The following is a 43,838-nucleotide window of genomic DNA, read 5'->3' on the forward strand; positions in this document are numbered from 1 at the left end:
CGGCTCACCGCCAAGCTCGAGGATCGCCGCATCCGGGACGGCGAGGTCCGGACCGCGTGCCAGAGCGCGTGCTCGACGCAGGCAATCACGTTCGGCGACCTCAACGATCCCGAGAGCCAGGTGTCGAAGATGCGCGCTGAGCCGCGCAACTACGGCCTGCTCGAGGATCTGAACACGCGGCCGCGCACGACGTTCCTGGCCGCGATTCGCAATCCGAACCCGGTGCTGTCGCCGGAGTCGGCGCACGTGCCGGCGCACGGCGGCGAACATGGCGCGGCGGCAGCAGGTGAATCACAGGGGCAGGCGACGCCTGCCGCGACGCACTAGGCAGGCGGGGCTGGCGCGCCGCGAGGCACGCCGCTGCTGCAGGACTCAGGACAGGACGCGAGGCAACCGTGCTAGACCACCCCAAGGAAGCCGTCCCCGGAGCGCGCTATCTGGCGCCAGGGCACAACTTCGGGTCGATCTCCGACAAGATCTCCGGGATCATCACGGGGCGTACGCCCTTCAGCTGGTTCATCGGCTTCCTGCTGGGATTCAGCATCCTGCAGTTGCTCCTGGTGTCCATCGCGTACCTGGTGTTCAAGGGCACGGGCATCTGGGGCGTCAACAACCCGGTGGCGTGGGGTTTTGCGATCATCAACTTCGTCTGGTGGATCGGCATCGGCCACGCCGGCACGCTGATCTCCGCCATCCTGATGCTGTTCCGGCAGCCCTGGCGCATGTCGATCGCCCGCGCGGCCGAGGCCATGACGGTCTTTGCCGTGGCCTGTGCGGCCATCTTCCCGATCTTCCACACAGGCCGACCCTGGCTCGCCATCTACTGGCTGATGCCGTACCCGAACACGATGGGCCTGTGGCCGAACTTCCGCAGCCCGCTCATCTGGGACGTGTTCGCGGTCTCCACTTACGCCACCGTCTCGATCGTCTTCTGGTACGTCGGCCTCATCCCCGACCTGGCGACGATGCGCGACAGGGCGAAGTCGTCGATCGCGCAGCGCCTGTACGGCATCTTCGCGCTTGGCTGGCGCGGGTCGGCCATCCACTGGCAGCGCTATGAGACGGCGTCGCTGATGCTCGCTGGCCTGAGCGCACCGCTCGTGCTCTCGGTGCACACGGTGGTGAGCTTCGACTTCGCCGTGTCGGTGATCCCCGGCTGGCACGCGACGATCTTCCCGCCGTACTTCGTTGCCGGTGCCATCTACGCGGGCTTCGCGATGGTGCTCACGCTGATGATCCCGATGCGCGCCATCTACGGTCTGCACGACTTCATCACCGAGCGCCATATCGACGCCATGGCCAAGGTGACACTGGCCACGGGCCTGATCGTCTTCTACGGCTACTGCATGGAGGCATTCTTCGGCTGGTACAGCGCCAACCAGTTCGAGGAGTACATGATCGTCAACCGCATGACGGGCCCGTATGCGGGCTACTACTGGGCGCTGATTTTCTGCAACGGCGTCGTCCCGCAATTGCTGTGGTCCAGGCGGGTCCGGTCGTCGCTGCCGGCGCTCTTCGGGGTGTGCATGGTCGTCAACGTCGGCATGTGGCTCGAGCGCTTCGTCATCGTCGTCACCTCGCTGCACCGCGACTTCATTCCCGGGTCGTGGGGCATGTACTACCCGACCTTCTGGGACTGGGGCACGTTCATCGGCACGATTGGCCTGTTCCTGACGCTGTTCTATCTGTTCATCCGTGTGCTGCCCATGATTTCGATCTTCGAGGTCCGCACGCTCACGCCTGCCGCGCACGCCAAGGGAGATGCCCACCATGGCTGATGTCGCACAGGCGCCGGGGCTCTACGGCGTGATGGCCGAGTTCGCCGATGCCACCGAACTGGTGCGCGCGGCCAAGGCGGCCTACGCCGACGGTTACAGGCAGATGGACGCCTATACGGCGGCACCGGTCCACGGTCTGGCCGAGGCGCTCGGCCACGACGACAGGCGCGTGCAGAAATTCACGTTCACCGGCGGCATTTTCGGCTTCGTCGGCGGGTTCGGGCTGTGCTACTGGGCGTCGGTGATCGAGTACCCGATGAACATCGGCGGGCGACCGCTGAACAGCTGGGTGGCGTTCTCGATCCCGACCTACGAGACCACCATCCTGCTGGCCGCGCTCGCCACGGTGGGCGGCATGCTCGCGATGAGCGGCCTGCCGCAGCCGTACCACCCGGTCTTCAACGTCGAGGCGTTCCGCAAGACGGCCACGAGCACGGGATTCTTCCTGTGCATCGAGGCGACGGACCCGCGGTTCGACGCCGCGCGCACGCGGACCTTCCTCGAAGGACTGCACCCGAGGGCCATCAACGAGGTGAACCCGTAGCCATGGCGTCCACATCGACGTTGGTCAGTCCGGTCCGCCGTACCGGCCGTTTCACCGCAGGGCGCCCGGCCGTCGTGGCCGGCGTACTGCTGGCCGCCGCGCTGGTGGCCGGCTGTCGCCAGGACATGCACGACACGCCGCGCTACGAGGCGCTCGAAGCGAGCGACTTCTTCGCCGACAAACGGGCCATGCGTCCGATTCCCGACGGCACCGTCGCGCGCGGCAACCTGCGCGCCGACGATGTGTATTACACGGGCAAGCAGGACGGCGAGCCGATCCACCACCTGCCCGCGCAGATCGAGTTGAACCAGGCGTTGCTCGATCGCGGCCAGCAGCGCTACGACATCTACTGTTCGCCGTGTCACTCGCCGCTCGGCGACGGCAACGGCACCGTGGTGCAGCGCGGCTACAAGCGTCCCGCGTCGTATGCCGACCCGAGGCTCCGCGCCGTGGGCATCGGCTACTTCTACGACGTCATCACCAACGGCTTCGGCCAGATGCCTGACTACGCGGCGCAGGTCGCGCCCGCCGATCGCTGGGCGATCGCGGCGTACATCCGCGCCCTGCAGTTGAGCCAGTCCGGCACGATCGACGATGTGCCCGCGGACCAGCGCGGCACGCTCGACGGACCGGCGGCCGCCGCGCCCCTGGCGTCCCACGAAGGAGGCGCTGCTCATGAGTGAGCCCACTCTCAACCCCGAGCACTTCCAGGCTCCACCGCAGATCGACACGCTGCAGCGCGTGGCGTTCGCGGTCGGGTTGCTCGGCCTCGTCGGCCTGCTCGCCGGCTTTGCCACCGACTCGGCGCAATTCTACAAGTCGTACCTGCTGGGGTATGTGTTCGTGCTCGGCGTGCCCATCGGCAGTCTCGCGCTGCTGATGGTGCACCACCTGTCGGGCGGACGCTGGAGCCTCGTGCTGCGCCGCACGTTCGAGGCCTCGGCCCGCACCATCCCGATGATGGCGGTGCTCTTCCTGCCGGTCATCCTCGGCATCCACGACCTGTATCACTGGTCGCACGCCGACGCCGTTGCGCACGACGCCATCCTCCGGCACAAGGCGCCGTACCTGAACACGACGGGCTTTGTCATCCGCGCCGCGGGCTACTTCGTCGTGTGGTCGGTACTCGCATTGATGCTCTCGAAGTGGTCGGCGCAGCAGGACACCGATCCGTTCCCCGTCGAGCGCTTCAACAAGATCGCCGGCCCCGGTCTGCTGATCCTCAGCCTCACCGTCACCTTCGCGTCGGTGGACTGGGTGATGTCGCTCGACCCGCACTGGTTCTCGACGATCTTCGGCCTGTGGTTCCTCATGGGCATGGCGCTGACCGCGCTGGCGTTCTCGATCGTGGTGGCGGCGCTGCTGCACAACAACGCCAACATGGCGCGCGCGCTCTCGACCGATCGCTTCCACGACTACGGGTCGCTGCTCTTCGCCTTCATCATGCTGTGGGCGTACCTGGCGTACTCGCAGTTCCTGATCGTCTGGTCGGCCAACCTGCCCGAAGAGATTCCGTACTACCTCCGCCGCTTCGGCGACGGCTGGCAGATCGTCACGCTCGTCGTCGTCGTCGGCCACTTCGTGCTGCCCTGGCTGCTCCTGCTGTTCCGCACCACCAAGCGCGTCACCTCGCGGCTGGTCGCCGTCGCGGCGTTCATGCTCGTGATGCGGTTCCTCGACGTGTTCTGGCTGATCGCCCCGTGGGTCAAGCAGGGCGCGTTCGGCGTGCACTGGATGGACGTTGCCGCGGTGTGCGGCGTGTTCGGCCTGTGGGTGGGCGTGTTCTGCCACCTGCTGAAGGGCCGCGCGTTGCTGCCCGTGGGCGACCCCTATCTCCCGGAGGCGTTGGCCGATGGCCACTGATCACCACCACGCCGGCTCGCACGGCGACGATGGCGCTGGTCCGCTGAACCACGAGACGCGTGACATCCCGCTCGATGGCGTCGGCAAGCTGGCCATCGCGTCGGTGCTCATCATCATGCTGACGTCGGTCTCGATGTATGGCACGTTCCGGCTGCTCGACCGCCGTGCGCGCGCCGCGCAGGCGCCCCTGACGAAGATCAACGCCGATCGCGCCGGCGGGGACGCCATCGTGGCGCCCCTGATGGACGCCGTCAACGCGATGGACGCGCAGGGCCGCGCCGCCGCGGGTCCTCGGGTGCTGACCAACGAGCCCGCGTGGCTGCGCCAGATCCGCGCATCGACGACGACGGCGCAGACCACGTACGGATGGGTGGACAAGGAAGCGGGCGTCGTACGCCTGCCGATCGCGCGCGCCAAGCAGCTGCTCCTCGAGCGCGGCCTGCCAGACACCACGCCGCCGCCAGCGGAGCCGGCGGCAGTCGACCCGGCGGCAGTGGCACAGTAGGAACCCGAAGAGTCCTGTCGATGCTCGCACGCACTGTCCTCCGTCATGCCGCGCTGGCCACGACGCTCGTCGTGACGGCGGGCGTGTGGCCGGCGGCAGGACAGGGCCCGCTGCGATCCGAGCCGGGCACTCCGGCCGACCAGAAGCCCAAGGCGCTCGACGGCGTGACGTACGCCCAGCGGCTGGGTGAGCAGGTCCCGGCGGATTTGGCGTTTGTCGACGAGACGGGCAAGGCGGTGCGGCTCGGCGACTACTTCGGATCGAAGCCCATCGTCCTCGCGCTCGCGTACTACGAGTGCCCGATGCTCTGCACGCAGGTGCTGACGGGCATGACGGCCGGGCTCAAGGGCCTGAGCTTCGAGGCCGGGCAGCAGTACGAGGTCGTGGTCGTGAGCATCGATCCGGGCGAAGGTCCTGGGCTTGCGGCGGCCAAGAAGGCGACGTACGTCGCGCACTACGACAGGCCGCAGACGGCCGGTGCGTGGCACTTCCTCACGGGACGCAAGGCCGAGATCGATCGGTTGGCGGAGGCAGTGGGGTTCTCGTACACGTTCGACAAGGACACGGATCAGTACGCGCACGCCGCGGGCCTCTCGGTGCTGACGCCGGACGGCACGCTGGCGCGCTACCTGTTCGGCATCGACTTCGCGCCGCGCGATCTGCGGATGGCGATCGTCGAGGCCACCGATCGGAAGATTGCCTCGCCGGTCGACGCGGTGCTCCTGTACTGCTACCACTACGACCCGGCGACGGGCACGTACGGTCTGCTGGCGATGCGGCTGGTCCGACTCGCGGGCATCACGTTCGTGCTGGCGATGCTGGGAGGCTGGATGGTCCTGCGGCGACGCGAGCGTCGCGGCCTGTACGGCGGCGGCCACGCGGACCTGCCGTCGGGCGCTTCACACAAGGCGTAAGTCAGAGGATATGGGCGGCACCTTCAACTTCCTACCCACGCAGGGATCCACGCAGGCAGCCAGCGTGGACCACCTGTACTTCTTCATGCTCGGCGTGACCGTGTTCTTCACGGTGCTCGTGGCCGTGCTCATCGTGGTGCTGGCGGCCAGGTACCGCCGCCGGCAGCCCGACGACGTGGGCGCGAACATCCACGGCAGCACGGCGCTCGAGGTGGTCTGGACGGCGATCCCGCTCGTCATCGCCATGGTCATGTTCGTGTGGGGCACGAGCGTGTACTTCGCGATGGCCAAGCCGCCCGCCGAGGCCATGGAGGTCTACGTCATCGGCAAGCGCTGGATGTGGAAGGCCCAGCACCTCACGGGCCACCGGGAGATCAACGAACTGCACGTCCCCGTCGGGCGTCCGGTGAAGCTGCTGATCTCGTCCGAAGACGTGATCCACAGCTACTACATCCCCGCGTTCCGCCAGAAGATCGACGCCGTCCCCGGCAAGACGACGACGATGTGGTTCGAGGCGACCACGCCGGGGACCTATCAGTTGTTCTGCGCGGAATACTGCGGCACGCAGCACTCGGGCATGATCGGCAAGGTCGTCGCGATGACGCCCGGCGACTACCAGCAGTGGCTCGCCGCCGGCGCGCCTGCCGGCACGCTCACGTCGACCGGCGAGCAGGAGTTCCAGTCGCTCGGCTGCGCCACATGCCATCACGAGGACGGCAAGGGCCGCGGTCCGGCGCTCGCCGGCATCTTCGGCACGACGCAGTCGCTGGCCAACGGCTCGACGGTCCACGTCGACGAAGCGTACCTGCGCGAGTCGATCCTCAACCCGCAGGCGAAGATGGTGCAGGGCTATCAGCCGCTGATGCCTACCTATCAGGGCCAGATCAGCGAGGATGCCATCGCCTCACTGCTCGCCTACATCAAGTCGCTCGGCGCGCCTGGTGCGACACCGGCGGCCGGCGCCCACGACGCGGCTGCCGCCACGGGCGCCCACTAGGACACGGCCATGCACGACGTCAGAAATCCAGAAACCGATTCGTCAGCGCCGCCCGCGATCCCGGACGTGCACTACCTGAACGCCACGCACGGCCCGATGTCCTGGTTCTTCACGAAGGACCACAAGCGCATCGCCCTGCTGTACCTGTACTCGGTGTCGGCGTTCTTCCTGCTGGGCGGCATCTTCGCGATGCTGATCCGGCTCGAACTCGCCACGCCGGGTGGCGACCTGCTGTCTGCCGAGACCTACAACAAGGTCTTCACCGCGCATGGCGTGGTGATGGTGTTCTTCTTCCTCATCCCGTCGATCCCGGCCATCATGGGCAACTTCCTGGTGCCGCTCATGATCGGCGCCAAGGATCTGGCGTTCCCGCGCATCAACCTGGCGAGCTGGTACCTGTACATGGCCGGCGCGCTGTTCGGCGTGGCGGCGCTGGTCTCGGGGGGCGTGGACACGGGCTGGACGTTCTACACGCCGTATTCCACGGCCGCGTCGAACACGCACGTGGTGCTCACTGCCACGGGCGCGTTCATCGCCGGGTTCTCGTCCATCTTCACCGGTCTCAACTTCATCGTCACGATTCACACGATGCGCGCGCCTGGCATGACGTGGGATCGCCTGCCGCTCTTCATCTGGTCGCACTATGCGACGAGCCTGATCATGATGCTCGGTACGCCCGTCGTGGCCGTGACGCTGCTCATGATGATGCTGGAGCGCACGCTGAACCTCGGGTTCTTCAATCCGGAACTCGGGGGCGACCCGGTGCTGTTCCAGCACCTGTTCTGGTTCTACTCGCATCCGGCCGTGTACATCATGGTGCTGCCCGGGATGGGCGTGATCAGCGAGATCATCTCCGCGTTCTCGCGCAAGCCGGTGTTCGGGTACAAGATGGTCGCGATGGCGAGCCTCGGCATCGCCCTCATCGGCTTCCTGGTGTGGGGGCACCACATGTTCACGACGAGCCAGTCGGTGCTGGCCTCGGTGACGTTCTCGTTTCTGAGCTTCCTCGTCGCGATCCCGTCGGCCATCAAGGTGTTCAACTGGACGGCGACGCTCTACCGCGGCTCGGTGCAGTTGTCGGCGCCGATGCTGTGCGCGCTGGGCTTCATCGGCCTGTTCATGATCGGCGGCCTCACCGGCGTGCTCCTCGCGGCCATCGGCTTCGACATCCACGTGCACGACACCTACTTCGTCGTGGCGCACTTCCACTACGTGATGGTGGGCGGCACGCTGCTGGCATATCTCGGCGGCCTGCACTTCTGGTGGCCGAAGATCACCGGCAAGCTGTACTCGGAGCCGTGGGCCAAGACCTCGGCAGTGATCGTGTTCGTCGGCTTCAACCTGACGTTCTTCCCGCAGTTCATCCTGGGCTACATGGGCATGCCGCGCCGCTATCATGCCTATCCGTCGGAAGAGCTGTCGTGGCAGGTGCTCAACATCCTGTCGTCGGCGGGTGCGTCGATCCTCGCGCTCGGCCTGCTCCTGCCGGCCATCTACCTGATCCACTCCGCGTTCAGGGGCAAGCCGGCTGGCCCCAACCCGTGGGGCGCCTACGGCCTGGAGTGGGAGACGTCGTCTCCGCCACCGACCGCCAACTTCGAGGTCACGCCGATCGTGACCAAGCCGGCCTACTACTACGCCCCCGAGGAGCACTGAGGTGAGTCACTCGAACGCGCACGCGGCGCATCACCCGGCGCTGCAGCACCACTTCGACACGCTCGAGCAGCAGCAGAACGCCAGCACGCTCGGCATGTGGTGGTTCCTGGTCACCGAGGTGCTGTTCTTCGGCGGCTTCTTCATGGCGTACATCCTCTACCGGTGGATGTACAACGCGTCGTTCCACACGGCGAGCCACGAGCTCAACGTCTGGATGGGACTCGGCAACACGATCGTCCTCATCGGGAGCTCGCTGACAATGGCGCTTGCCGTGCGGGCGAGCAAGACGGGCGAGCGGACGCAGCTGGTGTTGTTCCTGATCCTCACGCTCGTGCTGGGCAGCATCTTCCTCGGCGTCAAGGTCGTGGAGTACTCGGAGAAGTTCCAGCACCACCTCGTCCCGGGCCCGCACTTCCAGTTCCACGACGCGGCGCTGAAGAACGGCGCGGAGATCTACTTCTCGCTGTACTTCGGCATGACGGGCCTGCACGCCACGCACATGATCTTCGGCGCCTTCGTGCTGGTGCCCATCATCATCATGGCCGCCCGGGGCAGGTTCACGCCCGAGTGGTACACGCCGGTCGAGCTGTTCGGCCTCTACTGGCACTTCGTCGACATCGTCTGGATCTTCCTGTTCCCGTTGCTCTACCTGATGTAGGTGGCTCAGGGCTTACGGCTCACGGCATTTCCGGCATCGCGGCATCCAGCATTTCGCTCGGCATTCGGCATTCAACATTCGGCCTTTCGCCCATGTCTCACATTCCCCCCAAGTCGCAGCTCTATCTCGTGTTCGCAGCCCTGATGGTGCTGACCGTCGTGACCGTGCTGGTGTCGCGCGTCAATCTCGGGTACTTCAACCTCCCCGTGGCGCTGGCCGTGGCCGTGGCCAAGGCGCTGCTCGTCATCCTGATCTTCATGGAAGTGAAGTACAGCCCGAAGCTGGTGCAGGTGACCGCCGGCGTCGGCTTCCTGTTCTTCTTCATCCTCTCCTGGTACACGATGATCGACTACCTGAGCCGCAACATCATCGGCGCCGCAGGCAGGTAGCAGCGTCGAGCCGCACCGCACGACCTTCAAGACTCCGGTGCCCGGTCGCCCGGTGCCCTGTGCCCGGTTTCCGCCAACTGCGACGCGAGCTGTTTCAGGAACAACCCCACGTCGGTCACCACGCCAACCGTCTGCGCCGAGCCGCGGTCCGACAGCTTGGTCACCACGGCCGGGTTGATGTCCACGCACACCACCTTCACCCACGACGGCAGCATGTTGCCCACGCCGATGGCGTGCAGCATCGACGACAGCATCACCACGACGCCTGCGCCGTCGAGCACGCGCGCGTAGCGTTCCTGCGCCTCCACCAGGTCCATCACCGTATCGCGCAGCGGCCCATCGTCCCTGATGCTCCCGGCGAGCACGAAGGGGACGCGGTGCGTCACCAGATCGAACATCACGCCGCTCGTGAGCACGCCCGTCTCCACGGCCGGCACGATCCCGCCGGCGCGATTGACGCGGTTGATCGCCTTCATGTGGTGCTTGTGTCCTTCGTGGACGGGCACTCCCTGCGCCAGATCCACACCCAGCGACGTGCCGAAGAAGGACGCCTCGATGTCGTGGACCGCGATCGCGTTGCCGGCCAACAGCGCGTCGACCCAGCCCGCGCGGATCAACTCCGAGAAGTACGGCGCCCCACCGGTGTGTACGACCACCGGACCAGCGACGAAGACGATGCGTTGGCCGCGCGCGCGCACGTCGCGCATCACCTGCGAGATGCGCGAGACGGTGGCTTCCACGCGCCGCTCCGACGAGATGTCGTTGGCCATGAACGCGAAATGCTGCCTGTCGCGCTCCTGGAATTCCGGCACGATCCTGATGCCGTCCGTGCCGCACACCACGCGATCGCCGCGCCGCACATCGCGCAGCTTGCGGCACACGGCGTGCGTGCCGTCGGCGTCGATCGCGATGATGGCGTCCATGCGCTGCTGCTGCACGTCGAGCCAGCGGCCGTCGACGCGCACCGACGTGCGGTGGTTGGTCGTCGAGTAGAAGTCCTCCGGCACCGCGCCGTCCATGTCGGCTTCGCGCACGAGCGCGTCGAACTGCTCGACGGGCGCACACCCGAGCGGCAGGAGCGCTTCGAGAATCCGATCCAATTGCTCGGACGAAAATGCAGAAACTCGTAGCACCAGCTCGGAAAAATCGTAGTTCGTACGACCGATCTCGAATCGTTGCACCTCGAACGCGCCCTCGTGCGCGATGACGGCGTCGAAGATCGTGTTGAGGAGGCCGGAGTCGATCAGATGACCGCGAGCCTCCACCACGGCGGAAGTGTTTCTTTCCATCGCCGGTGAGTGTACTCTTTGCGTGCGTTACCCCTTTTCCGGAGGAAGTGGACACATGGCGTCTAACTTGTGCGGCACGGCGACGCGCGTGCTGCTCGCAGTCGGATTGATCTGCAGCATGGCGCTGCCGGCGCGGGCCCAGGTCGGGTTGTCGACCATCACGGGCATCGTGTCGGACGACCAGGGCGCTGCCGTACCCGGCGCTACGGTCACGGCCACCAACACGGCCACCAACGTCCCCTTCACGGGCGTGAGCAACGAGGCCGGCGTGTACACGATCAACGCGCTGACGATCGGCACGTACACGGTTCGTGTCGAGCTCGAAGGCTTCAAGGCCGTGCAGGTTTCGGTCAACATCGCCGGCGGCCAGACGGCGCGTCTCGACGCGAAGCTCGAAGTGGGCGCGCTCACCGAGAGCGTGGAGGTGACGGCGACGTCGGCCGTCCTCCAGACGGAGAACGCCGTCGTGGGCGCGAAGTTCGACCAGGAGCAGGTGGAGAAGATTCCGCTCCAGGGCCGCAACGTTTCGGCGACCACGCTCTACACGGCCGGCGTGACGACGCCGAACGCGGCGAACATGAACTCCCTGAAGGGCCAGGCTGCGCGTCCGTACGCCAACGGCCAGCGCGAGCAGGCCAACAACTTCACGATCGACGGTATCGATTCGAACGACCCCACCGACAACCTGATCGCGTACCAGCCGAGTCCGGACGCCGTCGAGCAGGTGAGCGTCGAGACCAACAACTATTCGCCCGAGATGGGCAACGTGGCCGGCGCGAGCGTCAACATGGTGATCAAGTCGGGCACCAACGACATCCGCGGCAACGCGTTCTATTACTGGCGCGACAACGAGTTCGCGGCCACGCCGTGGGCCACCAACCGCGCAGGCGGCCGGAAGGCGGAGCTCTCGCGCAAGGTGTTCGGCGGTACGCTCGGCGGTCCGATCGTCAGGGGCAAGCTGTTCTGGTTTGCCGACTACTCGGGCGGCCGGCACAAGGTTCCGCCCGCCGACTCCTTCGCTACCGTCATGCCCGATGCGTGGCGCAACGGCGATCTGAGCAGCCTCCTTCCGGGCATCCAGTTGCGGGATCCGGTCACCGGAGCGAATTTTCCCAACAACCAGATCCCCGTGGAGCGCTTCAGCCCGTTCGCACGTGCCCTGCTGGCCAACGAGGCGCTCTATCCGCGCGCCAACGTGAACCGCGCGATTAGCGACTTCCGTCAGAACTACATCGGCAAGAGTGCGTCGAGCGAGGAGACCAACCAGTTCGACATCAAGATCGACTGGAACGCCTCGGTCAACGACAAGGTCTACGTCCGCTACTCGCGGCAGGCGCACCAGTCGCGTACCGACTCGACAGCCATGCCGCTGTTCTTCGGCAGCCTCGGCGACAACCCCTTCTGGAGCGTGGGCGCGAACTGGAACCGCATCTTCGGCAAGAACGTCGTCAACGACGTGCTCATCGGCTACAACGCGAACCAGTTCAACACCACGCCGCTCGACCTGCGCGGTCTCGGGATGCTGAACAACCAGCTCGGCATCGGCGGATCGCAGCCCATCGCCGGCCTCACGCAGGTGCGCATCGGCAACAGCGTGGACAACATCGGCACCACGGGCGGCGCGAGCAACATGAACAACGGCATCTTCCAGTTGAACGAGCGTCTCACGTGGCTCAAGGGCCGCCACACGTTCAAGTTCGGCGGGACGTGGAGCCACTACATCGCCGAGCGCTACTACGCCGGCAACAACGGCGTCCTGGGCTACATCGGCTACGGTGGCACGTTCACGCGGGCGGCTGTGGCCGACTTCCTGCTCGACTACGTGTCGAGCAAGGGGCGCGGGTCGCTGTCCGATCCGTGGACGCACTATCAGGACCGGTTCGCCTTCTACGCGGGCGACGACTTCAAGGTGACCAACAACCTGACGCTCAATCTCGCGCTGCGTTGGGGCAACACCACGCCGTTTGTCGAGAAGGACGACCGCCAGGCGAACTTCTCGCTCACGAACCTCGAGCAGCGGCTGGCGGGCCGAGACGGCAACAGCCGCGCGCTCTACGACCCGTACTACAACGGCTGGGAGCCGCGCCTCGGCTTCGCCTACCGCAAGGGCGACAAGTGGGTGTTCCGCGGCGGCTACGGCATCACGCAGTACCAGGAGGGCACGGGTGCAAACCTGCGCCTGCCCCTCAACCCGCCGTTCTTCTTCGAGTCGCAGACCGACTGGGCGTACTCGGCCGCGGCTCCGACCAACGCCGGCACGATCGCGACGGGTTTCCAGGGGCTTCAGGCGTTGGATGGCATCTCGGGGCAGCTTCGTGTGTGGGACCCGAACCTGCGCCCGCAGTTGACGCAGCAGTACAACGTGTTCGTGGAGTACCTGCTCGGACCGCGGTCGTCGATCAATGTCGGCTACGTGGGCAACAGGTCCAAGTACCTGGTCGCACCGATCGAGGGTAACCAGCCGCTGCCAGGCGTTGGCGACCCCTCGACGTGGGCGCCCATCCAGACTCGCCGTCCGCTGTACCAGTACAACCCGCTGGTCACCAACATCGCCACGACGTCGCCGGCGGCGCGGTCCGACTACAACGCGCTCCAGACGACGTTCAAGCAGCGCCTGTGGAACGGTCTCGACTTCGTGGCCAACTACACGCTGAGCAAGTCGATGTCGAACAATCTCGGGTACTACGGCTCGGGTGGCGTGGCGTCCGAGGGTGCGTATCCGGTCAACAGCCGCGACATCGACATGAACTACGGCCCCGCGTTCTTCGACGCGCGCCACATCGTTTCGTTGGCGGGCAGCTACGCGATCCCGGTCGGTGCCGACCGCCAGTTCGGCTCGGGCATGAACCGCGTCCTCGACACGATCATTGGCGGATGGGACGTGAGCTTCGGCCTCACCGCGCACACGGGCTATCCGATCACCGTGCAGGACAGCTCCAACCCGTCGCTCCAGGTCACGCGGTCCACGCAGTGGCCCGACCTGGTTGGCGATCCGGTTCCTTCCAATCAGTCCATCACCAACTGGTTGAACCGCGACGCGTTCCGCTCGGCTCCGCTGGGGCAGTTCGGCAACGCGGGTGTGGGCGTGGCGACGGCACCCGGCTACTGGAACGTGGACTTCTCGCTGAGCAAGCGGATCACCACGTTCGGCCGCCAGTACTTCCTCATCCGCGGTGAGGCCTACAACCTCTTCAACCACCCGAACTTCGGGCCGCCGGACCGCAACATCCAGAGCCAGAACTTCGGCACGATCACGAGCGTGGTCAACCCGCCGCGCGAGATCCAGTTCGTGGTGAAGTACTACTTCTAGGCGACCGACAGGCTCGTTGGTGTAATGCCGCGATGCCGAATGCCGAATGACGAGAATGCCGGGAATGTCGCACACCGCGTGCGCATTCCCGGCATTCGCCTTTTACCTTTCCCCTTCGCGCCTTCCTGCCTTCCGTCTTTTTCGCTGCCCTTATCCCTTGGCCTTTTCCCTTTCGCCCGCCCTTTTCTCGCCCTAGAGTTCGCGCAGCGCGTCGACGATGGGGAGTCTTGCTGCGCGAATCGCCGGCAGGATCCCGCCGATGAGGCCCATGATCAGCGCGCACGCGAGGCCCTGTATCAACAGCGCCGGCGTTACGCGGAACGCGAACGCCACCTGGCTGAACGACTGGAAGTTCATCGTCGACGTCTGGTAGCCGTCGAACCCCGCCCAGGCCAGCAGGCCGCCGAGCACGCCGCCGACAAGCGCCAGCACCGTGGATTCGGCCATCACCGACGAGACGATCGAGACAGCCCCGAAGCCCAGCGCGCGCAGCGTGGCGATCTCGCGCGTGCGGCTGGCCACCGCGTTGTACATCGTGTTGATCGATCCGAAGATGGCGCCCACGGCCATGAGACCCGCGATCACGAAGCCGATCGTCCTGATGATGGTCTGCAGCACGACCGACTGCGCCGCCAGGTAGTCCGTCTCGCGCTCCACCATCACGTTGAGGCGCGGGTCCGCGGCAAGTGCCGCCCTGAACGCGTCGAGTGAGTCCTCGCGTTCGAGCTGCACGTACACGGACTGGAACGAATCACCGCGCCGATAGGCACCCTGGAGCACGCGCGCGTCGCACCAGATCTCCGACTCGGAGATCGAACCGCCCGCTTCGAACATCCCGACGATGGTCCACACGTTCTCGCCCCAGCGGACCGTCTGTCCGACGCCGAGATCCGCGAACTGTCCCGCCGCGGCCTTGCCGACGATGATCTCGTTCCGCCCCGGCTCGAACCGTCGTCCTTCGACGATCTTCAGCTGCGGGCGCACGTCGAACGCCGCGGGCTCCACGCCGCGCAGCGGCACGTTGGCGTCGAGGCCCGTCGATCGCTTCGGGTGGTTGACGATCACGAACAGTTCAGCCGATGCGACGGGACCGTCGGCCCCGCGTGCGATGCCGGGCGCATCCTTCACGAGCTGTGTGTTGGCGCGCATGAGGACGCTCGACATCTCGGCCTCGGTGCCCGCACGCATCACGATCGCGGTTCGCGGATCGCCGGCCGTGGTCATCGCCGCGCGGAAGCCCTGCGCGATCGACAGCACGGACACGAAGACCACCACGACGCCGGCGATCCCGGTGATGGCCACGAGCGACGACCCGCGACGCTGCGGCATGCTGCGGATGTTGACGAGGGTGATGGCGAGGATCTGTGACAAGGCGTGCATGGCGATCACCCCTGGCGCCGAAGCGCGTCGACGATGCGCAGGCGGCTGGCCTGCCAGGCAGGCAAGACGCCGGCGGCAAGTCCCACGAGCACGATGAGCGCAACGCCCAGCACGAGCGTGCGGGGCGGCAGGAAGAACGCCGGAAGGAAGCCGCCCGTCGGATCGCCACCGAGCGTGATGAGCCACGCCAGCAGCAATCCCGTGCCGCCACCGACGATGGCGAGCAGCATCGACTCGCCGAGCACGAGCGCGAGCAGCTGCCCGTCAGTGAAGCCGAGCGTCTTCATCACGGCGAGCTCGTTCGTGCGTTCGCGCACCGCCTGCCCCATGGTGTTGGCGGCCACGAGCAGCATCGTGAAAAGCACCGCCGCGAGGATCGCCATGAGGATGCTGCCCACGTCGCCGATCTGCGCGGCAAACGCCTGCACGAACGCTTTCTCGGTCGATGTCTTCGTCTCGGCGGGCGAGTTGGCGAAGAGCGCGTCGAGGCGCGCGGCCACCGCATCGGACTCCTGCGGGTCGCTCACGCGGATGACATACCAGCCCACCTGATCCTTCAGGACCTGGCGCGTCTCGTTCAGGTAGTCGTAGTGGAAGAACATCTGCGTGGTGTCGGTACCCTGCTGGCCCGCCTCATAGATGCCCTCGACCGTGAACGTCCACGGAGAGTCGTCGGCCTTGCGGAAAATCGTGGCCTGGAGAGGGACGCGATCGCCGACCTTCCAGCCGAAGCGGTCGGCCAGCGCGCGGCCGACGATCGCCCCGGTGCGGTTGCCGTACCACGCCTGCTGCCGATCGGGAGTGAGCGCGTACTCCGGATACATCTGCAACCACGCGTCAGGCACGACGGCGAACTGCGGGAAGAAGTTCTTCGGATCCTGGTAGATCCCGCCGAACCACGACGCGTGCGTGACGGTGGCCACGCCTTCTGTTGCCGCGATGCGCGACTGGTACGCGAACGGCAACGGCTGGATGAACGACACCTTCTGGATCATCACCAGCCGATCCTGCCCGGCGAGATCGATGCCCATGCCGAACGCCGCCTTCAGCGCCATCAACGCACCGAACAGCACGAACGCGACGAGGATCGAGAGCGCGGTGAAGAGCGTGCGCAGCTTGCGCCGCATCAGGCTGCGCCAGAGGAGCGGCAGGTACTTCATGCCGCCACCTCGGAGACCAGCAGCCCCTTCTCGAGGTGCACCACGCGCGTGGCACAGGCAGCGGCATGCGGGTCGTGCGTGACCATCACGATCGTCTTGCCGTGCTCGCGATTGAGGGCGCGGAGCAGCGCGAGGATTTCGTCGCCCGACTTCCTGTCGAGGTCGCCCGTCGGTTCGTCGCACAGCAGCAGCGTGGGGTCGGTGACGATGGCGCGTGCGATACCGACGCGCTGCTCCTGACCGCCGGAGAGTTGCCTCGGGTAGTGCTGCGCGCGCTCGGAGAGGCCCACCACCGACAGCGCGATCGACGCGCGATTGCGGCGTTCCGAAGACGACAGGTTGGTCAGCAGCAGCGGCAGTTCGACGTTGCGCTGCGCCGTGAGCACCGGCAGCAGGTTGTACAGCTGGAACACGAAGCCCACGTGCGCCGCGCGCCAGCGGGCGAGCGCGCCCGACGACAGCGCATCGATGCGCTCGCCGCCGACGTCGATCGTGCCGGCGCTCGGGCGGTCGAGGCCGCCCAGCAGGTTGAGCAGCGTCGTCTTGCCGGAACCCGATGGACCCATCAGCGCGAGGAACTCGCCCGGCGCGATGTCGAGATCGATGCCCTGGAGGACGGCGATCGTCTCGCTGCCGCGGTGATACGACTTCTCCAGCTGGCGGACGCTGACGAGGGGAGCGACGGGAGCGTTCATGGACGGACCTCCTTCAGGAATGTCACCTTCACGCCCATGTCGGGCAGCAGGCGTGGATCGAGTGCGTCGAACCCGATGCGCACGAGCACCGTCGCCTTCTGGCGGTCGGCGGTGGGCACCGTGGTGATCACATGAGCGGGAATCGACCAGTCGGGATAGGCGTCGAGTACGGCGCGTACGGGCTGGTTGTCCGACACGCGCGAGATGTAGCTCTCGTTCACGTCGACCTCGATCTCGAGCGACGTCATGTCGACGATGGTGCAGATGCCGGTGCGCGTGAACCCGCCGCCGGCCGAGACAGGGGAGATCATCTCGCCGGGCTGCGCGTCCTTGGAGACGGCCATGCCGCCGAACGGTGCGCGGATGATCGTGTCGTCGAGCTCGGTGCGGCGAACGGCCACCTGCCGCTCCGCGACAAGCACGTCCTGGCGCGCGGCCGCCAGTCGGGCGCGGAGGGCGTCGACCTGCGCGGTCGCGGTATCGAGGTCCGCTTCGGGCAGCACGCCTTCGCGCACCAGGCGCTGCTGCCGGCCGTGCGCAAGCTCCGCCTCACGGATGCGGACCTCCGTCTCCGCGAGCTGCGTGCGCGACGACGCCAGTTGTGATTCGGACAGTTGCAGGAGTGCGCGCACCGTCGAGTCGTCGAGACGCGCGAGCACCTGCCCCTGTTTCACGGCCATGCCTTCCTCGACGTGGACGGAGACGACCTTGCCCGTGATGCGCGACGACACGGTGGCGCGTCGCCTCGCCACGACATAGCCAGACGCGTTCAGTACCGCATCGTCAGGGGCCGTCGTGCGTGCGGCGGGCCGCTCGACCTCGACGACCGCCTTTGCGGGCTCCGGCGCCTGGCGCTGCCAGAGCCACCAGCCAAGCGCGGAGGCCGCCACGGCCAGCAGGAGCGCAACGAAGGGGCCGCGCCGGCGCGGTGGCGCCTGGCGCGCCCCCCTGTCGAGTTTCAGTGCGGCGAGATCGGCGTGCAGATCGGTCACGAAAAATGCCCTCGAACGTCGGTGGTCATGCGACGAAGACGCCGCGGCCACGTGCGGTTGTACGTCATGGGCCCGTCACCGTTCGCCGCCATCGGCGAATCGACGCGTCCCCCCGGCGGATGGCCAACAACGACCGGCCCTCCGCCGCGCACAGATGGTAGGGCCGAGCCGAGCCCGGCCCGGTGCCCGGTGCCCGATCGTGCTGCTATCGTGTCCCGATGTTCCACGTCCCGACGCTCGACGGCAACCCTGCCGCGTTCCATGCCGGCCTGCACGCGCACCTCGACGCGCTCATCGGCACCGAACGCGACATCATCGCGAACCTCGCCAACGCCGCCGCGCTCATCTGGCACACGACGCCCGACCTCAACTGGGCCGGGTTCTACCTGCGCCGGAGTGACACGGAACTCGTCCTCGGACCCTTCCAGGGCAAGCCGGCGTGCGTACGGATTGCCGTCGGACGCGGCGTGTGCGGCACCGCGGTCCAGCGTGGCGCGTCGGTCCGCGTGGACGATGTGGCGGCGTTCCCGGGGCATATCGCGTGCGATGGCGCGTCGGCGTCGGAACTCGTGGTGCCCCTCCGACACGACGGGCGCGTGGTGGGCGTGCTCGACCTCGACAGTCCGTCGCTCGCGCGGTTCACCCAGGCGGATCAGGACGGCTTCGAAGCGCTCGTGGCGCTCCTCATGACACGCACGGATCTTGAATCCGTGTTGTAACACGTATATCGTAGGCGGGTCTGACACGGACGCGTCGCACGCGTCGTCTACACGATTGCACCCGGGTCTTCGCGCGGCGGAGGCCTTTTCCTTCAGGAGCCCGCACATGATTGCTCGCTCGACTCTCGCGGCACTCGCCTTCGTGGCGTTCGCCTCGCCCGTCGCCGCCCAGACCTGGACGATCGACCCGGCCCATTCCGGCGCGTCGTTCACCGTCCGTCACATGATGGTCAGCAACGTCCACGGCCGCTTCGGCAAGGTGGAAGGCACCATCGTCTACGACGGATCGAACATCGGCGGCGTCTCCGCCACGGCCAACATCGCCTCGACGACGATCACCACCGACAACGAGAAGCGCGACGCGCACCTCAAGAGCGCCGACTTCTTCGACGTGGCGGCCTATCCGACCATCACGTTCAAGAGCAAGCGCGCGGAAGTGGTGGGCAACGGCAGGTTCAAGCTGATCGGCGACCTGACGATGCGTGGCAAGACGAAAGAAGTGGTGCTCGACGTCGAGGGCCCGACAGATCCCGTCACCGTGCAGAACAGCCAGCGCATCGGCGCCACGGCCACCACGACGATCAACCGTCAGGACTTCGGCGTGAGCTGGAGCCGCTCGATGGATGGCGGCGGCGTCGTTGTCGGCGACTCGGTGAAGATCACGATCGAGCTGGAACTGATCAAGCAGAACAGCTAGTCGGCTCACGGCACACACGTTCCTCCCGCATTCGCGCCGGCACTCCAGTGGACCGTGGGGGTGTCGGCGTAGTGCGACCACTCGACGACGAGAGGAAGAGCCGGTGCGAAGGGAGCGGGCTCGATGAGCATGGCGAAGCGAGACCCGAACGCCTCCGGGAACAGGCTCGGGACATCGACGTTGATCCGTGCGCCTGAATCGATTGACACGTCGGCACTAAGGGGTGCGGCGCCTTCGCGCAGGAGCGTGACGCGCAGTGTCGACGCGGCGGTGCCGGTGTTGGCCACGAGCACGTAGGTGCTCACGCCCGTCGCCCACTCGCCTTCGGCAACCGCCCATCGTGCGCACGTCTGCGTGGCGCCGAGGCTCGCGTGCGCCTCGAGCCACGTTCGTGATGACGGACCCGGCCACCACATCGCGCGCTCGGCAACGACCGGCGCGTCTGCCTCGATCGCCATCGCAACGGCCGTCGACGCCAGCGACACCCCGGGTGACGGCGTCTCCCTGTTGACCAGCACCGTGTATCGGCTGCGCGGCCCCACCTCGTAGGTGATCGGCATCGTCGGTCCGTCCGGCAGCAGGTACGTCACGTGCACGGGCACACTGGTGTCACCCGGATTGCCGATCAGCAGGTATTGCGCGAACAGAGGGCCCGTGTGTCCCTCGGCGAAGAACCACGATGTTCGCAATCGATCGGCTCCCGCCGCGGCGTGTCCGGCTTCGAAGCTCGCCGGCACCGACCGATACATCGCGCGTTCGGCCACGATCGGGCGATCCGACTCGATGACGACAGACGATGCGGCGCCGGATGAGGGGGTCTCCGGGCCTGCCTCGTCGTTGTTGACCCACACGGTGTACCGCTGGTGCGGTTCGACCTCATGCGTGCGCGTCAACGGCGCCAGGGGTGGTTCACGCAGATACGTGACCGTGACGTGCGCGAGCGTGTCGCCCGGATTCTGCAGGAGGTAGAACAGCGAGAAACCGCTGTACGTGGCGCCCTCCGCGAAGTACCAGGTGCGAGACGCCTGCGCGATTCCGTGCTCGCCATGACTGCCTCGGCCGTTGTCCCACTGTACGAGGCGATCGACGGCCACCACGACGTCGGATTCAGCGACTGTCGCGAACGCGTGATCCCGGAGTCCGTCGATCGCGCTCGCGTCGACGGTCACCCGCTGCCTTGCGGGCACCAGTCTCGTTGTCGTCACTACGACGGCATCGTCGCGTTCGAAACGGAGCTGGACGTACGCAGGCGTTGTCGGCGACGGATTGGCGAGCGCGATGCGCGTCCGGAACCCACCCTGGCGAAGGCCCTCGGCGAGCAGGCGCGTGACCCGTCCGCGCGGGTGGGTGCCATCTGTGTGCTCCTGGGCGTTGGTATGGCCGTCGCCATCGGGATCGCCGTTCGGACCGTTGTCGCCGGTGGCGCTCGTGGGATCGAGGCCGTAGGCGCGCTCCCACTCGTCGGGCAGACCGTCGTTGTCGCCGTCGGCCGGCGCGGCAGGCGGCTGCCAGCCGAGCTGGACGACATCGAAATCCGTCACCCGCACGCTACGTATCGCCGACGCGATGCCGTTCATCTCCGACGCCCACCGCGGATCGTTGGTGCCCGTGACGTACATGTCCGATCCGTTGTCGGCCACGATGAGCCCGTACGTCTTCATCGCCTGGAGCAGCCGCCTGACCGGTGCCGGGTGCATCGAGATGTCCACACCGGCCTTGAGGCGCAGTCGCGCGCCCATCGGCGGCGCGCCCGCCCGGGTGCCGGCGCGATGCGACGCGGGGAAGACGTAGCCGTTGGTGGCGCGCACCGTCATCCGCAGCGCGTGGCGGATCGGCTCGGTGCCGTACATCTCGTCGTAGCGCACGAGGCCGGGCATGATGGCGAGCCCCGCGGCGTCGGCGCTGGTCCATCCGTTTGGGCGCCTGTCGTTGCGCGTGAGGTCGAACGTCGCGCCAGAGTCGGCTTCCCATCGCTGGAGGGACTCGTTCCAGTGCGCGCGGTACAGCTCGTAGAGCAGCCGATTGTCGCGATCGACGAGGATGAGATGACGGTCGCCGTTGGCGTTCACGCGACCCGGCTGTCCACCCTCGATGTAGCCCGCCATGGTCTTCGCCTCGGGCGGAATCGGATAGCCCGGCGGCCGGCCCGGCGCGCCGTTGTCGCTCTCGCTGCCGTAGGCCGTCCACGTCACTGGCACGAGCGGCTGCGTCCCGGGCACGCTGACGTACGGCATGCCCCACATCGCCGTGGGATCCTCGGGGTCGTTGGCGGATGCGCCCCAGTCCTGCCGCAGGCGCAAGTCCCGACCGTTGGTGATCCACGAGATGAAGCCCGCGCTCCCGACGTCGACGGGTGCCTGGCTGATGTCGACTTTCCACCAGTTGTCGGCAGGGAACAGTGGCCACGGCTGCGGTAACGGACCCGCCGGCTGCGCTCCCGCCACCCCCACGACAAGCCCGAGCATTGCCAGCACGTGCGTGAGACGGGGAATCGCCATGATCGGGAATCGGCGCGGAGATGCCGGAGGCTTAGGGCTTACGGACGGCGCGTCATGCCGATGCAGGGGCGACGCATGCGTCGCCCCTGCGCTCAAGGGATCGCGCCGCGCGCGGGTGGCGCCGGATGGGGCCGCCCCGCCCGTGCCGACGAGCCTCCCCCGTACAAGTGCTTGTGGCGAGGAGGACGGGTGGGGCTGTCCGGCGACAGGACCCGCGTCACAGCGGTCGACCGGCTCTTGTACGATCGCGGGCGATGTTGATCCTGTCGCACATCGTGAAGCGGTATGGCACGCGGACGGCTGTCGACGATCTGTCGCTCGAGGTCAGGCAGGGCGAGATTGTCGGGCTGCTCGGACCGAACGGGGCCGGCAAGAGCACCACGATGCACGTGGCGACGGGACTGCTGGCGCCAGACGCGGGGACGGTGACCATCGGTCGCTACGGTTCGCCCTCGCAATCGGCCGCGCGGCGACGGCTGGGCTTCGCGCCGCAGAACCTCGCCGTATACGACCTGCTCTCGGCGGAAGAGAATCTCACGTTCTTCGCGCAGTTGTATGGGCTGTCTGGTGCCGCGCGCGTCGCGCGCGTCGAGGCGTCGCTGGCCCTCGCCGGACTGACCGAACGCCGCCACGATCGCGTGGGTGCCTACTCGGGCGGCATGAAGCGGCGCCTCAACATCGCCGCCGCCATCCTGCACGAGCCAGAGCTCGTGCTGCTCGACGAGCCCACCGTTGGCGTGGACCCGCAATCGCGCAACTCGATCTTCGACAGCATCGAGGCCCTCAAGGCGCAGGGCCGCGCCATCGTGTACAGCACGCACTACATGGAAGAAGCGGTCCGTCTCTGCGATCGCGTGGCGATCATCGACCAGGGCCGCGTGCTCGCGCTCGACACGGTGCCCGGCCTCATCGCGAGCCACGCGGGACCGCCGCGCCTCCACGTGCGCACCGCCGGTCGCGATATCGCGATGGAGACGCGTGACCCGCTCGGTGAGCTGAATCGCCTGGCCGCCGACGCGCCCATCGAATCCTTCCACGTCGAGGCGCCGACCCTCGAACAGGTGTTCCTGTCCCTCACCGGACACACGCTGCGCGACTGAGCCGTCATGTCTCCCGTACTCGCCATCGCCCTCAAGGACCTGCGCACGTTCACGCGTCAGCGCGCCTCGCTGTTCTTCACATTCATCTGGCCCGTCTGCGTGGCCGTCCTCTTCGGCGTCCTCTTCGGCGGCACGCGCGACACGCCGCGCCTGCCGGTGGCCGTCGTCGACCAGGACAACTCGGCGGCGTCGGCGGCGTTCGTCGATCGCCTTGCCGCACGTGAGAGCTTCGCGGCCGAGCGCGCCACGCGCGACGCGGCGCTCGACGCCGTGCGCAAGGGCCGACGCATCGCCGCGATCGTCCTGAAGCCCGGCTTCGGCGACGCCTCGTCGCGCATGTTCCACGGCGTGCCGCCCGAGATCGAACTGATCACCGATCCCGGCCGTCGGGCCGAGCGGGGCATGCTCGAAGGGTTGCTCATGCAGCAGGGCGCCGAGCGGCTCCAGGCGTTGTTCGACGATCCGTCGGCGAGCCGCGGCAGCGTACAGCAGGCGCGGGACCAACTGCGCAAGGCCGGACCCGCGGCGGCCAACCCGGCGCTCGACACATTCCTCGACCAGCTCGATACGTTCCTCGCCACGTCTGGTGCCGCGACACCATCGGCAGGCACCGGTAACGGTCAGGGATGGTCGCCGCTGCGCATCACGTTCGCTGACATCGATCGCGAGCGGCAGGAGCCGCGCAACGGGTACGACGTGGCGTTTCCGCAGGCGATGCTGTGGGCGATCTTCGGGTGCGTGATGGCGTTCGGCACGACGTTCGTGTCCGAGCGCGTGCGCGGTACGCTCGTGCGACTGCAGGTGTCGCCCGCCACGCGCACGCAGGTGCTGGCCGGCAAGTCGCTCGCCGCCATGCTCGCGATCGTCATCGTCCAGTGCATGCTGCTGGCGCTGGGCGTGGTGGGCTTCGGCGTGCGGCCCGTGTCGTGGGTGCTCCTGGTGCCGGCGCTCGTGTGTACGGCGGCGGCGTTTGTCGGCATCATCCTGCTGCTGGCGTCGATGTCGCGCAGCGAGCATGGCATCGGCGGCATGGGCCCGGCGGTGATGATGCCCCTGTTCATGGCCGGCGGCGCGATGGTCCCGCTCATCTTCATGCCGCCGTGGCTGGCGAGCGTGGGCTACCTGAGCCCCGTGCGCTGGGCGATTCTGGCGCTCGAAGGCGCGATCTGGCGCGGCTTCACGGTACTCGACATGCTGCTGCCGTGTGCGATCCTGTTGCTCGTCGCGGCCGTCACGTTCGTCATCGGTATCAGACGGCAGGACGCTGACTGATCCCACGGCTTTTTCCGGAGTCATCGATGTCCAACACTGACAAGGGCTATGCGCATCCGGAGGCACTCGTCTCCACCGAGTGGCTCGCGGCGCACCTGACCGATCCAGGCGTTCGCGTGATCGAGTCCAACGAAGATCCCCTCGTGTATCCGTCGGGACACATTCCCGGCGCCGTGCAGATCGACTGGACCACGGATCTGAACGATCCACTCACGCGCGACTACATCGACGCCGGCGCGTTCGCCGCGCTGATGGCGCGCTCGGGGATCACGCCGGACACGACGGTCGTGCTGTATGGCGATCGCAACAACTGGTGGGCGTGCTACGCGTTCTGGGTGTTCCAGTTGTTCGGCCACGCCAACGCGCGGATCCTCGACGGCGGACGGCTCAAGTGGGAGAAGGAAGGGCGTACGCTCACGCGCGCGGTGCCCGCACACGCGCCCACGGCGTATCCGGTGCCGTCGGCGCGCCAGGACGGGGCGCACCGGGCCTTCAGGGATCAGGTGCTGCGGCACAGCGAGGCCGGCGGGCAGCTTGTCGACGTGCGATCGCCCGACGAGTACACGGGCGCGAAGCTGCACATGCCGGAGTATCCGCAGGAAGGCGCGATGCGTGGCGGCCACATCCCCGGCGCGAAGAGCGTCCCGTGGGCCCGCGCGATCAATCCCGATGACGGAACCTTCAGGACGGCCGAAGAACTGAAGGCGATCTATCTCGGCGAGAAGCATCTCGATCCGTCGAAGGAGACCATCGCCTACTGCCGCATCGGCGAACGTAGCAGCCACACGTGGTTCACGCTGAAGTACCTCCTCGGCTTCGACAACATCAGGAACTACGACGGCAGCTGGACCGAGTGGGGCAATCTCGTCGGCGTGCCCGTGGCAAAGGGACCCGAGAGCGCATGACCAGCGCGGAGAAGCTGCAGGACCTCCAGGAGACGCTGGACATGTTTGCCGACCCGTCCGGCAGGGCCGAACTGCTGATCGGGTTCTCGGACACGTTCCGCGAAGTGCCGACGGATGTGGCCACGCGGCCGTTCCCGAAGAGTCACCAGGTGCCGCAGTGCGAGTCCGAAGCGTACGTGTGGGCTGACGTATCGCCTGCCGGCACGCTGCAGTTGCACTTTGCCGTGGAGAACCCGAGCGGCGTGTCGGCGCGGGCGCTGGCCGTGATTCTCGACTCGGTCTATTCCGGCCAGCCCGCCGAAGACATCCTCACCCTCGACGCCGACATCGTCGAACGCGTGTTCCGCCAGAACATCTCGATGGGCAAGGGCCTGGGCCTGAAGTCGATGGTCCTCGCCGCGCAGGCCCTCACCCGCGACGCCCTCAAGCGCCGGACATCCTGATGAAGTGAACGGGCCTTGGCCGTTCGGCACCCCGTTCGCGCCAACCACTTGTGGCACCATGAGCGGGTGAACTCTCTCCAACCGGACTCTCCGATCCCTGCGGGCGCCGCCGATGGTGCGCGGTTGACCGCCGCGCAGGAGGCCTGGGTCCGTCACAGCGAGTCCCTCTGGCGCAAGGCGCACGCCATCGTCGCGAAAGAGCCGACTCTCGATGTCGGCGATGTGTACCATGCTCTCCGTTCCCTGGAGCTGACGCCCGCCGAGCGGCTCCGACGTGGCCTGAGCCGTGTTCGACCTCGTTCTCACCGACGCTGAACGCACACTGCTCGAGTCGCTCGACGCGCTCGGCGTGCGCTTCCTGGTGATCGGGATGGGCGCCGCGCTCATCGAGGGCGCTCCCGTCACCACGCAAGACATCGACCTGTGGATGGGCCCACTCGACGAAGGTCGCCTGCACGAAGCCGCGCAGCGGGCCGGCGGATTCTATTCGGCAGGCTTCGGTCTGCAGCCACCGATGCTCGGTGGTGAAGGATTGGATCGCATCGACCTGGTGTTGACGGCGTCAGGGCTCGAGTCCTTCGACAACGAGTACGCACGCGCACGCGTATATGAACTGGATGGCGTACGCGTCACCGTTCTCCCTCTCGAGCGCGTCATCGCCAGCAAGCTGGCGGCGAACCGCACCAAGGACACGGCGCAGATGCCGATGCTCCTGGCGACGCTGGCGGCCAGGGCCTCGAAAGGGTGAGGGTGGTGGTGCTACGCTCTCGCCATGCCATCAGTCGCGTTGAAGTACCAGATGGGCGCGGTGCTGGGCATGGCCATCATCCTGGCCGTGCCTCACCTCGCGGCCGCGCAAACGACCTCGTCGACCGCTGACGCCGCAGGTCCGGGCAGAGGCGCGCGCTCGGTGCCCAACGACGATCCGTTCCCGAGCACCTACACGGTGCCCGCGTCCGCGCCGTTCGCGATCCGCAACGCGACGATCCTGACGGCTGCGGGTCCCATCATCCGCAACGGCACGATCCTCGTGCGCGATGGCAAGGTCGCCGCCGTCGGCGCGTCCGTGACCATCCCGGCCGGCGTGCAGGTCATCGATGCCGGAGGGAAGTACGTCACGCCCGGCATCATCGACGACCACTCGCACCTCGGCGTGTACGCGGCACCTGGCGTCCAGGCGCACTCGGACGGCAACGAGATGACAAAGCCCAACACCGCCGAGGTGTGGGCCGAGCACTCGGTATGGCCGCAGGATCCGCAGTTCCCGCTCAACCTCGCCGGCGGCGTCACCACACTGCAGGTGTTGCCCGGGTCGGCGAACCTCTTCGGCGGCCGCGGCGTGGTGCTCAAGGTGGTGCCCGCGCGCACCGTGCAGGAGATGAAGTTCCCCGGCGCGAAGTACGGCCTCAAGATGGCGTGCGGCGAGAACCCGAAGCGCGTATACGCGTCGCGCGGTCCGGCCACGCGCATGGGCAACGTCGCCGGCTACCGCGCGGCGTGGATCCAGGCCGAGGGCTATCGACGCAAGTGGGACAAGTGGAACGCCGAGCAGAAGGGCGACGCGCCGACGCGCGACCTCGGGCTCGAGACGCTGGCCGAAGTGCTGCGCGGCAACATCCTCGTGCACAACCACTGCTACCGCGCCGACGAGATGAGCCAGATGCTCGACATCGCGAAGGAGTTCGGGTACGACATCCGTTCGTTCCACCACGTGGTCGAGGGATACAAGATCGCCGACCTGCTCGCCGCGCGCGGCGTGGCGGCGTCTGTGTGGGCCGACTGGGGCGGCTTCAAGCTCGAAGCGCTCGACGGCATCAAGGCCAATCCGGCCATCCTGCACGGCGCCGGCGCGCGCACCATCATCCATTCCGACAGCGCGTCAGACTCGCAGCGCCTGCCGCAGGAGGCCGCCAAGGCCGTGGCTGCCGGACGGAAGATTGGCATCAACATTTCGCCGGAAGACGCCATCAAGTGGGTGACGATCAATCCGGCGTGGGCACTCGGCCTCGACGACCGCATCGGCTCGCTCGAGCCCGGCAAGAACGCCGACATCGTCCTGTGGTCCGGCGATCCGTTCAGCGTCTACTCGCGGACCGAGAAGGTGTGGATCGACGGCGCGCTGCGCTTCGATCGCCAGGATCCCGCCACCCGCTGGCGGACCGACTTCGAGCTGGGCTTCATCCCCACGACGGAGGGTCGCTGACATGCGCACGATCGCTTACGCATTCACGGCGCTCGCGCTCGCGCTCGCCGCGTCCGCCGCGGCTCAGCCCGTCGCCATCGTCGGCGCGAAGGTGCACACCGTCAGCGGTGCCGTCATCGAGAACGCCACGGTCGTCATCACCGGCGACACGATCACGGCTGTCGGCGCCGGCGTGCGCGCACCGGCTGGCGCGCGCGTGATCGACGGCAAGGGCAAGTGGGTCACGCCGGGCCTCATCAACAGCGCGGCGGCGCTCGGCCTGACAGAAGTCGGCTCGCTGCAGGACACCAACGACGCGTCGGCGCGCGGCGATCGGGGCGTGGCCGCGACGTTCAAGCCCTGGGAGGCGATCAATCCGGATTCCGTGCTCTGGGCTCCCACGCGAAACGAGGGCGTCACGTCGGTCGTCGAAGTGCCGTCGGGCGGTGTCGTCTCGGGACAGGCCGCCGTTGTCGACACGGCGGGCACCACGGTCGAGGAACTCCTGCGCAAGGCGCCGGTGGCCTTCGTGCTGAACTTCGGCGCGACCGGCGGTGGCGGCGGTGGTGGTGCTGGTGGCGCCTCGCAGGGGCCGACGTCGCGTGCCGAGGCCCTCGACGCCATCCGGGCGCTGCTCACGGAGGCAAAGACCTTCCCGTCGCGCAAGGGGGCATACGAGGCCGGGAACACGCGGGCGCTGGTCACCGGCGGCGCGCAACTCGAGGCGCTGCAGCCTGTCGTGTCCGGCACTGCGCTGGTCCTCGTGAACGTCGACCGCGCGGCCGACATCCGCCTCGTGCTCGGGCTCGCGAAGGAGTTCGGGTTGAAGATCGCCATCGCTGGCGGTGCCGAGGCGTGGAAGGTGGCCTCCGAGCTCGCGGCAGCGAAGGTGCCCGTCGTCACGGGCGCGCTCGACAACCTGCCGGCGGACTTCTCGAGCCTTGGCGCAACCCAGGAGAACGCCGCGCTGCTGCGCAAGGCGGGCGTCCCCGTGATCCTCACGGCTGGCACGCGCGAGACGTTCAACGTCCGCAAGATCCGTCAGCATGCCGGCAACGCCGTGGCGTACGGCCTGCCGTGGGCCGAGGCGCTGCGGGCCGTGACGCTCACGCCGGCGGAGGTCTTCGGCGTGGCCGATCAGATCGGCTCGATCGCCGAGGGCAAGGTGGCCAACCTCGTGGTGTGGAGCGGCGATCCGTTCGAGTTCGCCACAGACGCCGAGCACGTGTTCGTGAAGGGCAGGGAAGTGCAGGGCCCGTCGCGGCAGGATCAGCTCGCCGAGCGGTACAAGACAGGCAAGCGCGGGAAGTAAGACGTGACGAAGGGGCTGAACATGGTGTGGAGGCATCGCGGTTCGCCTGAGGGCGCGGGTCCTGTCGCCGGACAGCCCCACCCATCCTCCTCGCCAACAGCCCTTGTACGGGGGAGGCTCGTCGGCCCGGGCGGGGCGGCCCCGTCCGGCGCCACCCGCGCCGTGATGCGATGACGTGTGAGCCACTTCTGCGATTCTGCAACTTTGCGGTTCTCGCCGTCGTCGTCGTGGCGGCGACGCGCGGAATCGACGCGCGGCAACCCACCGTGCCCGTCGTCTCGGCGCGGCCGAACATCGTGCTGATCGTCACCGACGATCAGGCGGCATGGAGCGTCGGCGCGTACGGCAACGCCGACGCCCGCACGCCGAACATGGATCGCCTTGCGCGTGAGGGCGTGCGCTTCGCCAACGCCTTCACGCCGTCGCCCGTGTGCTCACCCAGCCGCGCGACGATGATCTCGGGGCGGTATGGGACCGAGGTCGGCATCACCGACTGGATCTCGCCGGCCGAGAACGCCGACGGTGCCGGACTTCCCGAAGAGCTCACCACATGGCCCGAAGCGCTCCAGCGCGCAGGCTATCGGACGGGGCTCGTCGGCAAGTGGCATCTCGGCACGCAGCCGCGGTTCCACCCGACGCGTCACGGCTACGGGCACTTCATGGGGTTCCTCGAAGGCGGTGCCGCGCCGATGAACCCACGCCTCGAAGTGGATGGCGTGGTGCGCGAGGTGCCCGGCGCGGAGCCCGACGTCATCACCGACGCCGCGCTTGCGTTCCTCGCCCGCGAACGCGCCAACCCCTTCGCGCTCTCGGTCCACTACCGCGCGCCGCACACGCCGTACGGGCCCGTGCCCGAGCAGGACATGGCGCCCTTCCGCGATGCCGCCGTCACGATCCCGGTCTTTCCCGGACTCGATCAGGCGCAGGTGCGCCAGTGGACGCGCGAGTACTACGCCAGCGTCCACTCGATCGATCGCAACATCGGCCGGTTGATGAGCGCACTCCGCGAGCACGGACTCGACGATCGCACCATCGTGCTGTTCACGAGCGACCACGGCTACAACATCGGGCACCACGGCCTGCACACCAAGGGCAACGGCACGTGGATCGCCGGCGGCATCAACGGCCCGACGATGCCGAACATGTTCGATACGTCGTTGCGCCCACCGCTGATCGTGCGAGGGGCTGGCGTGCGCGGCGGACGGACCGTCGACGAGATGGTCTCGTTCGTCGATCTGTACCCGACGCTGCTCGCGATGGCCGGCGTGCCGATGCCGGCTGACGCACCGCGCCACGGCCTCGACATCACGCCGCTCCTGCGTGGAGACGAGACGCCGCTGGCGCGCGACGCCATCTACGGGCAGTACGACATCCACCACTACGCGATCGCGCACCTGCGCATGATCCGCGAAACGGGCTGGAAGCTGGTGCGCTCGTATGGCACCACAACGAAGGATCGGTTGTTCGATCTTCGCGCCGATCCCGACGAACTGAAGAACCTCTGGAACGCCCCCGAACATCGCGAGCGCCGCCGCGCGATGGAACAGCGCCTCCGCGCCTGGATGCAGTCGATCGGCGACCCGATCGCGAAGAAGAGCGGCCTGTTGTACCAGGCCGCTCAGTAGAACTATCTGAGGTTCGCCACGAGGAAGGCCCACTTGTCCGCGGCTTCCTCGATCTGCTTGCTCGTGGGCTTGCCGGCGCCGTGGCCGGCCTTGGTCTCGATGCGGATCAGCACCGGCGCGGGCCCCTTGTGCGCGGCCTGGAGCGCGGCGGCGAACTTGAAGCTGTGCGCTGGCACCACGCGGTCGTCATGGTCGGCCGTCGTGACCATCGTCGCGGGATAGGCCGTGCCCGGCTTCAGGTTGTGCAGCGGCGAGTACTTGTAGAGGACGTCGAAGCCTTCCTTGGTCTCGGAGCTACCGTAGTCGGACTTCCACGCCCAGCCGATCGTGAACTTGTGGAAGCGCAGCATGTCCATGACGCCGACGGCCGGCAGCGCCGCGCCGAAGAGCGCCGGCCGCTGCGTCATCACCGCGCCGACGAGCAGTCCGCCGTTGCTGCCGCCGCCGATGGCAAGCTTCGACGACGAGGTGTACCTCTCCGCGATCAGGTATTCGGCCGCCGCGATGAAGTCGTCGAACACGTTCTGCTTGTTGGCGAGACGCCCCGCGTCATGCCATGCCTTGCCGTACTCGCCGCCACCGCGAAGGTTGGCCACCGCGTACACGCCGCCCATCTCCATCCACGCCAGGTTCGCGGGTGAGAATCGCGGCGTCTCCGAGAGGCTGAAGCCGCCGTAGCCGTACAGGTACGCCGGGTTCCCGCCGTCCTTGCGCAGGCCTTTCCTGTGCGTGATGAACATCGGCACTTTCGTGCCGTCCTTCGACGCATAGAAGACCTGCGTGGTTTCGTAGTCGGCGGGATCGAACGCGACGGTCGGCTGCTTGAACACCGCGCTGCGCCCGGACGCCACGTCGAGCCTGTAGATCGCGGTCGGATACGCGAACGACGCGAAGGCAAAGAAGCCTTCGGCCTGCTCACGCCGCCCGGTGAAGCTCGCGGCGCCGATCGTCGGCAGCGCCACGTCGTGCGCCAGCGTGCCGTCGAGGCCGTACACGCGCAGGGCGCTGCGGGCGTCGATCTGCCACGTCGCCACGAACCGATCCGCCGCCATCGTGACGTCAGACAGCACGTCCTGGCGCGGTCCTTCCGCGATCACCGTCTTCCAGGCCGACGGCGCCGCCTGGCCGAGCGTGATGGCCACGAGCCGCTTGCGTGGCGCGCCCTGATCGGTGAGCGCGTAGAACAGGGGGCCGTCGTTGCCGACGATCGCGTAAGACGCGTCGAACGCATCGAGGAACGGTTCGACGGTGCTGTCGCCGCGCGAGAGGTCCTTCACGAACACGCGGTTCTTCGGCTCCGTGCCTTCGCTCTGATAGATCAGCAGAAACCGGCCATCGTCAGTGACATCGGCGCCGAACATCCAGTCGGGCTTGTCGGGACGCGCGTAGGCGAGCGTGTCGGCGTCCTGCGACGTGCCGATCCTGTGGAACCAGACCTTCTGGTTCCTGTTGACGCCCGTGAGCGCTTCGCCGGGTTTCGGCGCGTCGTAGCGGCTGTAGTAGAACCCCGACCCGTCCTTCAGCCACGCCGCACCGGAGAACTTGGACCAGCGGATCTCGTCCGGCAGATCGGTCCCCGCGGCAACGTCGCGCACCTTCCAGCGGATCCAGTCGGATCCGCTCTCCGAAAGCGAGTACGCCATGTAGCGCCCGTCGTCGGAGACGCTCGTGGAGCCGACAGCAACGGTGCCATCGGCAGACAGGGCATTGGGGTCGAGCAGCACCTCGGGTGTCGCTTCAAGCGTGCGGGCCCTGTAATAGACCGCCTGGTTCTGCAGGCCGTCGTTGCGCGTGTAGACGTAGAACGACCCTCGCTTGCGCGGCAGGCCGTAGCGCTCGTAGTTCCAGAGCGTGGTCAGGCGCGCGCGGATCGTCTCGCGCTGCGGGATTTTCTCGAGATAGCCGAACGTGACGGCGTTCTGCGCCTCGACCCACGCCCTGGTGTCCGCGGCGTTGTCGTCCTCCAGCCAGCGGTACGGGTCGGTCACCTTCGTGCCGAAGTAGTCGTCCACCTGGTCGACGGTCTTGGTGACGGGATACGCTGAGGGTGCCGGCGGCAGGGTGTTCTGGGCCACGGCGGCGGTCGCGCCGGCGGCGACGAGCGAGACGGTCATGGTGATGATTGGGAGTGCGCGCATTGCGGTCTGCCTCCGATCTCCCTTGATAGCACATCCGCCGCCGTGTAGCCTTCACGCGACGGGCGGGTGCCCGTGCCTCTCCCAGGAGCTGCTCGTGTCTTCCAACATGTCGTCCTTGTGTTCGGCGATCTTCCCCGCGCTTGCCATGGTCCTTGCCAGTACGTCGATTGCATCCGCCCAGCCCGCGTCCAGTGAGAAGTTGAGCATCATCATGTTCGGGGCGCACCCCGACGACTGCGACATCCGATCGGCGGGGACGGCGGCCAAGTGGGTGGCGGCCGGCCATCGCGTGCGGTTCGTGTCGGTGACCAACGGCGATGCCGGCCACCACGAGATGGGCGGCGGCATGCTGGCGATGCGCCGGCGCGCCGAGACGCAGGAAGTGGCCAAGCGGCTCGGCATCGAGTACGTCGTGCTCGACAACCACGATGGCGAGCTGACGCCCACGCTGAACGTGCGGCAGCAGATCATCGCGCAGATCCGCGAGGTGAACGCGGATCTGGTGCTCGGTCCGCGGCCGAACGACTACCACCCTGACCATCGCTACACGGGCGTGCTGCTCGGCGACGCGGCGTTCATGGTGACGGTGCCCAACGTGCGGCCCGACGTGCCGTCGCTCCGCAAGAATCCCGTGTTCCTCTACTACCAGGATCACTTCCAGAAGCCGAACGTCTTCACGCCCGACATCGTCGTCGACATCAGCGACACGTACGAGAAGAAGATCGACGCGCTCGACGCGCACGTCTCGCAGTTCTACGAGTGGCTCCCGTGGCTCGACGGCAAGCTCGACGAGGTGCCCAAGGATCCGAAGGCGCGCCGCGAGTGGCTGAAGAAGGCCCGCTTCTCGACGATCACGCCGGCCGTACGCGCCGCGCTCGAGAAGACGTACGGCGTCGGCGTCGCGGCGAAGATCCAGCAGGCCGAAGCCTTCGAAATCTGCGAGTACGGCCGCCGCCCGAACGCCGCGGAGATCAAGCGCCTGTTCCCGTTCCTGCCGTAAGGGCGCTGGAACGCCGGCGTGGCGGCACCGGAACACTGCCGTCACGTCGCCCCTGCACGTGCGACCGGTTGCCCGTTGCCCGTGCCGTCCCTATCCGTGGATCGTGGCTTCGGCCAGGAGCTTCTTGAGGCGGTTGTCGGGGCCGCGGCTGGCCATCAGGCGGGTGCCGTCGCGGAGGATGACGGCGTATTCGCCGTGGAAGAGCGGCTGGAGTTCGCGGATGCGGTCGGCATTCACGATGGTGGAGCGGTGGATGCGGATGAACTGGGAGGCGTCGAGCACCGATTCCATCCCCTTCATCGTCTCGCGCAGGAGGTGCGACTGCGGACCCATGTGCAGCCGCACGTAGTTGCCCTCGGCTTCGATCCAGTCGATGTCGTCCACCTTCACGAAGAACACGCGGCCCGACGACTTGACGACGATGCGTTGCTTCTCGCGCTGTTCGGCGGTGAACGTCGCGACGAGTGAGCGGAGGCGATCGGTGTCCACGCCATCGGTTTCGCCGCGCTTCGCGATGGCGGCGCGTGCGCGTTCGAGCGCCTGCGAGAAACGCTCCGCGTTGAACGGCTTGAGAACGTAGTCGAGCGCGTGGACCTCGAAGGCACGAAGGGCGTACTGATCGTAGGCCGTGACAAAGACCACGTACGGGAGCGTCTCGCCTTCGAGCGCGCGCAGCACGCCGAAACCGTCGACGCCCGGAATCTGGACGTCGAGGAACACGAGGTCCGGCCTGTCCTGGCGGATCGCGTCGATGGCCTGCTGGCCGTCGCCCAGCTCCCCGACCACGACCACATCGTCGTGCGTCCCGAGCATCATCCTGACGCGCTCACGGGCGAGCGGCTCGTCGTCCACGATGAGGGTACGGAGCGTCGTCATGCGGAGACTCCTTCGGCGGTCACGGTGAGCACGGCGGTGTCGCCGATCGGCAGGCGGAGCCGGACCATCGCGCCGCCGTCGGGGTGATTCGAGAGCGTGAGGGACGCGCCAGGACCGTACAACTCGCGCAGGCGTTCCCGTGTGTTGCGCAGGCCGATCCCGCGCACCGGCAGGCCTTCAGGACCCAGCCTGAATCCGGGTCCATCGTCGCGCACCGCCAGGTCGAGCCAGTGCCCCGCTCGCCGCGCCGTCACTTCGATCCGGCCGCACTCCGGCCGCATGGCGAGGCCGTGCTTGATGGCGTTCTCGGCAATCGGCTGCAGCACTTGATTAGGTACGAGAACCTGCAGCAGGTGTTCCGGCACGTCGACCTCCACCTTGAGCCTGTCCTGGAAGCGCGTGCGCTGGATGTCGAGATAGCGGCTCAGGACCTCCACTTCCTGGCCGAGCCGCACCTCCTGCACGCCGATCGAATCGAGCGAATGCCTGAGGAGATCGCTGAGTTGCGTGATCATCTCGTCTGCCGCGCGCGGGTCGCGGTGCACGAGCGTGGAGATCGCGTTGAGCGTGTTGAAGAGGAAGTGCGGATGGAGCTGGCCCTTGAGCACTTCGAGCTGCGCGCGCGCGAGACGGGCTTCGAGTTGCGACGCGCGGAGCGCGCGATCGACGAAGCGCTTGTAGTAGTGCCACGCCTGGTGGATGGCGACGAGCACCCAGTACGACTGGAACGCGAGATAGAACTGCGACACAAGCAGCCACGTGAACGGCAGCGGCTCGGGGTCGATGATGGGGATGTGACTGGCGGCCCAGCGGCACCCGGCATACGCGACGCAGACGAGGAGCGAGACGAGCAGGTGCGCGCCGAGCGACCGCCGCCAGTTGCCGGGCTCCAGCGGGAAGCGCCGCGCCGTCGCGAAGATGACGGGCGCCAGGATCAGGAAGGGCAGCCACGTGGCGAAGCCCGAGAAGACGATCTCGATCAGGGGCAGATCGATGCCGCGCATCCGGTACTGCAGCTCGAGCTGCGGCATCGTGACCAGGCTGAGGGTCACGAGCACCACGGCCAGCGTCAGCCAGCCGCGGCGTTCGATGGCGTCTGTATGAGAGGCGTTCGGCATGCGCAACGTGTCCACGACCGCCGACCGCAGGCCGCTGAGCCTGAAGGCGCCGGTGTCTGTCGACGGCGGAGACGATGAGGGGGGCACCCTGCCGTCCTATCCCGCCGAAGGGCTGGAGCTCAAGCGCTCGGGGACGAGTCGAGACATACATGTGACGAAAAGGATGACGAAGCCGTTCGGAAATCGTTCGCCCCCCGGTCAGGGCGTGTTCTGGTACCCTGCGTGAAGCCCATGGCCGACCACGCAAACCCAGACGACCAGTACGAAGTGCTCGGAGAGTCAGGGGACTGCTCCGTCTACCGGTGCGAGCATGGGTGTCTCCACCTGCAGATCGGCGATCTCAATCTTCGCATCGAGGACGACAGATTCGCCGACCTGGCCGAAGCCGTGGCGGCCGCCACCCAGGCATCTCCCACGCTGCTCCGCTGGGTGCACGCCGCCAACAACGGGCAGGCGCATTAGTCTGTCGGCACCGGGCAACAGGCAACCGGTCAGTCGCGTCTGCCCGTATGAGTGCTTTTCGCGCCGAGGACGGGTGGAGCTGTCCGGCGACAGGACCCGGCCGCCAGATCCCACCGCCGCTTCGACTGGACAGGTCGCGCGCTTTTCGGGTCTGATCGTCGCGCGATGGAACGTCAGTATCACCAGTGGTTCTCGTCCCGCCTGGGGTTCGACATGGGTCTGGTCTCCTACGGGCACTACGGCACGCCGCTGCTTGCGTTCCCCACGAGCGGGGGCGACGAGTGGGAGATGCAGGGCCAGTCCATGATCCGCACGCTCTCGCCCTACATCGAGCAGGGGCGGATCAAGGTCTACTGCGTGCGGTCGGTGAGCGAGTCGTCCTTCTACAACAAGCAGGCGCACCCGTACCACCGGAGCTGGATGCAGAAGCAGTACGACGAGTACATCAGGTGGGAGGTCGTGCCGTTCATCCACGACCACTGCAAGGGGCTGCCACCCATCGCCGTCATGGGCGCCTCGCTCGGTGCGTACCACGCGGCCAACAGCGCCTTCAAGCACCCCGATACGTTCAAATGGTGCTTCGCGATGTCGGGCGTCTACGACATGCGCCGGTTCATGGACGGCCTGTACGACGACAACTTCTACTTCAACAATCCGATCGATTACCTGGGTGCGATCACCGATCCCGGGTTCTACGAGCAGATCGCCTCGTCGCACATCCACCTGGCCACGGGCACGGGCGCGTGGGAGCACCCGGAAGAGACATACCGCTTCGCCGCCGTCCTGCGCCGTCGCAACATCCCGCACCACCTCGACGACTGGGGTGCCCAGGGCGGCCACGACTGGCCGTACTGGCATCACATGATGTGGGAATACGTCGGGAGCAATTTCTGATCTGACGAAGGGGCGTTGTAGTGTCGCCCCTACGCGCGATCGCGGCGACGTTCAGCCACTCTGAAGACCGGGACCTGGCCACCGCCGCTCGTCACGTTCGCGAGGCCTGATGCGCTGAGGCGCGTGAGGAAGCCGGCGACCTTGCCGCGGAAGATGTAGGGTGCGCAGTCGACGAGCATGTCTCGCGTCGTGACGCGGTGCGGGTTCGACTCGACGATCGGGAACGGCTCGCGACGGATCGGAATGCGCTCCTGCACGATCCACGTGCCTGGCGGCGCCGTCAGCGCCGTCTGGAGCGCCCGCTCCCACGCACTCGCATCGGTCTCCCACCCGAGCATCACGCCGTGCCCGCCGAAGTCGTCGGTCGGCTTGAGCACCAGACGATCGCGCCCGTCGCGAGCGAAGGCGACCAGGTCCACGTCGCGTCCGTCGCTCGTGCGCGTGCGCCGCTCGGCCACCACGCGCGTCCACGGCACGTGCGCGCGGATCACGCCCTGCTCCTCGGTGGAGAAGCGCGCCGCGTGCGTCTCGTCGGTGAGCACCGCGAAGAACGACTTCTTGTGCGGGATCTTGCAGCGCAGCGTGTTGGCCATGCACACGAGGCCATCGCGATAGGCCTGCATCAGCACGCGCGTGTCGTCGGGCCGCGCCACGATGTCGTTGACGAGCGCGCGCCGGTACACGATGTCGATCGGCTGGCCCTGCGCCACGAGCCGTCCGCCGGCGATCTCCAGATCGCGTGGGTCGGCCACCACCGTCGGGATGCCGCGACGCGTGAAGTGATCAGCGAGGATCTCGAACTCGCTCCACGTGGGCACGCCGCGGAAGTCTGTGATGAGGATCCGTGGCGGCGATGCGCTGCCGCCCCAGTCCTTGTAACTTGCAAACAGCGCCGCGAGCAGCGCGTCCATCAACGCGTACGGTTCGGCGGCGAAGTGCTCGCGGAAGCGCGCCATGATCGGCAGGTCCGCGAACACTTCGGCGAGGACCTCCGTGTAACCGAGACCGGCGGGGGACTCCGCGTTGTACTCGGCGAACATCAGCGAATCCGGCAGCAGGAACGAGTCGAGCCGGCTCGCCGTGCTCGCGTACGCGTAGCCGGGATCGATCGCCACGAGCGCGCGCTCGGCGTCGGTCAGGCCGAACTCCGCGAGCAGCGCCTCGTCTGCCATCGCGTCGCCGATGATCCGCTCGCCGATGCGCGCGATGGACTCGCACGCAATCCGCTGCCGCGCCTCGTCGGCCGCGTCCATGAAGAGCGGGCGGAGGAACGGACAACTGAGGCGCCCTCCGAACACGAGCCGCGCGTCGTGCATGCGCTCGGCATGCGCTTCCCACCACCCCTGGGACAACTCCCCGCCCTCGCCGAGCAGGGCCATCCATGTCTGCAGCGGATCGGCCATCGGAATTTCAGACGTTCACGATGAGGCCGGATTGCCGATGAACCCCGAGGCCGAGCCGAGGCCGAGCATCTGTTCCCACTTGGGGAACATGTTGCTCTGGTGGCCGTTGAGGGCACGGTCGATGCAGAGGCGGGCCATCTTGTCGACGACCATCTCGAAGTAGAACGGCGTGATCCGATCGCGTTCGAAGTCGGGGGCCGGGTTCAGGAAGTCGATCGCATACGGCACGCCGTCCTGGATCCCGAACTCGATCGTGTTCATCTCGTAGCCGAGCGCCTCGTTGATCGTCTGCGCGTCCTTCACCACGCGCGCGCCGAGTTCGGCCGAGAGGTAGTCGTGCTGGATCAGGTACTGCCGTGCGTGCGGGTCGTACACCACGGGCACGATGTCGTGCTTGCCGAACGTGAAGCAACGCACGTACTTGTCGAAGTGCACGAACTGCTGGAGCGTCATGCAGTACGGCGCGGTGCCGTCGTAGGCCGCGAGCAGTTCCTCGCGCGAGTGCACCTTGTACACGTGCTTCCAGCCGCCGCCCGAGAACGGCTTCAGGATCGCCGGCCGCCCCGTGTAATCGAGCCAGCCGTCCCAGTCGAGCGGATAGCCCATGTTGCGCAGCGACGCGGGCTGGATGTCCACGTCCTGCGGGTAGGCCTTCTGCGGCAGCAGCACCGTGCGCGGAATCGCGACGCCGAGACGCGCCATCAGCGAGTAGTTGAAGAACTTGTCGTCGGCCGTCCACCAGAACGGGTTGTTGATCACGTACGTGCCGTTGAGCACGGCCAGCTTCAGGAAGCCGCGGTAGTACTCCACCTCGTGCGAGATGCGATCGACGATCACCTTGTAGCGCTGCGGCTCGTCCATCGGCGATCCGCTGAGCGTGACGTACTCCGCGGTGATGCCATGAGGCTGTCCGAGCTGGTTCACCCTGTCGATGAACGCCGGAGGAAAGCTGTACTCGCGACCGACGAGCAACCCGATCTTCATACGTTGATCTCCCGAGAAAACGGCGCAGTCTACCACGCAAGGGCAGGCCGGCCACCGGTCACCGGGCACCGGATCGCCGGAATGCCGGGCACCGATCGCGGCTCAGCGCGTGTAGAGGCTCGATTGTATGGGATGCGAGCCGGACGGCCCGAGAGGCTGACGAAGAGACCCCAGCGGTCCGGCATCCCGGCCTCGGCGGCGGCTGACGGTCGGGCCCTCCCTCCCTCGCGCCAGCCACACAGCCGATGCCGGGACGCCGTCCACTGGGCGACCCTTCATGGAAAGGAGAACGACGGCGAGACGAAAACCGAACACCCAGCCCATCGGGGCGGTCGCCCACAAAGGGTGCCCCTGCACCTGCAGTCGCGGCGCGGGGTAGGGCCGGCTCGGCGAGCCCGGCCGATGTGATCCGGTTGCCGGTTTGCCGGTTGCCCGTTGCCGGTGCTCTACTACCCTGTGCCGATCGTCGCCAGGCCCCCCGTGGGGGCCCATTCTCCTGACCTGTTCGACAGTAGTCCCGACGCCATCGCCGCGCACCTCGCCGACGCGGCGCACTACCCCGGCGGTCACGCCGACGTGGTGGCCCGACCCCGCACCGAAGCCGACGTGGCGGCGGTGCTCGCCGACGGGCGCCCCGTGCTCGCCGTCGGGGCGCAGTCGTCGCTCACCGGCGGCGCCACGCCCGCGGGCGCCATCGTGCTCTCGACGCAGCGGCTGAACGGCGTCGAACCGGCGACAGACGGGCGCGTGCGCGTGGGTGCGGGAGTGGTCCTGGCCACGCTGCTCGACGATCTCGCGCGGCGTGACCTCGACTTCCCGCCGGTGCCCACGTTCCTCGGCGCCACCGTCGGCGGCATCGTGGCCACCAACGCCGCAGGCGCGGCGACGTTCAAGTACGGCACCACGCGCGAATGGGTGGACGGCCTCACCGTGGTGCTGGCGGGCGGCGACGTCATCGATCTGACGCGCGGCGAGCACACCCTCGACGCTTCGGGCACGTTCATCGTCGACGGTCCGGGCGGCAGACGCGTGGTTCCCGTCCCGACATACGTGATGCCGGACGTCGTCAAGCGATCCGCCGGCTATCACGCTGCGCCCGGCATGGACATCGTCGACCTGTTCATCGGCGCCGAGGGCACGCTCGGCGTCATCACGTCTGCCTGGCTCCGTGTGCAGCCCGCGCGTGCGGGCCTCTGCTACGTCCTCGTGCCCGTGTCCGACGAGACGCGCGCGCTGGCGCTCGTCGGCGATCTGCGCGAGCAGTCGCGCGAGACGTGGCGCACGCACGATCCGCAGGGCATCGACGTGGCCGCGATCGAACACATGGACATGCGCTCGCTGCAGATCCTGCGAGAGGACGGTGCAGACAGGAAGTACGAGGTCGACTGGCCGGCGTCGGCACGCCTGCTCTTGTTGATCCAGCTGGAACTGCCGGCGATCACGCAGGAAGAGGCGTACGAGCAGATCAGCAGTGCGCTCGACGATGCCGGTCCCGACACACCGCTCGCACGCTTCTGCCGCCTCCTCGATCGTCACGGCGTGCTGGACGATGCGGAGCTGGCGTTGCCGGGAGATCGGAAACGCGCGGAGCAGTTGCTCGGGGTGCGCGAGGCGGTGCCTGCCGGCGTGAACGCACGCGTCGGGCGCGCCAGGCGCGACGTCGACGATCGCATCGCCAAGACGGCGGCGGACATGGTGGTCCCCTTCGAGCGCTTCGCCGAGATGATGGACGTCTATCGCGACGGCTTCGCGCGACTCGGGCTCGATGCGGCCACGTGGGGACACGTTTCCGACGGCAACGTCCACCCGAACCTGCTGCCGCGGGACTACAAGGACGTCGAGGCAGGCAAGGCGCTGATTCTGGAATTCGGCGCGGCGGTGGCGCGTCTCGGCGGGTGTCCGCTGGCCGAGCACGGCGTGGGGCGGCATCCCGTCAAGCAGGCGTTGCTGCGCCAACTGTATGGCGACTCCGGCATCGAAGAGATGCGCGCCGTGAAGCGCGCCCTCGATCCGAAGAGCCAGCTCGCCCCCGGTGTGCTCTTCCCCTGACGCCAGCGCCAAGGGGTGAACCCCCAGGCCTCCATCCCGATCCAACGGCCGCCACTGGCATCCGGCGCCCCGATCCGTTACAAGGGGACTCGTGCACACCACACGAGTCCTCGCTGTCTCCGCCGCGGTTGCGGCTGCCCTGGCGCTGGCTGTCGGCTGCTCGCGGGTGTCTGCCCCCGCACCCGGCACCACATCGTCGGGCACACCCGCCGATGCGGCCACGTTCGTCGAGCGCGCCAACGCGACGCTCCTCGAGCAGGCCAACGCGCTCGGCCGCGCGCAGTGGGTGGCCGCCAACTTCATCACCGAAGACACCGAGCAGATCTCGGCCTCGTCGACGGCCGATTACGTCGCCACGTCGATGCGCCTGGCCAAGGAGGCCGCGCGCTTCGATGCCGATGCCGGCGGCAACGCGGACGTCGCGCGTCAGCTCCTGCTCCTGAAGCTCGCGGCAAGCCCGCTCCCCGCACCGGCAGACGATGCCCTCCAGAAAGAACTCACGCGCATCGTCGCCGGGATGGAGGCGACGTACGGACGCGGCTCCTACTGCCCGCCGGGCAAGCCGTGCGAGACCATCGACGGCCTGAGCCGCGTGATGGCCACCAGCCGCGATCCCAAGGCGCTGCTCGAGGCATGGGAAGGGTGGCATGCCATCGCCCCGCCGTTGAAGGCCCCGTACGAGCGGTTCGCGCAGCTCGGGAACCAGGGCGCGAAGGAGCTGGGGTTTGCCGATCTCGGCGCGTTCTGGCGCGCGGGCTACGACATGCCGCCCGACGACTTCGCGAAGGAAGTCGATCGCCTCTGGCTCCAGGTCAAGCCCCTGTATGCCCAGCTGCACGCGCACGTCCGCCGCCGGCTCGTGGCGCGCTACGGAGCGACGGTCGTGCCGCCGGACGGCCCGATTCCCGCGCACCTGCTCGGCAACATGTGGGCGCAGCAGTGGGGCAACATCTACGACCTCGTCGGGCCGCCGGGCCGCGCGCCCGCGTACGACCTCAGCGGCCTGCTGACGTCGAAGCGTACGGATGCACTCGGCATGGTCAGGTACGGCGAGGCCTTCTTCACGTCGCTCGGCTTCGCGCCGCTGCCCGGGACGTTCTGGAAGCGGTCGCTCTTCACGCGTCCGCGCGATCGCGACGTGGTGTGCCACGCCAGCGCGTGGGACGTCGACAACGTCGACGATCTCCGCATCAAGATGTGCATCGAGATCAATGGCGAGGACTTCGTCACCGTCCACCACGAGCTCGGGCACAACTTCTATCAGCGCGCCTACAACCAGCAGCCGTTCCTCTATCGCACGGGTGCCAACGACGGCTTCCACGAAGCCATCGGCGATGCCGTCGCGCTCTCGATCACGCCTGACTATCTCGTGAAGGTCGGCCTGCTTCCATCAGTCCCCCGCACGCAGGACGATGTGGAGTTCCTGTTGCGGATGGCGCTGGACAAGGTCGCGTTCCTGCCGTTCGGCCTGCTCGTCGATCAGTGGCGCTGGAAGGTCTTCAACGGCGAGGTGGCCCCGGCCGACTACAACGCCGCGTGGTGGAAGCTGCGCGAGCAGTACCAGGGCGTTGCCGCACCGCGTGCGCGTCCGGCCGACGCGTTCGATCCCGGCGCGAAGTACCACGTCCCGGCCAACACGCCGTACACGCGCTACTTCCTCGCGCACATCCTCCAGTTCCAGATGCACAGAGCGATGTGCAAGGCCGCCGGCCACACCGGCCCACTGCACACATGCTCGGTGTACGCCAACAAGGACGTCGGTGCGCGCCTGCAGAAGATGCTCGAGATGGGCGCCAGCAAGCCGTGGCCAGACGCGCTCGAAGCCCTGACCGGCGAACGCCAGATGGACGCGACGGCGATACTGGACTACTTCGCTCCGCTCAGCGACTGGCTGTCAAAGGAGAGCCTCTTCCGGGATCAGCGTGGGTAGAGGTCCAATCCCCCGCAATGGAAGTAGATCGCGGTGGTGAAGTGATCGGGGTTACGGAAGCCACCGGCCTTGCGCTTGATGCTCATGATCTTGCTGTTGAG

Annotated in this window: 38 protein-coding genes; 27 read left to right on the forward strand and 11 right to left on the reverse strand. The window is 67.4% G+C overall.

The window, feature by feature from the left end:
• The 11 genes from IT182_14170 to IT182_14220 form a co-directional block, all read left to right on the forward strand.
• Positions 1–327, forward strand: a 327-nt coding sequence (locus tag IT182_14170; protein ID MCC6164492.1) for a hypothetical protein, incomplete at its 5' end; no start/stop codon positions are given.
• A gap of 68 nt (positions 328–395) precedes the next feature.
• Entirely contained in the window at positions 396–1,778 is a 1,383-nt protein-coding gene (nrfD, locus tag IT182_14175) for a polysulfide reductase NrfD (GenBank protein ID MCC6164493.1), read from the forward strand.
• Positions 1,771–2,322 carry a DUF3341 domain-containing protein gene (locus IT182_14180; protein MCC6164494.1) on the forward strand — a complete coding sequence of 184 codons (552 nt, stop codon included), beginning with the start codon at positions 1,771–1,773 and terminating at the stop codon, positions 2,320–2,322. The genes nrfD and IT182_14180 overlap by 8 nt, the downstream gene beginning before the upstream one ends.
• Before the next feature lie 2 nt (positions 2,323–2,324).
• A complete protein-coding gene (locus IT182_14185; protein MCC6164495.1) occupies positions 2,325–3,005 on the forward strand; it encodes a cytochrome c in 681 nt (226 codons plus the stop codon).
• Entirely contained in the window at positions 2,998–4,185 is a 1,188-nt protein-coding gene (locus IT182_14190; protein MCC6164496.1) for a hypothetical protein, read from the forward strand. The genes IT182_14185 and IT182_14190 overlap by 8 nt, the downstream gene beginning before the upstream one ends.
• Complete coding sequence (locus IT182_14195; protein MCC6164497.1) at positions 4,175–4,690, forward strand: hypothetical protein; 516 nt, start codon at positions 4,175–4,177, stop codon at positions 4,688–4,690. The genes IT182_14190 and IT182_14195 overlap by 11 nt, the downstream gene beginning before the upstream one ends.
• A 20-nt stretch (positions 4,691–4,710) precedes the next feature.
• Entirely contained in the window at positions 4,711–5,604 is an 894-nt protein-coding gene (locus IT182_14200; protein ID MCC6164498.1) for an SCO family protein, read from the forward strand.
• Positions 5,605–5,614: 10 nt separating this feature from the next.
• The gene (gene coxB, locus IT182_14205) at positions 5,615–6,601 is read left to right on the forward strand and encodes a cytochrome c oxidase subunit II (protein ID MCC6164499.1); all 987 of its coding nucleotides are present in this window, start codon (positions 5,615–5,617) and stop codon (positions 6,599–6,601) included.
• Positions 6,602–6,610: 9 nt separating this feature from the next.
• Positions 6,611–8,257 carry a cytochrome c oxidase subunit I gene (ctaD, locus tag IT182_14210; GenBank protein ID MCC6164500.1) on the forward strand — a complete coding sequence of 549 codons (1,647 nt, stop codon included), beginning with the start codon at positions 6,611–6,613 and terminating at the stop codon, positions 8,255–8,257.
• 1 nt (position 8,258) lies between these two features.
• Positions 8,259–8,915, forward strand: a complete 657-nt coding sequence (locus IT182_14215; protein ID MCC6164501.1) for a cytochrome c oxidase subunit 3 family protein — start codon at positions 8,259–8,261, stop codon at positions 8,913–8,915.
• Positions 8,916–9,007: 92 nt separating this feature from the next.
• Positions 9,008–9,304 (forward strand): cytochrome C oxidase subunit IV family protein, encoded by a 297-nt coding sequence (locus tag IT182_14220; GenBank protein ID MCC6164502.1) that lies wholly within the window; start codon positions 9,008–9,010, stop codon positions 9,302–9,304.
• Between the two features lie 26 nt (positions 9,305–9,330).
• On the opposite strand, the gene IT182_14225 is transcribed toward IT182_14220, so the two are convergent.
• Complete coding sequence (locus IT182_14225) at positions 9,331–10,593, reverse strand: TIGR00300 family protein (protein ID MCC6164503.1); 1,263 nt, start codon at positions 10,591–10,593, stop codon at positions 9,331–9,333.
• Between the two features lie 55 nt (positions 10,594–10,648).
• Here IT182_14225 and IT182_14230 point away from each other — a divergent pair, with 55 nt between their 5' ends.
• Positions 10,649–13,903 carry a TonB-dependent receptor gene (locus IT182_14230; protein ID MCC6164504.1) on the forward strand — a complete coding sequence of 1,085 codons (3,255 nt, stop codon included), beginning with the start codon at positions 10,649–10,651 and terminating at the stop codon, positions 13,901–13,903.
• Positions 13,904–14,095: 192 nt separating this feature from the next.
• Here the strand turns inward: IT182_14230 and IT182_14235 are convergent, their stop codons facing one another.
• The 4 genes from IT182_14235 to IT182_14250 are packed head-to-tail and all read right to left on the reverse strand — an operon-like array spanning position 14,096 to position 18,034.
• Positions 14,096–15,283, reverse strand: a complete 1,188-nt coding sequence (locus tag IT182_14235) for an ABC transporter permease (GenBank protein MCC6164505.1) — start codon at positions 15,281–15,283, stop codon at positions 14,096–14,098.
• 5 nt (positions 15,284–15,288) lie between these two features.
• Positions 15,289–16,443, reverse strand: a complete 1,155-nt coding sequence (locus tag IT182_14240; GenBank protein ID MCC6164506.1) for an FtsX-like permease family protein — start codon at positions 16,441–16,443, stop codon at positions 15,289–15,291.
• Positions 16,440–17,138: an ABC transporter ATP-binding protein gene (locus IT182_14245; GenBank protein MCC6164507.1), complete on the reverse strand. Its 699-nt coding sequence runs from the start codon at positions 17,136–17,138 to the stop codon at positions 16,440–16,442. The genes IT182_14240 and IT182_14245 overlap by 4 nt, the downstream gene beginning before the upstream one ends.
• A complete protein-coding gene (locus tag IT182_14250) occupies positions 17,135–18,034 on the reverse strand; it encodes an efflux RND transporter periplasmic adaptor subunit (GenBank protein ID MCC6164508.1) in 900 nt (299 codons plus the stop codon). The genes IT182_14245 and IT182_14250 overlap by 4 nt, the downstream gene beginning before the upstream one ends.
• Positions 18,035–18,348: 314 nt before the next feature.
• On the opposite strand from IT182_14250, the gene IT182_14255 reads away from it, so the two are divergent.
• Together IT182_14255 and IT182_14260 are read left to right on the forward strand one after the other, a co-directional pair.
• Complete coding sequence (locus tag IT182_14255) at positions 18,349–18,849, forward strand: GAF domain-containing protein (GenBank protein ID MCC6164509.1); 501 nt, start codon at positions 18,349–18,351, stop codon at positions 18,847–18,849.
• A 106-nt stretch (positions 18,850–18,955) separates the two neighbouring features.
• Positions 18,956–19,546, forward strand: coding sequence for a YceI family protein (locus IT182_14260; protein MCC6164510.1), 591 nt, complete (start codon positions 18,956–18,958; stop codon positions 19,544–19,546).
• A gap of 5 nt (positions 19,547–19,551) precedes the next feature.
• Here the strand turns inward: IT182_14260 and IT182_14265 are convergent, their stop codons facing one another.
• Positions 19,552–22,044: a hypothetical protein gene (locus IT182_14265; GenBank protein ID MCC6164511.1), complete on the reverse strand. Its 2,493-nt coding sequence runs from the start codon at positions 22,042–22,044 to the stop codon at positions 19,552–19,554.
• 254 nt (positions 22,045–22,298) lie between these two features.
• Between IT182_14265 and IT182_14270 the strand changes: the two genes are divergently transcribed.
• From IT182_14270 to IT182_14305, 8 genes are all read left to right on the forward strand, one after another.
• Entirely contained in the window at positions 22,299–23,144 is an 846-nt protein-coding gene (locus IT182_14270) for an ABC transporter ATP-binding protein (protein ID MCC6164512.1), read from the forward strand.
• 6 nt (positions 23,145–23,150) lie between these two features.
• Positions 23,151–24,416, forward strand: coding sequence for an ABC transporter permease (locus IT182_14275; protein ID MCC6164513.1), 1,266 nt, complete (start codon positions 23,151–23,153; stop codon positions 24,414–24,416).
• Between the two features lie 26 nt (positions 24,417–24,442).
• Positions 24,443–25,321 carry a sulfurtransferase gene (locus tag IT182_14280; protein MCC6164514.1) on the forward strand — a complete coding sequence of 293 codons (879 nt, stop codon included), beginning with the start codon at positions 24,443–24,445 and terminating at the stop codon, positions 25,319–25,321.
• Entirely contained in the window at positions 25,318–25,764 is a 447-nt protein-coding gene (locus IT182_14285) for a SufE family protein (protein ID MCC6164515.1), read from the forward strand. Before IT182_14280 ends, IT182_14285 begins: the two co-directional genes overlap by 4 nt.
• 286 nt (positions 25,765–26,050) lie before the next feature.
• Positions 26,051–26,512 (forward strand): hypothetical protein, encoded by a 462-nt coding sequence (locus IT182_14290; GenBank protein MCC6164516.1) that lies wholly within the window; start codon positions 26,051–26,053, stop codon positions 26,510–26,512.
• A gap of 69 nt (positions 26,513–26,581) precedes the next feature.
• Positions 26,582–27,967, forward strand: coding sequence for an amidohydrolase (locus IT182_14295; protein MCC6164517.1), 1,386 nt, complete (start codon positions 26,582–26,584; stop codon positions 27,965–27,967).
• Between the two features lies 1 nt (position 27,968).
• Positions 27,969–29,258, forward strand: coding sequence for an amidohydrolase family protein (locus IT182_14300; protein ID MCC6164518.1), 1,290 nt, complete (start codon positions 27,969–27,971; stop codon positions 29,256–29,258).
• Positions 29,259–29,428: 170 nt separating this feature from the next.
• A complete protein-coding gene (locus IT182_14305; GenBank protein ID MCC6164519.1) occupies positions 29,429–30,883 on the forward strand; it encodes a sulfatase-like hydrolase/transferase in 1,455 nt (484 codons plus the stop codon).
• Positions 30,884–30,885: 2 nt separating this feature from the next.
• Here the strand turns inward: IT182_14305 and IT182_14310 are convergent, their stop codons facing one another.
• Positions 30,886–33,021 carry a S9 family peptidase gene (locus tag IT182_14310; GenBank protein MCC6164520.1) on the reverse strand — a complete coding sequence of 712 codons (2,136 nt, stop codon included), beginning with the start codon at positions 33,019–33,021 and terminating at the stop codon, positions 30,886–30,888.
• A 106-nt stretch (positions 33,022–33,127) separates the two neighbouring features.
• Between IT182_14310 and IT182_14315 the strand changes: the two genes are divergently transcribed.
• The gene (locus IT182_14315; GenBank protein ID MCC6164521.1) at positions 33,128–34,021 is read left to right on the forward strand and encodes a PIG-L family deacetylase; all 894 of its coding nucleotides are present in this window, start codon (positions 33,128–33,130) and stop codon (positions 34,019–34,021) included.
• Positions 34,022–34,111: 90 nt separating this feature from the next.
• Here the strand turns inward: IT182_14315 and IT182_14320 are convergent, their stop codons facing one another.
• Both IT182_14320 and IT182_14325 read right to left on the reverse strand, forming a co-directional pair.
• Complete coding sequence (locus IT182_14320) at positions 34,112–34,897, reverse strand: response regulator transcription factor (GenBank protein MCC6164522.1); 786 nt, start codon at positions 34,895–34,897, stop codon at positions 34,112–34,114.
• On the reverse strand, positions 34,894–36,102 hold the full coding sequence (locus IT182_14325; protein ID MCC6164523.1) for a histidine kinase: 1,209 nt from the start codon (positions 36,100–36,102) through the stop codon (positions 34,894–34,896). Before IT182_14325 ends, IT182_14320 begins: the two co-directional genes overlap by 4 nt.
• A 144-nt stretch (positions 36,103–36,246) precedes the next feature.
• On the opposite strand from IT182_14325, the gene IT182_14330 reads away from it, so the two are divergent.
• Together IT182_14330 and IT182_14335 are read left to right on the forward strand one after the other, a co-directional pair.
• The gene (locus IT182_14330) at positions 36,247–36,477 is read left to right on the forward strand and encodes a hypothetical protein (GenBank protein ID MCC6164524.1); all 231 of its coding nucleotides are present in this window, start codon (positions 36,247–36,249) and stop codon (positions 36,475–36,477) included.
• 165 nt (positions 36,478–36,642) lie between these two features.
• Entirely contained in the window at positions 36,643–37,371 is a 729-nt protein-coding gene (locus IT182_14335; GenBank protein ID MCC6164525.1) for a prolyl oligopeptidase family serine peptidase, read from the forward strand.
• A gap of 29 nt (positions 37,372–37,400) precedes the next feature.
• Here IT182_14335 and IT182_14340 read toward each other — a convergent pair whose 3' ends face one another.
• Positions 37,401–38,774 (reverse strand): circularly permuted type 2 ATP-grasp protein, encoded by a 1,374-nt coding sequence (locus tag IT182_14340; GenBank protein ID MCC6164526.1) that lies wholly within the window; start codon positions 38,772–38,774, stop codon positions 37,401–37,403.
• A gap of 15 nt (positions 38,775–38,789) precedes the next feature.
• Positions 38,790–39,758 carry a hypothetical protein gene (locus tag IT182_14345; GenBank protein ID MCC6164527.1) on the reverse strand — a complete coding sequence of 323 codons (969 nt, stop codon included), beginning with the start codon at positions 39,756–39,758 and terminating at the stop codon, positions 38,790–38,792.
• A gap of 456 nt (positions 39,759–40,214) precedes the next feature.
• Here IT182_14345 and IT182_14350 point away from each other — a divergent pair, with 456 nt between their 5' ends.
• Both IT182_14350 and IT182_14355 read left to right on the forward strand, forming a co-directional pair.
• Positions 40,215–41,807: an FAD-binding oxidoreductase gene (locus tag IT182_14350; GenBank protein ID MCC6164528.1), complete on the forward strand. Its 1,593-nt coding sequence runs from the start codon at positions 40,215–40,217 to the stop codon at positions 41,805–41,807.
• A gap of 91 nt (positions 41,808–41,898) precedes the next feature.
• A complete protein-coding gene (locus IT182_14355) occupies positions 41,899–43,737 on the forward strand; it encodes a M2 family metallopeptidase (protein ID MCC6164529.1) in 1,839 nt (612 codons plus the stop codon).
• The last annotated feature ends 101 nt before the right edge of the window (positions 43,738–43,838 follow it).

The sequence above is a fragment of the Acidobacteriota bacterium genome, assembly GCA_020845575.1.
In the GTDB taxonomy this organism is placed as follows: domain Bacteria; phylum Acidobacteriota; class Vicinamibacteria; order Vicinamibacterales; family Vicinamibacteraceae; genus Luteitalea.

Bases quoted from the DNA above. Each gene is read 5' to 3' on its own strand.
- IT182_14180 (MCC6164494.1), top strand. From the start codon at position 1,771: ATGGCTGATGTCGCACAGGCGCCGGGGCTCTACGGCGTGATGGCCGAG.
- IT182_14185 (MCC6164495.1), top strand. From the start codon at position 2,325: ATGGCGTCCACATCGACGTTGGTCAGTCCGGTCCGCCGTACCGGCCGT.
- IT182_14190 (MCC6164496.1), top strand. From the start codon at position 2,998: ATGAGTGAGCCCACTCTCAACCCCGAGCACTTCCAGGCTCCACCGCAG.
- IT182_14195 (MCC6164497.1), top strand. From the start codon at position 4,175: ATGGCCACTGATCACCACCACGCCGGCTCGCACGGCGACGATGGCGCT.
- IT182_14200 (MCC6164498.1), top strand. From the start codon at position 4,711: ATGCTCGCACGCACTGTCCTCCGTCATGCCGCGCTGGCCACGACGCTC.
- coxB (MCC6164499.1), top strand. From the start codon at position 5,615: ATGGGCGGCACCTTCAACTTCCTACCCACGCAGGGATCCACGCAGGCA.
- ctaD (MCC6164500.1), top strand. From the start codon at position 6,611: ATGCACGACGTCAGAAATCCAGAAACCGATTCGTCAGCGCCGCCCGCG.
- IT182_14220 (MCC6164502.1), top strand. From the start codon at position 9,008: ATGTCTCACATTCCCCCCAAGTCGCAGCTCTATCTCGTGTTCGCAGCC.
- IT182_14225 (MCC6164503.1), bottom strand. From the start codon at position 10,593: ATGGAAAGAAACACTTCCGCCGTGGTGGAGGCTCGCGGTCATCTGATC.
- IT182_14230 (MCC6164504.1), top strand. From the start codon at position 10,649: ATGGCGTCTAACTTGTGCGGCACGGCGACGCGCGTGCTGCTCGCAGTC.
- IT182_14235 (MCC6164505.1), bottom strand. From the start codon at position 15,283: ATGCACGCCTTGTCACAGATCCTCGCCATCACCCTCGTCAACATCCGC.
- IT182_14240 (MCC6164506.1), bottom strand. From the start codon at position 16,443: ATGAAGTACCTGCCGCTCCTCTGGCGCAGCCTGATGCGGCGCAAGCTG.
- IT182_14245 (MCC6164507.1), bottom strand. From the start codon at position 17,138: ATGAACGCTCCCGTCGCTCCCCTCGTCAGCGTCCGCCAGCTGGAGAAG.
- IT182_14255 (MCC6164509.1), top strand. From the start codon at position 18,349: ATGTTCCACGTCCCGACGCTCGACGGCAACCCTGCCGCGTTCCATGCC.
- IT182_14260 (MCC6164510.1), top strand. From the start codon at position 18,956: ATGATTGCTCGCTCGACTCTCGCGGCACTCGCCTTCGTGGCGTTCGCC.
- IT182_14265 (MCC6164511.1), bottom strand. From the start codon at position 22,044: ATGGCGATTCCCCGTCTCACGCACGTGCTGGCAATGCTCGGGCTTGTC.
- IT182_14270 (MCC6164512.1), top strand. From the start codon at position 22,299: ATGTTGATCCTGTCGCACATCGTGAAGCGGTATGGCACGCGGACGGCT.
- IT182_14275 (MCC6164513.1), top strand. From the start codon at position 23,151: ATGTCTCCCGTACTCGCCATCGCCCTCAAGGACCTGCGCACGTTCACG.
- IT182_14280 (MCC6164514.1), top strand. From the start codon at position 24,443: ATGTCCAACACTGACAAGGGCTATGCGCATCCGGAGGCACTCGTCTCC.
- IT182_14285 (MCC6164515.1), top strand. From the start codon at position 25,318: ATGACCAGCGCGGAGAAGCTGCAGGACCTCCAGGAGACGCTGGACATG.
- IT182_14295 (MCC6164517.1), top strand. From the start codon at position 26,582: ATGGCCATCATCCTGGCCGTGCCTCACCTCGCGGCCGCGCAAACGACC.
- IT182_14300 (MCC6164518.1), top strand. From the start codon at position 27,969: ATGCGCACGATCGCTTACGCATTCACGGCGCTCGCGCTCGCGCTCGCC.
- IT182_14305 (MCC6164519.1), top strand. From the start codon at position 29,429: ATGACGTGTGAGCCACTTCTGCGATTCTGCAACTTTGCGGTTCTCGCC.
- IT182_14310 (MCC6164520.1), bottom strand. From the start codon at position 33,021: ATGCGCGCACTCCCAATCATCACCATGACCGTCTCGCTCGTCGCCGCC.
- IT182_14315 (MCC6164521.1), top strand. From the start codon at position 33,128: ATGTCGTCCTTGTGTTCGGCGATCTTCCCCGCGCTTGCCATGGTCCTT.
- IT182_14320 (MCC6164522.1), bottom strand. From the start codon at position 34,897: ATGACGACGCTCCGTACCCTCATCGTGGACGACGAGCCGCTCGCCCGT.
- IT182_14330 (MCC6164524.1), top strand. From the start codon at position 36,247: ATGGCCGACCACGCAAACCCAGACGACCAGTACGAAGTGCTCGGAGAG.
- IT182_14335 (MCC6164525.1), top strand. From the start codon at position 36,643: ATGGAACGTCAGTATCACCAGTGGTTCTCGTCCCGCCTGGGGTTCGAC.
- IT182_14340 (MCC6164526.1), bottom strand. From the start codon at position 38,774: ATGGCCGATCCGCTGCAGACATGGATGGCCCTGCTCGGCGAGGGCGGG.
- IT182_14345 (MCC6164527.1), bottom strand. From the start codon at position 39,758: ATGAAGATCGGGTTGCTCGTCGGTCGCGAGTACAGCTTTCCTCCGGCG.